Annotated in this window: 54 protein-coding genes (2 of these 54 cut by a window edge); 23 read left to right on the forward strand and 31 right to left on the reverse strand. The window is 43.8% G+C overall.

Annotated elements, in window-relative coordinates; genetic code table 11:
* A protein-coding gene (locus tag GQF63_RS13585; protein ID WP_160369784.1) for a SulP family inorganic anion transporter crosses the window boundary here: on the reverse strand, window positions 1-479 show its start. 1,111 nt of this gene lie to the left of the window's left edge; 479 of the gene's 1,590 nt are visible here — the first part of the coding sequence; its start codon is at window positions 477-479; the stop codon falls past the left edge of the window.
* Window positions 480-599: 120 nt separating this feature from the next.
* The gene (locus GQF63_RS13590) at window positions 600-962 is read right to left on the reverse strand and encodes a hypothetical protein (RefSeq protein ID WP_160369785.1); all 363 of its coding nucleotides are present in this window, start codon (window positions 960-962) and stop codon (window positions 600-602) included.
* A gap of 189 nt (window positions 963-1,151) precedes the next feature.
* Between GQF63_RS13590 and GQF63_RS13595 the strand changes: the two genes are divergently transcribed.
* The 6 genes from GQF63_RS13595 (at window position 1,152) to GQF63_RS13620 (ending at window position 7,087) form a co-directional block, all read left to right on the forward strand.
* Window positions 1,152-2,699 (forward strand): helicase HerA-like domain-containing protein, encoded by a 1,548-nt coding sequence (locus GQF63_RS13595; RefSeq protein ID WP_160369786.1) that lies wholly within the window; start codon window positions 1,152-1,154, stop codon window positions 2,697-2,699.
* A 55-nt stretch (window positions 2,700-2,754) separates the two neighbouring features.
* A complete protein-coding gene (locus GQF63_RS13600) occupies window positions 2,755-3,669 on the forward strand; it encodes a nucleotidyltransferase family protein (protein WP_160369787.1) in 915 nt (304 codons plus the stop codon).
* Between the two features lie 237 nt (window positions 3,670-3,906).
* A complete protein-coding gene (locus GQF63_RS13605) occupies window positions 3,907-4,584 on the forward strand; it encodes a TIGR02117 family protein (protein WP_246163535.1) in 678 nt (225 codons plus the stop codon).
* A 78-nt stretch (window positions 4,585-4,662) separates the two neighbouring features.
* On the forward strand, window positions 4,663-5,025 hold the full coding sequence (locus GQF63_RS13610; protein WP_160369788.1) for an MmcQ/YjbR family DNA-binding protein: 363 nt from the start codon (window positions 4,663-4,665) through the stop codon (window positions 5,023-5,025).
* Between the two features lie 167 nt (window positions 5,026-5,192).
* Entirely contained in the window at window positions 5,193-6,323 is a 1,131-nt protein-coding gene (locus GQF63_RS13615; protein ID WP_160369789.1) for a PCMD domain-containing protein, read from the forward strand.
* Window positions 6,323-7,087, forward strand: coding sequence for a porin family protein (locus tag GQF63_RS13620; RefSeq protein WP_160369790.1), 765 nt, complete (start codon window positions 6,323-6,325; stop codon window positions 7,085-7,087). Before GQF63_RS13615 ends, GQF63_RS13620 begins: the two co-directional genes overlap by 1 nt.
* 82 nt (window positions 7,088-7,169) lie before the next feature.
* Here GQF63_RS13620 and GQF63_RS13625 read toward each other — a convergent pair whose 3' ends face one another.
* Entirely contained in the window at window positions 7,170-8,132 is a 963-nt protein-coding gene (locus GQF63_RS13625) for an isopenicillin N synthase family dioxygenase (protein WP_160369791.1), read from the reverse strand.
* A 273-nt stretch (window positions 8,133-8,405) separates the two neighbouring features.
* Between GQF63_RS13625 and GQF63_RS13630 the strand changes: the two genes are divergently transcribed.
* The 11 genes from GQF63_RS13630 to GQF63_RS13680 all read left to right on the forward strand — a co-directional run bounded on the left by GQF63_RS13630 (window position 8,406) and on the right by GQF63_RS13680 (window position 21,565).
* On the forward strand, window positions 8,406-8,852 hold the full coding sequence (locus tag GQF63_RS13630; RefSeq protein WP_160369792.1) for a MarR family winged helix-turn-helix transcriptional regulator: 447 nt from the start codon (window positions 8,406-8,408) through the stop codon (window positions 8,850-8,852).
* Window positions 8,853-8,873: 21 nt separating this feature from the next.
* Window positions 8,874-11,300, forward strand: coding sequence for a 3-hydroxyacyl-CoA dehydrogenase/enoyl-CoA hydratase family protein (locus tag GQF63_RS13635; protein ID WP_160369793.1), 2,427 nt, complete (start codon window positions 8,874-8,876; stop codon window positions 11,298-11,300).
* A 225-nt stretch (window positions 11,301-11,525) separates the two neighbouring features.
* Window positions 11,526-11,885, forward strand: a complete 360-nt coding sequence (locus GQF63_RS13640) for a four helix bundle protein (protein WP_160369794.1) — start codon at window positions 11,526-11,528, stop codon at window positions 11,883-11,885.
* A gap of 80 nt (window positions 11,886-11,965) precedes the next feature.
* The gene (locus GQF63_RS13645) at window positions 11,966-13,138 is read left to right on the forward strand and encodes an acetyl-CoA C-acyltransferase (protein WP_160369795.1); all 1,173 of its coding nucleotides are present in this window, start codon (window positions 11,966-11,968) and stop codon (window positions 13,136-13,138) included.
* Window positions 13,139-13,173: 35 nt separating this feature from the next.
* Window positions 13,174-14,967: an acyl-CoA dehydrogenase family protein gene (locus tag GQF63_RS13650; RefSeq protein WP_160369796.1), complete on the forward strand. Its 1,794-nt coding sequence runs from the start codon at window positions 13,174-13,176 to the stop codon at window positions 14,965-14,967.
* A gap of 94 nt (window positions 14,968-15,061) precedes the next feature.
* On the forward strand, window positions 15,062-16,495 hold the full coding sequence (locus tag GQF63_RS13655; RefSeq protein ID WP_212592584.1) for a phytoene desaturase family protein: 1,434 nt from the start codon (window positions 15,062-15,064) through the stop codon (window positions 16,493-16,495).
* Window positions 16,495-17,406: a TIGR01777 family oxidoreductase gene (locus GQF63_RS13660; RefSeq protein WP_160369797.1), complete on the forward strand. Its 912-nt coding sequence runs from the start codon at window positions 16,495-16,497 to the stop codon at window positions 17,404-17,406. Before GQF63_RS13655 ends, GQF63_RS13660 begins: the two co-directional genes overlap by 1 nt.
* A gap of 14 nt (window positions 17,407-17,420) precedes the next feature.
* Window positions 17,421-18,677: a YeiH family protein gene (locus tag GQF63_RS13665; RefSeq protein ID WP_160369798.1), complete on the forward strand. Its 1,257-nt coding sequence runs from the start codon at window positions 17,421-17,423 to the stop codon at window positions 18,675-18,677.
* A 200-nt stretch (window positions 18,678-18,877) separates the two neighbouring features.
* Window positions 18,878-19,414, forward strand: a complete 537-nt coding sequence (locus GQF63_RS13670; protein ID WP_160369799.1) for an RNA polymerase sigma factor — start codon at window positions 18,878-18,880, stop codon at window positions 19,412-19,414.
* Window positions 19,414-20,058, forward strand: coding sequence for a hypothetical protein (locus GQF63_RS13675; protein WP_160369800.1), 645 nt, complete (start codon window positions 19,414-19,416; stop codon window positions 20,056-20,058). Before GQF63_RS13670 ends, GQF63_RS13675 begins: the two co-directional genes overlap by 1 nt.
* 379 nt (window positions 20,059-20,437) lie before the next feature.
* The gene (locus GQF63_RS13680) at window positions 20,438-21,565 is read left to right on the forward strand and encodes a PDDEXK nuclease domain-containing protein (protein WP_160369801.1); all 1,128 of its coding nucleotides are present in this window, start codon (window positions 20,438-20,440) and stop codon (window positions 21,563-21,565) included.
* Between the two features lie 88 nt (window positions 21,566-21,653).
* On the opposite strand, the gene GQF63_RS13685 is transcribed toward GQF63_RS13680, so the two are convergent.
* From GQF63_RS13685 to GQF63_RS13745, 13 genes are all read right to left on the reverse strand, one after another.
* On the reverse strand, window positions 21,654-22,220 hold the full coding sequence (locus GQF63_RS13685) for a nitroreductase family protein (protein ID WP_160369802.1): 567 nt from the start codon (window positions 22,218-22,220) through the stop codon (window positions 21,654-21,656).
* Between the two features lie 54 nt (window positions 22,221-22,274).
* Window positions 22,275-23,528, reverse strand: a complete 1,254-nt coding sequence (gene pepT / locus GQF63_RS13690) for a peptidase T (protein WP_160369803.1) — start codon at window positions 23,526-23,528, stop codon at window positions 22,275-22,277.
* A gap of 87 nt (window positions 23,529-23,615) precedes the next feature.
* Window positions 23,616-24,392, reverse strand: coding sequence for a DUF4197 domain-containing protein (locus GQF63_RS13695; RefSeq protein WP_160369804.1), 777 nt, complete (start codon window positions 24,390-24,392; stop codon window positions 23,616-23,618).
* A 59-nt stretch (window positions 24,393-24,451) separates the two neighbouring features.
* The gene (locus GQF63_RS13700) at window positions 24,452-25,288 is read right to left on the reverse strand and encodes an endonuclease/exonuclease/phosphatase family protein (RefSeq protein WP_160369805.1); all 837 of its coding nucleotides are present in this window, start codon (window positions 25,286-25,288) and stop codon (window positions 24,452-24,454) included.
* A gap of 1 nt (window position 25,289) precedes the next feature.
* Window positions 25,290-26,051 (reverse strand): glycerophosphodiester phosphodiesterase, encoded by a 762-nt coding sequence (locus GQF63_RS13705; RefSeq protein WP_160369806.1) that lies wholly within the window; start codon window positions 26,049-26,051, stop codon window positions 25,290-25,292.
* A 12-nt stretch (window positions 26,052-26,063) separates the two neighbouring features.
* The gene (locus GQF63_RS13710; protein ID WP_160369807.1) at window positions 26,064-26,909 is read right to left on the reverse strand and encodes a phosphodiester glycosidase family protein; all 846 of its coding nucleotides are present in this window, start codon (window positions 26,907-26,909) and stop codon (window positions 26,064-26,066) included.
* A 107-nt stretch (window positions 26,910-27,016) separates the two neighbouring features.
* Window positions 27,017-27,946, reverse strand: coding sequence for a hypothetical protein (locus tag GQF63_RS13715; RefSeq protein WP_160369808.1), 930 nt, complete (start codon window positions 27,944-27,946; stop codon window positions 27,017-27,019).
* Between the two features lies 1 nt (window position 27,947).
* Complete coding sequence (locus tag GQF63_RS13720) at window positions 27,948-29,399, reverse strand: RagB/SusD family nutrient uptake outer membrane protein (protein WP_160369809.1); 1,452 nt, start codon at window positions 29,397-29,399, stop codon at window positions 27,948-27,950.
* A 10-nt stretch (window positions 29,400-29,409) separates the two neighbouring features.
* Window positions 29,410-32,970: a SusC/RagA family TonB-linked outer membrane protein gene (locus tag GQF63_RS13725; RefSeq protein ID WP_160369810.1), complete on the reverse strand. Its 3,561-nt coding sequence runs from the start codon at window positions 32,968-32,970 to the stop codon at window positions 29,410-29,412.
* A gap of 74 nt (window positions 32,971-33,044) precedes the next feature.
* The gene (locus GQF63_RS13730) at window positions 33,045-34,223 is read right to left on the reverse strand and encodes a FecR family protein (protein WP_160369811.1); all 1,179 of its coding nucleotides are present in this window, start codon (window positions 34,221-34,223) and stop codon (window positions 33,045-33,047) included.
* A 120-nt stretch (window positions 34,224-34,343) separates the two neighbouring features.
* The gene (locus GQF63_RS13735; RefSeq protein ID WP_160369812.1) at window positions 34,344-34,934 is read right to left on the reverse strand and encodes an RNA polymerase sigma factor; all 591 of its coding nucleotides are present in this window, start codon (window positions 34,932-34,934) and stop codon (window positions 34,344-34,346) included.
* Window positions 34,935-34,985: 51 nt separating this feature from the next.
* Window positions 34,986-35,654, reverse strand: a complete 669-nt coding sequence (locus GQF63_RS13740; RefSeq protein ID WP_160369813.1) for an HD domain-containing protein — start codon at window positions 35,652-35,654, stop codon at window positions 34,986-34,988.
* On the reverse strand, window positions 35,632-36,795 hold the full coding sequence (locus GQF63_RS13745; RefSeq protein WP_160369814.1) for a THUMP domain-containing class I SAM-dependent RNA methyltransferase: 1,164 nt from the start codon (window positions 36,793-36,795) through the stop codon (window positions 35,632-35,634). The genes GQF63_RS13740 and GQF63_RS13745 overlap by 23 nt, the downstream gene beginning before the upstream one ends.
* A gap of 65 nt (window positions 36,796-36,860) precedes the next feature.
* Between GQF63_RS13745 and GQF63_RS13750 the strand changes: the two genes are divergently transcribed.
* Complete coding sequence (locus tag GQF63_RS13750; RefSeq protein ID WP_160369815.1) at window positions 36,861-37,235, forward strand: DUF3127 domain-containing protein; 375 nt, start codon at window positions 36,861-36,863, stop codon at window positions 37,233-37,235.
* A gap of 66 nt (window positions 37,236-37,301) precedes the next feature.
* Here GQF63_RS13750 and GQF63_RS13755 read toward each other — a convergent pair whose 3' ends face one another.
* The 5 genes from GQF63_RS13755 to yiaA all read right to left on the reverse strand — a co-directional run bounded on the left by GQF63_RS13755 (window position 37,302) and on the right by yiaA (window position 41,152).
* Window positions 37,302-37,949, reverse strand: coding sequence for an OmpW/AlkL family protein (locus GQF63_RS13755; protein WP_212592585.1), 648 nt, complete (start codon window positions 37,947-37,949; stop codon window positions 37,302-37,304).
* 171 nt (window positions 37,950-38,120) lie between these two features.
* Complete coding sequence (locus GQF63_RS13760; protein ID WP_160369817.1) at window positions 38,121-38,603, reverse strand: GDYXXLXY domain-containing protein; 483 nt, start codon at window positions 38,601-38,603, stop codon at window positions 38,121-38,123.
* Entirely contained in the window at window positions 38,590-39,660 is a 1,071-nt protein-coding gene (locus GQF63_RS13765; RefSeq protein WP_160369818.1) for a DUF4401 domain-containing protein, read from the reverse strand. Before GQF63_RS13765 ends, GQF63_RS13760 begins: the two co-directional genes overlap by 14 nt.
* Window positions 39,644-40,603, reverse strand: coding sequence for a DUF2157 domain-containing protein (locus GQF63_RS13770; RefSeq protein ID WP_160369819.1), 960 nt, complete (start codon window positions 40,601-40,603; stop codon window positions 39,644-39,646). Before GQF63_RS13770 ends, GQF63_RS13765 begins: the two co-directional genes overlap by 17 nt.
* A gap of 81 nt (window positions 40,604-40,684) precedes the next feature.
* Window positions 40,685-41,152, reverse strand: a complete 468-nt coding sequence (gene yiaA / locus GQF63_RS13775) for an inner membrane protein YiaA (protein ID WP_160369820.1) — start codon at window positions 41,150-41,152, stop codon at window positions 40,685-40,687.
* Window positions 41,153-41,282: 130 nt separating this feature from the next.
* Here yiaA and GQF63_RS13780 point away from each other — a divergent pair, with 130 nt between their 5' ends.
* The 3 genes from GQF63_RS13780 (at window position 41,283) to GQF63_RS13790 (ending at window position 44,810) form a co-directional block, all read left to right on the forward strand.
* The gene (locus tag GQF63_RS13780) at window positions 41,283-42,773 is read left to right on the forward strand and encodes a hypothetical protein (RefSeq protein ID WP_160369821.1); all 1,491 of its coding nucleotides are present in this window, start codon (window positions 41,283-41,285) and stop codon (window positions 42,771-42,773) included.
* 252 nt (window positions 42,774-43,025) lie between these two features.
* The gene (locus tag GQF63_RS13785) at window positions 43,026-43,700 is read left to right on the forward strand and encodes a hypothetical protein (RefSeq protein ID WP_160369822.1); all 675 of its coding nucleotides are present in this window, start codon (window positions 43,026-43,028) and stop codon (window positions 43,698-43,700) included.
* 6 nt (window positions 43,701-43,706) lie between these two features.
* On the forward strand, window positions 43,707-44,810 hold the full coding sequence (locus GQF63_RS13790) for a toxic anion resistance protein (protein WP_160369823.1): 1,104 nt from the start codon (window positions 43,707-43,709) through the stop codon (window positions 44,808-44,810).
* A 45-nt stretch (window positions 44,811-44,855) separates the two neighbouring features.
* On the opposite strand, the gene GQF63_RS13795 is transcribed toward GQF63_RS13790, so the two are convergent.
* From GQF63_RS13795 to GQF63_RS13810, 4 genes are all read right to left on the reverse strand, one after another.
* Window positions 44,856-45,389 (reverse strand): fumarate hydratase, encoded by a 534-nt coding sequence (locus tag GQF63_RS13795; protein WP_160369824.1) that lies wholly within the window; start codon window positions 45,387-45,389, stop codon window positions 44,856-44,858.
* A 4-nt stretch (window positions 45,390-45,393) separates the two neighbouring features.
* Window positions 45,394-46,791: a class II fumarate hydratase gene (fumC, locus tag GQF63_RS13800; protein ID WP_160369825.1), complete on the reverse strand. Its 1,398-nt coding sequence runs from the start codon at window positions 46,789-46,791 to the stop codon at window positions 45,394-45,396.
* A 189-nt stretch (window positions 46,792-46,980) separates the two neighbouring features.
* A complete protein-coding gene (locus GQF63_RS20010; protein WP_160369826.1) occupies window positions 46,981-47,340 on the reverse strand; it encodes an avidin-fold protein in 360 nt (119 codons plus the stop codon).
* 46 nt (window positions 47,341-47,386) lie between these two features.
* Complete coding sequence (locus tag GQF63_RS13810) at window positions 47,387-47,953, reverse strand: hypothetical protein (protein WP_160369827.1); 567 nt, start codon at window positions 47,951-47,953, stop codon at window positions 47,387-47,389.
* A 137-nt stretch (window positions 47,954-48,090) separates the two neighbouring features.
* Between GQF63_RS13810 and GQF63_RS13815 the strand changes: the two genes are divergently transcribed.
* Window positions 48,091-49,692, forward strand: a complete 1,602-nt coding sequence (locus tag GQF63_RS13815) for a S41 family peptidase (protein WP_160369828.1) — start codon at window positions 48,091-48,093, stop codon at window positions 49,690-49,692.
* Here the strand turns inward: GQF63_RS13815 and GQF63_RS13820 are convergent, their stop codons facing one another.
* From GQF63_RS13820 to amaB, 6 genes are all read right to left on the reverse strand, one after another.
* Window positions 49,693-50,796, reverse strand: coding sequence for an endonuclease/exonuclease/phosphatase family protein (locus GQF63_RS13820; protein ID WP_160369829.1), 1,104 nt, complete (start codon window positions 50,794-50,796; stop codon window positions 49,693-49,695). It abuts the gene before it with no gap.
* Window positions 50,796-51,671, reverse strand: coding sequence for a rhomboid family intramembrane serine protease (locus GQF63_RS13825; RefSeq protein WP_160369830.1), 876 nt, complete (start codon window positions 51,669-51,671; stop codon window positions 50,796-50,798). Before GQF63_RS13825 ends, GQF63_RS13820 begins: the two co-directional genes overlap by 1 nt.
* Before the next feature lie 7 nt (window positions 51,672-51,678).
* Window positions 51,679-52,395: a rhomboid family intramembrane serine protease gene (locus tag GQF63_RS13830; RefSeq protein WP_160369831.1), complete on the reverse strand. Its 717-nt coding sequence runs from the start codon at window positions 52,393-52,395 to the stop codon at window positions 51,679-51,681.
* Between the two features lie 17 nt (window positions 52,396-52,412).
* Window positions 52,413-54,284 (reverse strand): DNA mismatch repair endonuclease MutL, encoded by a 1,872-nt coding sequence (gene mutL / locus GQF63_RS13835; RefSeq protein ID WP_160369832.1) that lies wholly within the window; start codon window positions 54,282-54,284, stop codon window positions 52,413-52,415.
* Between the two features lie 131 nt (window positions 54,285-54,415).
* Window positions 54,416-55,705, reverse strand: coding sequence for an L-lysine 6-transaminase (gene lat / locus GQF63_RS13840; RefSeq protein ID WP_160369833.1), 1,290 nt, complete (start codon window positions 55,703-55,705; stop codon window positions 54,416-54,418).
* Between the two features lie 7 nt (window positions 55,706-55,712).
* Window positions 55,713-57,242, reverse strand: coding sequence for an L-piperidine-6-carboxylate dehydrogenase (gene amaB, locus GQF63_RS13845; protein WP_160369834.1), 1,530 nt, complete (start codon window positions 57,240-57,242; stop codon window positions 55,713-55,715).
* 225 nt (window positions 57,243-57,467) lie between these two features.
* Between amaB and GQF63_RS13850 the strand changes: the two genes are divergently transcribed.
* Window positions 57,468-57,671: the beginning of an acyl-CoA dehydrogenase family protein gene (locus tag GQF63_RS13850; RefSeq protein ID WP_160369835.1), read on the forward strand. It continues 954 nt past the right edge of the window; only the first 204 of its 1,158 coding nucleotides appear in the window; the start codon lies at window positions 57,468-57,470; its stop codon lies beyond the right edge, outside the window.

Here is a 57,671-nt window from a genome sequence, read left to right on the forward strand (position 1 = left end):
CCTCCACCATTTTCTAGCTCAAAGGCATGTGCCTCGGTCATACCGAAGGCCAATGGCAATTGTTTTAAAATAATGGTGATACCAATAGCTGCCAGCATACCCAGGATTACCGATGATGGGAAGTAGTTTCCTATCATTCCCGCTTTGATAATACCTAATACCAATTGGATGGCACCGGCCAATAAGACAGCAAGGATAAACGTTTCATAAGCGCCAAGACGTTCAATAGCGCCCAATACAATCACCGTTAAACCAGCGGCAGGGCCACTGACGCTTAGCGGCGAACCTGAAATGGAGGCTACCACAATACCGCCAATAATACCGGTAAGAAGCCCGGCAAATAAAGGAGCCCCGGAGGCCATCGCAATTCCTAAACAGAGTGGCAAGGCCACCAAAAAGACCACAATACTGGCTGGGAAATCATATTTTAAGTCCCTTTTCGATAGTTTGAGAAAAGCAGACATACGTGTTCCTAACATAATAATTTATTTAAATGCTAATTTTAAATTCAACAAAATAATTTCTGGAACATCATCAATACAGCCATTAAGACCTAGTCAATTGGTCAGAATGATGATGATAATTAAACGGATGTTGAATTAGCAGTTAGGAGGTGGCGTGGGAACACGCGGGTGGAAAGCACAGATGCTTTTCTCGTTTAATAGGTAGTGCTTAATGCGGGCTGCATTTTCTACCGTAGGGTTAAAGCTTAAGTAATCGATAGCATCTGGTTTAAAAACTTTGATGCTGTGTTCATGCAAATCTTCATTATTACTGTTATTGCCTTTGGCCGTGTTTTCAATTTCTAATTGCATCACGACTTGCAATACAGTACCACTGTCAAGCACATCAACGAAGATCGGTGTCATGCTGATCAACATCTTCGTGAAGAAAATGAAGAAACATAACTTAGCCGCGAGGATTCGTTGTGCTTTTGAGAAATAATGTATGTTTGTTATCATAAACTTTAGCAAAAATAAAATTAAATTTTAAAAAACAACTTTTTTTGGAATTTAATTATGAAAATTTTACAAAACAATGGTGAAAATCTTGAGGTGTTAACAATTTGTTAATATTAATATTCTGCTTAAGTTTATATACAGAATAGTATCTTTATTTTTATTGAAAAACAGGAATCCATATAACGCGTTATGAAACAGCAGTTTATAGATAAGGTGACCAGCTCCTATAGCCCTAAGGGCGCTTTTATACAATTAGGATCCGGTATATTGAATGGTGAGATTATTACCGATGCCAAAGTTAATTTGGCACTTAAGATGATGAATCGCCATGGATTAATTGCCGGAGCCACCGGTACAGGGAAAACCAGAACCTTGCAGCTAACCGCCGAGCAGCTCTCGGATGCCGGCGTTCCGGTATTGATGCTGGACGTGAAAGGTGACCTTTCTGGATTGGCGGAACCCGGTAAAACCAACGATGCCCTGATCGAACGTGGCAATGCCGTGGGCATTCCTTTTGAGCCTGCGAGTTTCCCTGTTGAACTTTTCTCTCTAAGTGGAAAGCTTGGTGCACCCATGCGGGTGACGGTGGAAGATTTTGGACCTGTTCTGCTTTCCAGAATCCTCGACCTGAATGATACCCAAGCGGGGGTGTTAAGCGCTATTTTTAAGTATGCCGATGATAACCAATTACCAATTGTAGATTTTCAAGATCTTAAAAAGCTGTTGAGCTACTTGTCGGAAGGGCCAGGTGCCGAAGAGATTAAAGCGGATTACGGTAAGATCAGTACCGCAAGTGCCAGTACCATTCTGCGGAAGATTGTCGCCATCGAGCAGCAAGGTTTAGCGCATATTTTCGGCGAAAAGGAATTCGAAATCAACGACCTCTTCGGGAAAGTGGATGGCCGCGGGGTGATTACCCTTTTAAATATTTCTGATATTCAAGATCAACCTTTATTATTCTCGACCTTTTTATTGAGCTTACTCGCCCAGTTGTTTAAGAAGCTGCCTGAGGTTGGCGACTTGGATAAACCAAAGTTGGTTTTCTTTTTCGATGAAGCGCACCTTTTGTTTAATGGGGCTTCCAAAGCTTTTTTAACGCAGATTGAGCAAATCGTTCGCTTAATTCGCTCGAAAGGGGTAGGGGTGTTCTTTTGTACACAAGCTGCTACCGATATTCCGGAGTCGGTTTTAGGACAGTTAGGAAATCGGGTTCAGCATGCCTTACGGGCTTTTACACCTAATGATGCGGAAAACCTCCGTAAAACAGTGAAAACTTACCCTACTTCGGAATTCTATGAAATCGATAAGGTGCTGACTTCCCTAGGAACCGGCCAAGCATTAGTGACTGTTTTAAACGACAAGGGGATTCCGACGGAAGTAGTAGCTACGCATTTAGTGCCTGCCAGAGCGGTAATGGGGCCTGCAACAGCAGAAACCTATCAAGCTCTCGTAAATGGCTCAGAATTTGCCAGCAAGTATCAGGAACGCGTAGAGCGAAGAACTGCTTCTGAAATCTTGGAAGAACGCATGTCGAAGTTTGAGCAGCAAGAAGCCGCAGCGGAGGCACGTAAAGCCGAAGAAAAGGCGAGCAAATCCAGCCGCTCTAGCCGCTCCAGAAGGCAGACGCCACTAGAGGCCGCGCAGAATCAAGCCAGTAGGACCCTGGCGCGAGAAGGGGCTAAATTGTTGGGGAAAATCGCCAATGGAATACTAAGTGCGATATTCAAAAAGAAATAAGGAAATAGTATATTTGCAACGCTATAAAATACTAAACTCAAAAAAATAGATCATTATGGGAAAACCTACTTTGGTAGTTCTGGCAGCAGGAATGGCTAGCCGCTATGGTTCGTTAAAACAAGTTGATGGCTTTGGACCACACGGTGAAACAATTATTGATTATTCAATCTTCGATGCTATTAGAGCTGGATTCGGAAAAGTAGTATTTATCATTCGTGAAGAATTCGAGCAAACCATGCGCGATAAATTTGACGAAAAACTAAAAGGCAAAATCGAAGTTGATTATGCTTTCCAAGATTTTAACCTGAAGAAATTTGGAGTTGATAGAGTAATTGAGCGCACGAAACCCTGGGGAACTGCCCATGCGGTAATGAGTGCTAAAGATAAAGTAGATGGCCCTTTCTGTGTAATTAATGCCGATGACTTCTATGGCTATGACGCTTTCAAGAAAATGGCGGATTTCCTTTCTAATGAGGCCGATGATAGCCACATGTCTTTAATGGGCTTTGAATTAGGCAATACCATGTCTGACTATGGGTATGTATCTAGAGGGGTTTGTGAGGTTAATGAGGCTGGACATATGGATTCAGTTACCGAAAGAACAAACATCTTCTATGAGAACGATGAGGCTGGAAACAAGAAGATTGTTTATGAAGAAAACGGTGTTAAGAAGGAACTTCCTGCCGACGCTCGTGTATCCATGAACTTCTGGGGCTTTACACCGAAGATCTTCGATATTTCCTTAGCGATGTTCCCTGATTTTGTGGAAGCGAATGCCGATAATCCGAAAGCGGAATTCTTTATCCCTACAATTCCAGATCATATGGTTAAGCATGGCTTAGCTGATTTCCGTGTAATCCCTACTTCATCAAAATGGTTCGGTGTTACGTATGTGGAAGATAAACCTATCGTGCAAGAGTCCATTTCTAAATTGGTTGCTGATGGTGTTTATCCAGCGAAATTGTTTTAATCTTAGTAGGTAGTATTTCGTGTCTAGTACTTAGATCTGGGTAGCATTAATGGTTACCCATTTGGTATAAGATTGATTTATAAAACAGCTATTAAGCTAATCATATAAAAAGGAGGGCGTCTAGTTTGGATACCCTCCTTTTTTGCTATGTATTATATTGATCGGGTTGCTTTTTAACTTCACATCGTTTAATTCTGCCTTAATTTTCCCATATTCGTTTTACCGTTATTCCTCCATATGAAGAAACTTATGCTAAGCCTTGCTTATATTATTTTAGGATTGATCCTGTTCGCGGGGCTTTATTTTGGAGCCGATGCTGTGCTGTCGCGTATTAAGCTGCATCCGAAAAGTGAAGCTTCGAAAGAGCAAGAAATAACCGTTTATGTCTTATCGAATGGCGTGCATACGGATATCGTATTGCCTATTCGCAATGCTTGGCAAGATTGGACACAGGTATTCCCCATTGCGAATACCAAAGGGAAGAATGCCAATCAACAATACATGGCTGTAGGGTGGGGCGACAAAGGCTTCTACCTCAATACGCCGGAATGGAAAGATCTGACGCTGAAGACCGCTCTTATCGCAGGCTTCGGTATTGGTGAAACGGCGCTACATATTACCTACTATTCGCAGATGCAAGAAAATGAGCTTTGCTTTCGGACTTCCATTAGCTCCAAGCAATATCAAATCCTTCGCGACTATATACTCAACGCCCTTGATAAAGATGCTGAGGGGAATCCAATCCTCATTGAAACAAATGCGCAATACGGTTTAGACGACGCCTTCTATGAAGCCAAAGGTGCTTATAACCTCTTCTTTTCCTGCAATACCTGGACTAATCGTGCGCTAAAGAAAGCAAATATGCCAAGTGGGGTATGGACAGTCTTTGATAAAGGGGTGTTGAGGCATTATTAGGGCGTAGTTCCTGCTAGTTTATTCTTGCAAGTAGCTTTATATTGCCGTATTTTTAGATGTATTTTCACATCTATCTATATGCATATTGAAGAATTACGGGATTACTGCATCTCGAAAGCTGCTGTAACCGAGGAAACGCCATTCGGACCAGACACCTTGGTGTTCAAGTTAATGGGAAAAGTATTCTTGCTCGTGGGGCTAGACCAAGTGGATGAGCTGCGGTTTAATGTCAAGTGCGACCCAGAATACGCCATTGAATTACGCGAGAAACATGAACATACCGTTATTCCAGGATATCATATGAATAAAAAACACTGGAATACCGTCTATGCAAACCGGCAGCTTGCTGACAAGGAATTGTATAAGCTGGTCGATCATAGCTATGCTTTAATTCTTGCCAGTCTTCCGAAGGCATTGCGCGACACTATACCTGCATCCTAGGGCTTAGTTGTTTAATTAACGGCTATTTAAGGTTTTGTAAAATATCTATAGTATTTCGTTAAATAAGTGGCTGCATTTCCTCTTTAATGGGTTAATAAGTCCTATCTTTGCGCCATCTTAACCTGCCCATCAGGTTATGGGAATACACTTTACGAAATATATTTATCATGAACTACAAAAAACTCTGGCTTATCCCCTTGGGGATTGTACTTTTCTTGGCCAGCTGTATCAAAGACGAAGCAAGAAACATGGAAGCGGATATTACTTCCGTTGAAATTGCTGAAGAATTAATTAACGCGAAGCCGATTATCAATAACCGCAATGTGGTTATCTACATCAAACCGGGAGCCATGGATATCACGCATTTTCCATTGGAATTTAGCTTAACACCCGGTGCTACCGTAAGTCCGGCCTCTGGATCTGAGCAAGACTTTTCTGAGCCGGTGGTATACGAAGTTACCTCCGAAGATGGCCAGTTTAAAAAAGAATACAGCGTATCCTTAATTGAAGCTTCTGTTCCGGAAGATTTTAATTTCGAATTATATGATTTTGATACCAAGAAAAACTGGGTTTACTTCTATGAGGAAGTTGTGGGAGTGAAACAAAACCTATGGGCTTCTGGTAATGCGGGGTTTGCATTTACCGCAGGGTTGAATCCAGCAAGTACAAAATACCCTACTCAAGTTACCGAGGATCCACAATATGTTCATGAAGGCAAGTCTGCCGCTTATATGGAAACCAAATCTACAGGAGCTTTTGGGGCGATGTTTAAGATGCCTATTGCAGCAGGGAACCTCTTTGTGGGGTCGATGAATGTGGATAACATCCTGAGCCCGGAAACCCGTTTCGGACTTCCTTTCAACAAGATTCCAGCAACCCTAGAAGGATACTACCGCTATATTCCTGGTGAAAAGATTATCGATAAGGATGGAAAAGTAGTGCCGGGAATCGATGAGTGCGATATCTACGCTGTATTCTACGACAGAATAGCCTTATGGAAAGAAACTTGGGAAGATCCAACGCAACCCGACCGTACCTGGTTGAATAATGATGATATTTTAACCAGCCCGCATATTGTGGCTATTGCGCAGCTGGCCGAAGGAAAGGCGACAGCAGGATCCGAATTTGTGAAGTTCAGCATTCCTTTTGAAATGAAAAAGCAAGTGTTGCGAAGCGATGTAGATGCGTTTAAATACAATATTGCCATTGTGTTTTCTTCGAGTAAGAATGGTGCTATTTTCCAAGGTGCCGTGGGTAGTAAATTGATTGTGGACCAAGTAAAAGTAACAGTAAAATAATGAAGTTTTCTTTAAAACATATCATAGCAAGCGTGTGCTGCCTAGGCGGTTTATTCCTTGCGCAACAGGTAAATGCCCAAACACAAGTACCAAAAACCTGGCACGTGGAAATTGAAGCGGGTACCAAGATTGGTGGTGCTTCGCCATTGAGCTTACCGGTGGAAATCCGTGAAATTAAAAGCTTCCGTCCGGCAATGCCTTTTTTCGCAGGTATTAAAGCGAACTATGCCATTGATCAACGTTGGGGCGTACGTACCGGTTTAGTATTCGATGGTAAAGGCATGAAGACCGAAGCCAATGTGAAGGGGTATAAAACCACCTTTAATGCGGCGGAAGATCCGACACAGAATGTACAAGGCTATTATTACGGTGATATCTCGACTAATGTAGAAAACCTCTACCTAACCGTTCCTATTCAAGCGACCTACGAGTTGTCAGAACGTTGGAATGTACAGGCCGGAACCTATGTTTCCTTCGCTGTAATGAAGCGTTTCTATGGTGAAGCCATCAAAGGCTATATGCGTGATGAAGATCCTACTGGCGACCGCGTTGGTATAGAGAATGCTGCTTACGACTTTAGAGGTAGTGTTCGTAATATTGACGTGGGCATGAGTGTAGGTGGAAAGTATCGCTTTGCCAAGCGCTATTTTGCTTTAGCACAGTTTGATTACGGCTTCAATAATATTATGAAAACGGGCTTTGAAAGCATCAGCTTCAACTTGCATAACATCTATATGAATGTAGGTCTAGGTATGCGCTTGTAATAGCTTATGCTTAAAAAATAAATACACAAAAAAACCGCGTCCTGATTCAGGATGCGGTTTTTTATTTCAATGCAAGTTGAAATTACATTTTCAAGCCGATTTCTCTCAATCGTTCATCAAGATATTGTCCGGCTGTATAATCTTCATATACTTTTGGGTGGTTTTCATCAATACAAGAGTCTAGGCTTGCCAGGCTCATGCTTGCTTTCGGGTGCAAGAAGAATGGCACTGAAAAACGTGATGTCCCCATTAACTCGCGCGGTGGATTAACCACACGGTGCGTAGTCGATTTCAATTTATTGTTGGTCAAACGTTGCAGCATATCCCCAACATTTACCACCACATCTTTACCTTTAGCTTTAATCGGAAACCATTCGCCGTCTTTGGTGAATACTTCCAATCCATCGGCACTCGCGCCAATCAATAGGGTAATTAAATTGATGTCCTCGTGTGCTCCCGCGCGTACGGCATCAGGTGATATAGCATCCGGATTCTCAATAGGGAAGTAGTGGATGGCACGAAGAATCGAATTTCCGTTGATCACATATTGTTCGAAATAGTCTTCCGGTAATTCTAAGTAGGTGGCAATTGCTTTCAACAAGTTACGGCCTGCATCTTCCAGTTTTTTGTAAATCTCAGCAGTCGTAGTATTGAAAGCAGGTAATTCCGCTACTTCAGGATTGTCTGGAAAATCCATTTTAGAATATTCCTCACCAACGATGGTTTGCCCACGCTGCCAGAATTCCTTCAAATCTGGTGTGGTAGAATCTTTTGCTTTTTCACGTCCTTTTGCGGTATAACCACGTTGGCCAGCAAGCTCCGGGAATTCATATTTACGTTTGATATCTTCCGGAAGGCCGAAGAACTGTTTTACATTATCGTATAAGCTATCGATTAGCTCATCGGATAAGCCATGGTTGGCGATGGTAACAAAGCCTGTTTCATTGAAGGCTGTACCGATATCATGCACAAACTGAGCGCGTTGTTCCGGGCTCCCTTGCGTATAGTGCGTTAAATCTAATCGTGGGATGTTTACTAATGCCATGTTTAATGATTTGTGTACAAAGTTAAGCGAATAAAACCCGTAAATGCAGCATCGTTGTTTATAACCTCGGAATTATATGCGTTAAGTTTTTGGTAATCAGTATTTAAAAGTTTTCCACAATTCTAAAACAAACGGCTGATTCCGCGATTATGCGAATAATTAATCCATCTACGTCAAAGATTTATTAAAATATCATAAAAGAGTTGGTTTTTTAAAATGTAAGCGTTAAATTTGTTATGCTTGCATAATAAATATCAACGTAGCGTCCCAAATATGAGCCAAGAGAACACCATCGATTATTTTTTAAAGACTGCCTGGCAGACGGTAGCGAATAAGTATAATGTAATTGCATCGCAACATGGTTTTACACAGGCTGCTGGTTATATTTTAATTAATATACATCGGGAAGGTACGCCTGTTTCACAGATCGCCAATTCTACCGGGGTAAAGACGACTTCATTATCCAGGGTGTTGAATAACCTGGAAAGCTTAGGATTCATCTACCGGGAAACCAGTGAAACGGATAAGCGCTCGGTAAAGGTATACTTGACGGAACTGGGAAAAGAAAAGCGCAAGGTGGCGAAAGATGTTGTGCGGGAATTCAATGACTTCCTGAATGGTTCTTTCTCCGAAAAAGAGCGCGCGAATTTGATAAAAGTATTGAGCAAGATAAATGAGTTAGCTGCGAACTATGCTCCGCAGGTGAAAATTGAGCAATAAACCCTAAAGAAATTATAAGATATGAATAGAAATATTAAAAGAGTAGCTGTATTAGGATCCGGTGTGATGGGATCACGAATTGCTTGCCACTTTGCTAATATCGGTGTTGAGGTTTTATTATTGGATATTGTACCCCGTGAGTTGTTGCCTGCAGAGGCAGCGAAGGGATTAACTTTAGAAAGTCCCTTGGTGCGCAATCGCATTGTAAACCAATCTTTAGAAACGGCGGTTAAGTCGAATCCTGCACCTTTGTTCAGCAAATCTTTTGCAAAGCGTATTTCTACCGGAAATTTCGACGATGACATGTCCAAGATTGCTGATGCTGATTGGGTAATCGAAGTTGTTGTCGAGCGTTTAGACATTAAGAAGACGGTTTTTGAGCAGGTAGAGAAATTTCGCAAACCAGGAACTTTGATTACCTCGAATACCTCCGGTATTCCGATCCATTTGATGGAGGAAGGTCGTTCCGAAGACTTTAAAGCACATTTCTGCGGTACCCACTTCTTCAACCCGCCACGTTATCTGCAATTATTGGAGATTATTCCTACGCCAGATACCAAGAAGGAAGTTGTTGACTTCCTGATGGAGTTTGGCGATAAGATGCTAGGCAAAACTGTGGTTTTATGTAAAGATACACCGGCCTTTATCGGCAACCGTATTGGGGTCTACTCCATGCTAGCTTTAACACATTTGGTAGAGAAAATGGACCTAACGGTAGAAGAGGTGGATAAATACACAGGTCCGGCGATGGGGCACCCCAAATCTGCGACTTTCCGTACAGCCGATGTGGTTGGCTTGGATACCTTAGTGAATGTGGCCAACGGATTAGCGCAGAATGCGCCAGACGATGAGGCTAAGGGTGTTTTCCAATTGCCAGGTTTTATTACCAAAATGGTAGAGAACAAATGGCTAGGCGAGAAAACCAAAAAAGGATTCTATGAAAAGGTAAAAGATGCCAATGGCAATTCGGAGATACTTTCCTTAAACCTGAAGACTTTTGAATACGGAACACAGCAGAAGGTGAAGTCTGCTACTTTGGAAGCCACCAAAGCCGTAGAAGATATCCGTAAGCGCATGAAAGTTTACGAGCAGGGAACTGATAAAGCTGCGGAGTTATTCCGTGCGATGCATTACCCTTTGTTCGAATATGTTTCCAAACGCGTTCCTGAGATTACCGATGATTTCTTCCGTATCGATGACGCCATGCGTGCCGGATTCGGATGGGAAATCGGACCTTTTGAAGTGTGGGATGCCCTTGGTGTTCGGGAAACGATTGAAAAAATTAAAAAAGAAGAAAAAAGACTGCCGGGTCAGGATGGCGAAGTGGCTCAATGGGTACACGATATGCTTGCTGCCGGTTGCGAATCCTTCTATAAAGTAGAAAATGGCGTACGCCAATACTACGATATTGCATCAAAATCTTATAAAGCAATTCCTGGAACGGAAGATCTGATTGTATTAGACCATATCCGTGACAGTAAAACAGTTTGGAAAAACTCTGGCGTGTCTATTATCGACCTAGGTGATGGCATCCTAAATTGTGAGTTCCATACAAAAATGAATACCATTGGTGGCGATGTCATTCAAGGTATCAATAAAGCTATCGACCTCGCGGAAAAAGAATACCGCGGATTGGTCATCTCCAACGACGGGAAGAACTTCTCTGCCGGTGCTAATATCGGCATGATCTTCATGATGGCGGTAGAGCAAGATTTTGATGAATTGAATATGGCTGTTCGCATGTTCCAGAATACAGCGATGCGCATCCGTTACTCCGCCATTCCGGTGGTAGTGGCTCCTTTCCAATTGACTTTGGGCGGAGGCTGTGAGTTCTCGATGCATGCTGATTTTGTACAGGCACATGCCGAAACCTATATGGGTCTTGTGGAGTTTGGCGTTGGTGTTATTCCGGGTGGTGGGGGCTCTAAAGAGTTTGCCCTTCGTGCATCCGATGAATACAAAGACGATCAAATTACGCAGAATACACTGAAAGATCGCTTCCTAACCATTGGTCAGGCCAAAGTATCTACTTCAGCGGTGGAAGCCTTTGAATTGGGCTACCTGCAAAAAGGAAAATACGCCATCACGATGAACCGCGCGCGCCTCCTTGCCGACGCTAAAGCCAAGGCTATCGAGCTTGCGGATGCCGGATATATCCAACCAGCAGCGCGTAACGACATCAAGGTGTTAGGAAACCAAGGCTTAGGGATCGTTTATGTCGGAGCATCCTCCATGCGTGCCGGAAACTATATCTCCGATCACGACAAGAAGATCTCCGAAAAACTAGGCTGGGTGATGTGTGGCGGCAATTTATCTGCCCCTACCGAGGTCTCCGAGCAATATCTCCTTGACCTGGAACGCAAAGCCTTCTTAGAACTTTGTGCCGAGCGCAAAACCCTCGAAAGAATCCAGCATATGCTGACGAAAGGGAAGGCGTTGCGGAATTAGACTGGAGAGGTGAGATTTAGTATATAGTAGTTAGTATTTAGTAGTTAGAGCCCTGCTAGTGTGCATGGAAATAAAAAACGACTAAGTTTTTAGCGATAAAAAGTAAACTATCCTTAATAAAAACTTAGCACACTACATTCCAAAAGGTTATACAGTAATTTATATGTTGCCTTGGTCATAACAAAGCTAGATGAATCGAAATACTAATTACTAAATACTAACAACATGCATGAGTACAAAAAGTTGATCGTATGGCAAAAGGCAATTGAGTTTGTATCTGATATTTATAAGTTAACTGGAGCTTTTCCAAAGGAGGAAAAGTTTAATCTTACAAGTCAGATTCAACGGGCAGCAGTTTCTATCCCTTCAAATATTGCCGAGGGTGCAGGACGAAATTCAAACAAAGACTTCGTTAAATTTTTAGCCATTGCCCATGCATCAATCTATGAAGTAGAAACACAGTTAATTATATCAAGAAATTTAGAATATTTAGCAGAACAAGACCTTCGTTTGATGATTATTAAATTAGATGAACTCCAAAAAATGAATTTCGGGCTTCAGAAAAAATTAAAAGCTAAGGGATAATCTAAATATCCTCCTTACAGAAAATAATACTAGAAAATAAAGGTCTAACTACTAAATACTCAATACTAAATACTGAAAATATGGAAGCATATATTGTAGCAGGTTTTCGTACCGCCGTTGGAAAGGCCCCGAGAGGTGGATTCCGTTTTATGCGGGCGGATGATTTGGCAGCCGATGTCATCAAGCATTTGGTGGCCTCTGTTCCAAGTTTAAATAAAGAAGAAATTGATGATGTCATCGTCGGTAATGCCATGCCGGAAGCCGAGCAGGGCCTCAATGTAGGTCGCTTGATTTCCCTAATGGGCTTGCAGACTGATAAAGTACCTGGGGTAACCGTGAATCGCTATTGCGCGTCGGGATTGGAGACTATTGCTACGGCAGTAGCCAAAATCAAGTCGGGAATGGCCGATGTGATTATTGCAGGTGGAGTAGAGGTGATGTCGGGTATGCCGTTCGGTGGCTGGAAGATCGTTCCAAACCCGGTGGTGGCTAAAGAAAACCCAGATTGGTACTGGGGGATGGGCTTAACAGCAGAAGCTGTGGCCAAAGACTTCAACGTTTCACGTGAAGATCAGGATGCCTTCTCCTTGAAATCACACCAGAAAGCTATAGCCGCAATTCAAAACGGTCACCTCAAAGATGGTGTCGTGCCGATTACGGTTAAAGAAAACTACCTGAAAGATGGTAAAATGGCAACCAAGGAATATGTGGTAGATACCGATGAGGGCCCACGTGCTGATACCACTTTGGAGGTCTTAGCGAAATTACGCCCTGTATTTGCTGCCGATGGTTGCGTAACGGCAGGTAACTCTTCCCAAACTTCCGATGGCGCAGCCTTTGTGTTGGTGATGTCGGAGAAGAAAATGAAAGAGTTGAACCTACAGCCTATTGCACGTTTGGTAAGCTATGCCGTTGCAGGCGTGCCACCACGCATTATGGGAATTGGCCCTATTGCTGCCATTCCAAAAGCCCTGGAGCAAGCCGGACTAAAAAAGGAAGATATCGACCTTATTGAGCTTAACGAAGCCTTTGCCTCCCAGTCTCTAGCGGTTATTCGCGAGTTGGGCTTAGACGAAGAAAAGGTGAATGTAAATGGCGGTGCCATTGCCCTGGGTCACCCGCTGGGTTGTACCGGAGCGAAGCTTACCGTGCAGGTGCTGAATGAATTGAAACGCCGCGGCAAGAAATACGGCATGGTCACCATGTGTGTGGGAACAGGCCAGGGTGCAGCTGGAATTTTTGAGTTACTATAATTAAATCACAATACAGGTTTTAAAAAAATACGACAATGTCTGAAGAAGTAAAAAACAAAGCAATCAAAGGAGGAGAGTTTGTCATTCGCGAAACTCCTTATACCGATATATTTATTCCCGAAGAATTTGATGAAGAAGCACAAATGATTCGTCAAACATGTGTGGACTTCCTAGACGCCGAGGTGCTTAATAAATTAGATCGCATCGATGCCCAAGAAGAAGGCTTGATGCAAAGCCTGATGGATAAATCGGGCGAGCTAGGCATGCTAGGCGTATCGATTCCGGAAGAGTACGGAGGTTTTGGAAAGAACTTCAATACGTCCATGTTGGTAGCGGATGCCGTGGGTGGAGGATTCTCCTTTGCCGTAGCCTTATCTGCACATACTGGTATCGGTACATTACCAATTCTATATTATGGAAATGCAGAGCAAAAAGCTAAGTATATTCCTAAATTGGCAACAGGAGAGTGGAAAGCCGCTTATTGTTTGACCGAGCCCAACTCTGGATCGGATGCCAATTCCGGCCGTACTTCGGCGAAGTTAAATCCGGAAGGAACGCATTACCTGATCAATGGTCAGAAAATGTGGATCACTAACGGTGGTTTCGCTGATGTATTCATTGTATTTGCCAAAATCGATGACGATAAGAACCTTACAGCTTTTATTGTGGAGAAAGATTTCGGCGGAATTAGCATGAACCCGGAAGAGCATAAATTAGGTATTAAAGGATCTTCAACCCGTCAGATCTTCTTTAACGACTGCCCGGTGCCTGTAGAGAACATGCTTTCCGAGCGTGAAAACGGCTTTAAAATCGCCGTGAACATCTTGAACATTGGCCGTATCAAATTAGGCGCTGCAACCATTGGTTCGGCACGTGCAGTGTTATCTACAGCCATTAACTATGCCAACGAGCGCGTACAATTCAATTTGCCGATTTCAAAATTCGGGGCTATCCGTTATAAGTTAGCCGAGTCGGCAATCCGTTTATTTGCGAATGAATCTGCAGCATACCGTGCAGGTCAAAATATTGACGATGCGTACGATGCCCTAATCGCTGGCGGTATGGACGAAGCCAAAGCGAAACTAAAATCGGTAGAGCAGTTCGCTATTGAATGTGCCATTATCAAAGTATGGTGTTCCGAGATGTTGGATTATGTGGTAGACGAGGGCGTGCAGATCTACGGTGGTATGGGCTATTCTGCCGAAGCACCAATGGAACGTGCTTACCGCGATTCCCGCATCAACCGTATTTTCGAAGGTACCAACGAGGTAAACCGCTTATTGGTGGTGGATATGTTATTGAAACGTGCCATGAAAGGGGAGTTAGACTTAATGGGCCCTGCCACTGCAGTAGCCAATGAATTGATGTCTATTCCTGACTTTGGCGAGGAGGATAATTCAGCCTTCGCTGCCGAGAAGAAAATCTTGGCCAACCTGAAAAAAGCAGGCCTCATGATTGCCGGTGCTGCGGTTCAAAAATTAATGATGTCCTTATCGAAAGAACAGGAAATCTTAATGAACATTGCCGATATCATTGGTTATGTATATGTTGCCGAGTCTGTTATTCTACGTGCAGAAAAATTAATGCATACCCAGCCGGGTGAAAAAGCCGATTATGCGGCAGATATGGCAAAAGTATACCTATATGGTGCCATAGACAAGGTAAATGTTGCCGGTAAGGAAGCTTTAAGTAGCTTTGCCGAAGGTGATGAATTAAACATGATGTTAGTAGGCTTACGTCGCTTTACCAAGGCGCAACCTTTCAATGTAAAGGATGCTCGCCAGCGTATTGCCAAGAAGCTCATCGAAGAAAATAAATACTGTTTCTAGTATTAAGGTTGATTATGGAAAGAGCCCCGATTTTCGGGGCTTTTTTTTGTATAGATACAATTCCGTAAATTAGGAGAAACCAAACAAGGTCATATTGGATAGGTACGATGCAATTATTGTCGGGTCGGGGCCAAATGGATTTGCTGCAGCTATCCTTATGCAATCACAAGGACTTAAAACCCTGTTGCTAGAAGCTGCAGATAGCGTAGGCGGAGGCATGCGCAGCAAATCTTTAACCCTTCCCGGATTTACGCACGATGTATGCGCTGCTATACATCCCATGGCCTTGGCGTCCCCATATTTCTCGCGCTTGCCGCTGCAAGACTATGGTTTATCCTATACCTATGCTCCTTACGAGCTGGCGCATCCCCTTTCCGTTAAAGAAGCCGCTTTTCTAGATCGGAGCATGGAGAGCACAGCCGCAGCTTTAGGAAAGGATAGTCAGGCTTATACCGATCTCTTTGCACCCTTTGTACAGCAATGGCCAAAGCTAGCGCATGATATCCTTGGCCCCTTACGCATGCCGAGGCACCCCTTGTTAATGGCACAGTTCGGCAGCAAGGGCCTGCAATCAGGCACGCAAATTGCCAGTCGTTTTCAAACACGCGAAGCCAAGGCCCTATGGGCCGGTCTTTGTGGTCATGGCATGTTGCCTTTGAGTTCTTTAACTACAGCAGCCATTGGCTTGGTGTTAGGGTCGGTAGGCCACCGGTTCGGTTGGCCCTTGGCACAGGGAGGCTCGCAATCGGTCGCCAATGCACTAGCAGCCTACTACCAATCCTTAGGTGGGGAGATTCTCTTAAATACACCTTTCACCGATCGAAAACAACTGCCCGATCATCAGGTACTCATGCTCAATATGACGCCAAAACAGGTGCTTGCTATAGATGGCTTAGATTTACGGCCTGGCTATCGGCGACAGCTGGAAGCCTACCGACAAGGAGTAGGCATCTTTAAGCTCGATTGGGCACTCTCGGCACCCATCCCTTTTCAAAACAGCTATGCCCAGCAGGCCGCAACCCTACATATTGGTGGGGAAATGGCCGAAATTGCTCGTGCTGAGGCCTTGGTGAGTCAAGGTAAGCATGCCGAGCAGCCCTTTGTGCTGCTATCGCAGCAAAGCCAATTCGACCCGAGTCGGGCGCCAAAAGGACAGCATACGGCCTGGGCCTATTGCCATGTGCCTTTGGGCTCAACCCAAGATTGTACTGCAGCCATCGAAGCGCAAATTGAACGCTTTGCACCGGGCTTTCGCGATTGTATTTTAGCACGACATCGTTTCAATACCCATGAGTTGGAAGCCTACAACCCCAATTATGTAGGCGGCGATATTAATGGGGGTATCATGGATTTAACACAGCTCTATACGCGGCCGAGCTTCTCCTTGACTCCCTATCGAACATCAAACAGATCTATTTACCTATCTTCCTCGGCGACCCCTCCTGGCGGTGGGGTGCATGGCATGTGTGGATACCATGCCGCACGCATAGCCTTGGAAGATCATTTTCATATTAAAGTTTCTTTATAATGGCAAAAATCGTGTTGGCCGGGGGTACCGGTAATTTAGGAAAGTTATTGATTCCGGCTTTTAACCGTAAGGACAAAGAAATCATTGTGCTTACCCGTAAGAAAATGATGAAACATCATCCGGGGCTTGACTTTGCCCTGTGGGATGGCGAAAACTTAGGGGAATGGTGCGAAGCTTTGGAAGATGCAGACCTGCTGATTAACCTCTCCGGAGAATCCATCAATAAACGCTTTACCCCGAAAAATAAAAAACTACTCTACGATTCCCGTATTCTGCCAACACAAACCCTAGGCCGCGCCTTGCAGAACTTACAGAACCCACCAAAGATGTGGATTAACTTCTCCGGGGTTTCCATTTTTAACGGCGCAGCCAGCATGCAAGATGAATCGAGTAGCGATTATGGCGATGATTTTTTAGCTGAATTGTCGAAAGCCTGGGAAGCGGCCTGCCTGTCTGCAGAAACCCCAAAAACGAAGAAGGTTATTGTACGCATGAGCCCAATATTATCCAAAAACTCCGGCATGTTTGCCGAGCTGAAACCTTTGGCAAAATTTGGACTCGCAGGAAGGATGGGGTCTGGCAAACAATATATGCCCTGGATCCATGAAGATGATTTTATCCGCCTGATCTTGTGGATTGCCGAACAGGAAAACCCCGAAGGAATTTACCATGCCTGCAGCCCCAACCCGGAACAGAACAAAGATTTTATGCGTATTTTACGGAAAGGAATAGGCATGCCGATTGGTTTGCCGCAGCCCGCATTCGTCGCTAAAGTAGGTGCTTTTCTCAAAGGCCTCGATCCGGGCTTATTGCTGCAAACAGCCCCTGTAACGACAAATGTTACGCTGAAAAACGGCTTTACGTTTAATTTTCCATATCTTCACGACGCAATAAATCAATTGGTAAAATAGTCTTTATAAACCACATGTCAAGTAAACCATTTGCTATATCCGAAGATTGGGTCGTTGTTATTTTAGGGCTTGCTATAATTATCTTAGCCTTGTCCGGTGTTATCATTCCAAAACCAAGTTTTAGCTGGAGCAGTTCCGGCGATTTAATGAGTAATGTGTTTAGCACAGCTAACTTAGGTGCCATTGCCGCACAATTTGGCCTAGTTTATAGCACCGCTATTGTAGGCGCATTATTACTACGTAAAAACTTAAAATCCCTATTAATTGTATTCCCCATCGTTATGTTATTAACGGTGCTGGCCCTGGTATTGGCAGGTAATGAAACAGTTAAAGAATACAACCTAGAGGCCGTTATTTTCTCCTTAGCCATTGGCTTAATCATCAGTAACTTTTTTAAGCTACCGCAATGGTTTAAGGATGCCTTAAGCACGGAATTGTATGTGAAAATAGGCTTGGTGCTCTTAGGTACGACGGTTATTTTCGGCGATATTTTAAAAGCCGGCTCCTTAGGTTTAATTCAGGCGCTATTGGTCGTGGTATCTGTTTGGTATTTCTCGTATTGGGTATGTCGCAAATTAAAAATAGATAAGGAAATGTCCTTAATGTTGTCTTCTGCAGTATCTATTTGTGGCGTTTCAGCAGCCATAGCCACCTCTGGTGCTATTCAAGGCGATAATAAAAAGCTATCTTACGTCATCTCCTTGGTGTTGATTACCGCAATTCCCATGATGATTTTTATGCCGTATCTTGCGGAGTGGATGCAATTGTCGCAAGAGGTAACAGGTGCTTGGCTAGGTGGTAGTATTGATACCACCGGGGCGGTGGTAGCTTCCGGCTCTTTGGTGGGCGAGGAAGCCTTAAAAATCAGTACCATTGTTAAGTTCTCGCAAAATGTATTGCTTGGTATCGCCGCATTCTTTATCAGTATCTACTGGACCTATTCTAAATCGGTAGATGATGAAACCAAAAAAGATAAACCAACCTTAAAACTAATATGGGAGCGGTTCCCGAAATTCGTAGTCGGCTTTGTATTCGTATCATTGATGTTTTCATTTGTGGTACCCGCCGAAACAAATGCCCTCATTAAAGATAGCCTTAAAAGTATTCAGGGCCTTTGGTTTGCTCTTGCGTTTACCTCGATTGGTTTAGAAACAAACTTCAAAGATCTCTTTAAACAAGATAACAAGAAACCATTGTATGCATTTATCATCGCCCAAACATTCAATATTATTGTAACCTTGCTGATTGCAATGGCGCTTTTTAATGCTTAGAAAGTCAAATTCGTCCTTTACATCGATAGTCGATTTTCCAATGATATTGCGGCACGCTTCGTTTTGCTTCCACGCTGGCTAGCATAACAAAGCGTGCCGCAGTGCTTTTCGCCTTCGCGCTCCCAATTCTGAACACATATCTCCAATCTATTTATGGAATTCCTTATCTTCAAGCATCTTCTTATAGAAGGTTAATCACTATGAACGAAAAAGAGCTGCTCACACATTATCGACAAACGGGAGACTTAGATACCTTAGGGAAGCTCTATGCGCCATATATGTCTTTATTGTATGGGGTATGTTATAAATACCTTCAAGAGGCCGAGCAATGTCAAGATGCAGTGATGCAGATTTTTGATGAGCTGATTGGCAAATTGCGGGTGCATGAGGTCGATAATTTTAAAAGCTGGTTATACATCTATACCCGGAATTATTGCTTAATGCAATTGCGAAAAGCCAAGCAGGTGACCAACGTCGATATCGAAGATCACTTGTATGAAAGTGAGCAACGCCTCAATAATCAGGAGGAACAGCGCTGGCAGGAGCAGGATTTCGATAAATTGGAAACCTGTATTGCCGAATTAGCACAGGAACAGGAACAATGTATACGGTTGTTCTATTTAGAACAACGTTGTTATAAAGATATCGTCGATATCACGGGCTTTGAGCTCTCTAAAGTGAAAAGCTATATCCAGAATGGCCGACGCAATCTTAAAATTTGTATGGAGAAGAAGTAATGGAAAATAATTACCAACTATCGAGAATTCATAATTACGTCATGGGGCTCATGAGTAAGGAGGAGATGTATGAGATGGAGAAGGAGGCCCTGAACGATCCCTTTTTGCAGGATGCCATCGATGGCTATAAATTGCAACAAGGAGTAGACGTGCAGCAGCTTAGTTTGTTGCAACAACGCCTGGCGAAGCGATTACAGAGCAAGGAAGCGGAGAAAACCTCGCGTTTTTACAATTGGCAACGCTTGACGATTGCCACTGCTGCTGCCGTTTTGTTTTTGGTTGCTTGTTCTTTAATCTTCTTCCGTCATTTACAACATAAGCAGCAAGAGAAGACCACCGAGGTCTTATTGATGGAAGAGGAGTATCGATTGGATGTACAGGTACTTAATGGTGCCGATGCGAAACCAAATGCCGGATGGCATAGCTTTAATGAAGAGCTCAATGTTGTATTAAGTGAGCTTCCGGGTAATGGCCTACTGACCATCAGTTTTGATGTGCAGCAGGGGATGGCCAAAGATATTGTGGTATTGGAAACAACTAATCCGGAAATGTTGGCTTTGGTAAGCCGCTTTATCCAAGAAAATATCCGCTGGGAAGGGACGCATGGAAAATTACAGATTCAAATGGAGGCCAAACAGAAATAAAGCCTAGGCTGAAGCTAGATAATCCCTCTTGTTAATATATATTGGAAGGAGTGCAAAACGAGGAATTTTCACTCCTTTTATTGTGGGCATACGACAGAGTAAATCCGCTGGAGCATGTTTTAGGTTCTTACATCGTAAGCTTTTTGTTATTCCCTTGTTAACCTTTTTCAAATCCCTTTCGGAAAGGGTTTGATACGTGTGTGAAAGGGGAGTGAAAGGGAAGTAGAAGGGGCCTGAGCAAACCTTGGTATTAACTTCATGTTTATTTAATACTGTTTTAGTTTATGATGATTAACTTGTGTTATTTGAAAATCATCATGCATCAGATGTTTTATGCATCAAAGAGATGTTTAAATACGTATAGGATAAAGCCCAGCAAATGAATTTTAAAAAGTTAGCTTTCCGCATTCAGCAGACAAACGAATTCTTGCAGCAGAATGCTGTAAAAGCCATAAACATACATATCACGCTTAGGAACTGGCTTACGGGATTTTATATCGTGGAATTTGAACAAAACGGAAGTGATAGGGCAGAATATGGATCCAAGTTATTAGAAAATTTATCTAAAAACATCCGGATTAAAGGACTATCAGCGCCTGAATTATCCCGTTGCCGTCAATTTTATTATGCCTATCCTGAAATTCTTGGGTTGATAACCCAAAAATTCAAAACGATGCTCCCTGTCGATTTTCTTGAAGATGTTATGCTTGAAAATAACTCAAATCAAATTCTTGGGTTGCCAACCCAAGAATTCCAAAGCGCTAATAATGAAGTAGATACAGAGTTTATATCAAGTGTTTTTCAGTCTGTATCATATACCCATTTTACCGAGCTTATTAAAATAGAGGATCCCAGCAAAAGACGTTTTTATGAACTAATCATTTTGAAAACTCAGCCTACGGTAAAAGAACTGAAAAGGCAGATTGATACCCTCACCTACGAAAGAGTTGGATTGTCAGAAAACCACAGAGACTCTATGGAGGAAGTGATGAAAAAGATAAATCCGCAACAGACTACAGACTTGATCAAGTCACATTATTTCTTTGAATTTTTGAATATTGGGCAAGCCCATTTAATTGAAGAAAGTGAATTGGAGCAAGCACTTATTCGTCATCTGCAACAGTTTATTACAGAATTAGGCAATGGGTTTTGTTTTGAAGCACGTCAAAAACACTTACTGTTTGGCGATGAGTATTATTTTGTTGATTTGGTCTTCTACCATCGTATTTTGAAATGTCACGTCCTGATTGATTTAAAAACCGAAACAGCCAAACACGAACATATCGGTCAACTCAAGTCCTACCTCAACTATTATAAGAAAAATATTCAGGAAACAAATGATAATCCTCCTGTCGGAATTTTGTTGGTAACCAATCAAAATAAGGCCATGGTGGAATATGCTATTGCCGATAGTGATTTGGATATTTTTGTAAGCAAATACCAATTACAGTTGCCTGATAAATCAAAATTGGAAGCCTTTATCAATAGGGAATTAAAGAATATTTAGTTAAAAACCACAGCAACCCGTCCAATGCATAAAAAAAATGCCGGATCAGCATGATACTATCCGGCATTTCTATTGTATTTCGTTGGGATTATTCTTCCCATCTAATTTTCTCTTCAATGGAACTGCGCACAGGTTCACGTTCTTCCGATTGATGGTGGCCTACATAAAAGAAGCCGATACATTTTTGATTTGGTTCCAAATTGAGGAAAGGGCCGATATGGTTTATTAATCCTGGAGAAGCCCAATAGCCACCTAAACCAATAGAATGCGCGGCTAACCACATATTTTCTACAGCGCAGGCTGTGGCGCATAGCTCTTCCCATTCCGGAACATCACCTGTATAGTTTACCACGATAGCAATGGCTGCGTTAGACATGGTTGCTTTTTTGGCCATGTTCTGTTCAGTTTGCTCAGTGTATTTTTCTGCAGGTGTCACAGATTTATAGATTCTTGCCAGCTCATCACCTAAGCGTAATAAACCTTCCTGGCGGAAGATTACAAAACGCCAGGGTTGTGTGCGTTTGTGTGTTGGTGCGGCATTGGCGGCTTCTAAAATCGTTAATAAATCTTCCCGGCTCACTTCTTCCTGGGTAAAAGATGCCTGGAATACCGATCTGCGGGTTTGAATAGCTTTTAATATTTCGTTCTGTTGCATTTGTTTATCTTTTTCTGGTTTTAAACATCGTGTTTTGTAGCAGGGCGAGCAAGCTTAAGCTACTTCTTCCCAAAGGGCGGCGATATGAAGAATAGTCAATACCGCTTTCTGCATATCTTGTACGGATACCCATTCTTGTTTTCCGTGGAAGGCATGCCCCCCTGCGAAAATATTAGGACATGGTAATCCCATAAAGGATAATCTGGAACCGTCGGTACCTCCACGAATACTGCGTTTAATGGCTTTCATACCGGCACGCTCAATCCCCATCATGGCAATATCAACCACACGTGGGTGCTGATCTAATACTTCTTTCATGTTGCGGTATTGTTCGCTTACTTTAAAGCTGTATTTCGCACCAGCGTAATTGGCGATCACCTTTTTAACAATCGCTTCCAATTCAGCCTCATGACTGGCTAATTTTTGGCTATCGTGATCGCGGATAATAAAGTTTACCTGCGCCTCTTCTACACTACCCGATATACTTGTGGGGTGCACAAAGCCTTCTTTTCCTGATGTTGTTTCCGGGGAAAGGCGATTTTTCGGTAGGTTTTCGATAATATCAGCGGCAATTTTTAAGGCATTGATCATTTTTCCTTTGGCATAGCCCGGATGGATGGAAATACCATCAATTTTAAGCTGAACGCCATCGGCAGAGAATGTTTCGTCTTCTAAGGTTCCTGCTTTTTCGCCATCCATGGTATAGCCATAATCAGCGCCAAGTTTTTTCAAATCTACATGATCTACACCGCGTCCAATTTCTTCATCTGGTGTGAATAGGATTTTAATATCGCCATGTTTAATTTCGGGATGCTTCATCAATAAGCGTGCAGCGTCCATAATTTCCGCAACACCAGCCTTATCGTCAGCACCTAAGAGGGTTTTGCCGCTTGCCGTAACGATGTCATTGCCAATTTGTTCCTTCAAGTCCGGGTGCTCCGCGAAACGGATAACCACTTCTTGGTCATCTGGTAAAACCAAGTCTTGCCCTTGGTAATTTTTATGGATAAGGGGTTTTACATCGGTTCCTGAGGAATCTGGAGAGGTATCAACGTGTGAGCAAAAGCAGATAACAGGTACTTTCTTTGTGCTATTGGATGGGATTGTGGCATATACATAGCCTTTCTCATCTAAATGGGCATCGCTAATCCCTAAAGCTAAAAGTTCTTCCACAAGCACACGGCTCAGGTTTTTTTGCTTTTCCGTAGAAGGGACAGTAGGCGAATTGACATCGGATTGCGTGTCGATCTGTACGTATTTGGTGAAATTTTCAGCGACCTGAAAATCTTTGATTTCATTAATTTCCATAAGGGCAAAGCTACAAATTTCCGCGGCGAATGCAGTTGTTTAGGAGCTTCAAAATCATTTTGTGACGTGATTGTTTCCTGTTGTTGGTTATTTTTGTTGGTCGGCCCAACCAAATACTTTATTTAAAATATTTGAATCGCGGGAGCCACCTAAGTTTTTACGAATTTTTAATTCTTGATCGGCTACTTTCACAAATAAGCCACTGATGGCTCTTTGGGTAACATAGGCCGTTAAATCGGTTTCAATCTTATTAGCTAACGGGAGTTTATTATAAGCCGTTGTCAATTGATTCCAATAGGTATTTACATTGTTTTTACCCATGGCCGATTGGATAATCGGGCTAAATCGCGTTGCTAATTCTGCTGAAGTGCTGCGTTTGAAAAATTGGGTCGCCGCATCCTGTTGTCCACTCAATAAGATATTGAAGGCATCATTAACCGTCATGCGGGATAGGGAACCTATGAACACAGAAGAGGCTTCCTTTACAGCAGATTCCGCCGCCCGGTTCATACTCATTATAAAATTATCGCATAAGCTGCCCAAGCCCACAGAACGTAAGGCCGATTCTACTTTACGCGCCTCCTCTGGCATTAAAATCTTCACGGCAGCATCGCCTAAGAAACCATCTTTTAAAGATAATACCCGAATACTTTCATTCAATCCATTGCTTAAGGCTTGTTTTACACCAAGGTTTGCTTCCGCTTGGGTAATAGTACCGGTGCTTCCCGCAGGTTTCCCTGTCGTTCCGGTTCCAGTTGTACCCGTACCTTGTGGTGGCAAAGTGAAACCACCGCTATTTAAGCTATCGCAACTCATTAATAAAAGAGCCGCAGAGGCCATGCATATGTTGATTTTCGTTCTCATAGTTTTTTTTCCAAAAGTACGGCTTCTTCTTGAAGGTACCTCGAAAAAGGGGGATAATCTTACTTCCAGTTTAATTCCGCCATAACCGGGAAGTGGTCCGACGTATATTTCCCCATGTAGGTATCCGTCAGCACACCGTATTTACGGACAGTAAAAGGCTTAGAAACAAAGATATGATCGATACGGCCTTTAGGCTTGATGTCTTTTCCCCAAGCATTAAAAGTAGAGTTTGGCTCGTACTTTATTTTTGCCAGGTTGTACACATCTTTTACTATTTCACTGTTTGCTAGGGTAAAATAGGCAGGGTTATGTTCATCCACATTGAAGTCGCCCGTAATAATAAGGGGCAATCCTTTGGCCATTTCACGTGCTTTGGCCATCATTAATTTCGCACTTTCTACCCGTGCTTGTACGCCGACATGGTCAAAATGCGTATTCATCATAATGAACTTCTTACCGTTACGTTTGTCTTGGAAAATACCCCAGGTACAAATGCGTGGTAAAGCGGCATCCCATCCTTTATTTGGTTTTTCCGTGTCGGTGCCTGACAGCCAGAAAGTACCCTGCTTGAGCAACTTGAAACGGTCGATACGGTATAATATTGCGGAATATTCACCTTTCTCGGCGCCGTCATCGCGACCCACACCAATATGTGCATACTCGGGCAGATCCGTTGCTAGGTCGTCCAATTGTTCTTTGAAGGCTTCCTGTACACCAAAGATGTCAAATTCATGGAAACGGATTTGATCGCTTACCGCGTGCTTGCGAAGATCCCACATGTTTTCACCGTCCACTTTCGCACGCAGACGAATATTAAAGCTGGCTACATTGAAATGTTGCCCAAGGGCTATGCCTGTAAATAACAGGCATAGAAAGGCACTAAAGAATTTTTTCATCCTATTTATTAAGGGTTTCTTTTAATAGTTCAGGTTCATCGGTGGTAATAAAGTCTACCTTTTCTTGAATAAAGGAGTTCATGTCTTCCACTTTATTTACGGTCCAAACGTTCGTTTTTAGTTTGAGGGCTTTGGCTTCTTTTATCCAGGTAGGGTTCTTTTTGAACACATTTAGGTGGTAGTCTAAACCAGTCAATTTGGCTTCTTTCAGTTGTGCCGGGGTTTTATCGCCATTCAGGTAATGGATTTTTACCTTTCTGTCTAATTCACGAAACTTTAAACACGCATCATAATCAAAGGCAATAAACTCTACTTTTTTCTGGGCCTTAAGTTTTTTTACTAAAGCCAACGACAGTTCTACTGCTTTTAAGGTGCGTTCTTTGCTTACTCGGCTTGTTTTTAATTCGTAGATCAGTTTTGTTTTACGTTGTTTAATACCTTCTTTCAGGTATTCTTCAGCCGTAGGAATACGCTCTCCATTCGGGTGAGTTTTGGCTAGCAGTTCTTGGTAGGTGAGTTCTTCTACTTCCAAACCATAGAAATCATGATCGTGGTTAACCACCAATACGTCATCTTTGGTTAAATGCACATCGAATTCAGAGCCCCATGTTTTCTGATCGATGGCCGCTTTTAAGGAGGCAATAGAATTTTGTGGGGTATGCGTATTTTTCCAGGCACCGCGATGGGCAATAATTGCCGATTGGGCAAATAATCCTACATGGAATAACATAGTCATGGCAACTAGCAAAATAGTTTTTTTCATGGTATTTTAAGCTTATTTTTTTAGATAAATAATATTGGCCACATCGCGTTGGCCTTCATGGTCGAAAAGTTTGTTGTCGCAAGGGTAATTGATGACACCATTGGGCGTTGCATCCTTGGCATATAAGGTAGAGCTGCCACCACCATCTAAGTTCATGGCGCTGTTGGTTCCGAGCCATTTCATCAGGGAGGCAAGCTCGTTTAAATTCATACCATGGGCTTTGCTGTTTCGACCATCTACGACCAAAAAGATGAGTTTTTTCTTACTAAGGCCGACGGCACTGCGGGGGTGACGGTTATTATTAAATGGATTTTTAGAAAGGCTGGCACGTTCTGCATGCTGCACTAAGAGTGGACCAGAAAGTAAAATGGAACTGGCCGTCCCTTCTTCGGTGTTGGCCGGATTGGCCGCTTCAATGCGGATATCTTTTTTGCTAATGCTGAATACGGCATTAGCACGGTCAGAGGGTTTGCGCGTAGGGTTGATAACCTGGTTGTCAACCTTGATAAAGTCAACGGCTCCACCATTTTTAGTGTCAAAAAAACCACCATTGACAGCCACCAAGGCGTTGTTTTCCAAGGCAAATGTGGACGTAGTTTTTAATTGCTTGGCATCTGCGGCTAAACGGATGTTTTTGCGATGCTTTTTAAGGTCTATTTCAATGAAATTGATCTCTTGTTCGCTGGCAAAAAGGTTGCTAAAGTGTGCTTGTTTCCAAACCACGCCCTTGGCTATGGTTTTCTGGGTCCAGTTGGCTTGAACAATCTGTAAGGAATCGCTGGCTTGTGCAGCAGCCTTGTTCGCACTTAAAAAAACAAGGATAAAAGAGGTAAATAGGTATAGGTAACTTCGATTCATGTGTTAAATCATTTCATCGAAGTTACCTATTTTATATTAAGATATTATTAAAATTAGTGGCGTGGTTCTTATTCGTTATAAAATTGTTGCAAAGGATAAACGCTTGCTTAAGGGTTTGTGGCGATACGCGAGCGGAAACGATTTCCACTGGCTTGCACATCCCATTTATACCGATCTTGATAGTATTTTAAAAAGAGCTCATACTTCTGCTGTTTCATTTTGTTGCCGCGGATATAGTTTTTTTGAATATTCTCGGCAGACTCCAAGAGTATTAATTTCAGAAAGGCCGCATACTCGGCTTTAAAGGAAACCGAGGAATAGGGGTCGAGGTAACCACCTTGGTCGGCAAGCTTTTGCCAATCCTGATTTCTTTTATTGAGGTCGTAATCGATAAAATACTGATCCCTGATTTTATTGAATGCCGTCCCAGCATCGTATGGTTTGCCGATTTGTTCAAACCCCGGGATTTCCTCGGGCAGCCTTTGCCCAATAATATCGGCCAGTTGTCGCCATACTTCGCGCGTTAATACCGTATCGCGGTAATAATGGTTGGTTTCATCAATCTGCGGCAGGGCATTGTAAGTTGCATTTGGCCAAACAAAGGCCAGTCGGGTTCGGCTAATAATATTGAACTGATAGCCCCAGAGGGGATGTCCATAAGATTTCACAAAGAAAATCTCATTGGGCATTAATTCTTGGATGAAAGCAGGGGATAAGTTGGCTAACAAGGAGTCCATGTAATTATAGGCGCTGCTTCGCTTATCATCATCCACTTTTGCGGGAGGAAAACGCGAATTATTGACGTCCTGCCCCAAGTAAGAATTGTACACTTCCCGAGAATCTTTAAAATCCATGCGAATCCAGATATGGTATTTTTCGAAGAGGTATTTTTCTCGAGGGTGGGCGTCTGCCGCCGGTTCAAATAATTCTTGGAACTTGAGGTCTTCCGTAGGACTTATATGTTCGGTTTTGCTGCAGCTCATCATGCCGAGCAAGAGGAGGGCAAATAGCCCATAAAGGTATAGATAGGTTTTCATGTTATCTTGGGTTTAAAGGCATATCAGGACTGTTTTCAGATTCCGATAAGGGTATTTGCATCAAATAACGCGGGTCGTTTTCTGCTAAGGTATAAACACGCGCATCTTTATAGGTGTGTTCAATTTTAGGTTTTCCCAGTCGCCGCAGATCCATAAAGCGGAGGCCTCCATCAAAGGCCAGCTCCAGTCTGCGCTCTTCCAATACGCGGTTCAGGGCTTGATCGGCATTGAAATCTTCTGCCTTTAATTGCACCAGGTGATCTTTGCGCATCCGACTGGTTAAAATTTGATTTAGGGTTTGGATTGCCGGAGCTACCTGTCCTAAGCGAGCTTGTGATTCTGCATAAATCAGGTAGGCCTCCGAGGCTTTAAACCCTACATAATAACAGAGTAAATCTTGCCGGGCATACATTTTATACACAGTTTTCCCCGTTTTAATGGCAATGGTTTGGTTCTCTTCAAAAGGGTCATAAATAAATTGTCGGTAATCGGTTAGTTCGCCGTATCGTTTGCTCAGGTTCAACAATTCTTCCACAGGCTTCATGACAGCGGTTTCATAAGCAAACATATTTCCATTGGCTCGGCCTCCGGTAAAGAACAGAATCTCCCGGTTCATCTGGGAATCTACGAATCCGTAATTATAGGCTAAGGTACTTTTAATCCCTTCGTTCCTGGTCATCCGTGCTTCCAGTTCGGAGAGATCGGCCAAGGGGTAGTTCCCCATGACTTGTAAGGCATACGTGCTCGCAGACTCGTAACGGCCCATCATGAGGTCTACCCTGGCTCGAAACAACAGTAGTGTATTGCTGGAAAATCGATAACGGTCGGTAATGCGTTTACCGCTAAGTAAAACAGTGGCTTGTTCGATATCTTGAATAATTTGGTTCCATACCTCTCCAATAGGGGTTCTAACGTTATTGCCGGCATTGGTATTGATGTCGGTTGCCGTTAAAGGCATCGGTACACCGGGGAGCGTTAAATTTTCAGGCGTATATACGTCGGCATAGAAATTAATCAGATAGAAATAGCAAAAAGCGCGTAGGGCCAGGGCTTCCCCGCGCACCTGCTCATAGAGGTCTGTTTCGCTTGTTTCTACCTTCATTCCCTGAAGGTAATCCAACACGGTATTGGCATAATATATACTTTCATACAATTGCCCCCAATCGGGGTCTTTTTGAAAGCCAGGAGCGGTGAGCATACTGGAGAAGGTGAACCAGCGCTCTTGCTCCTGACTTGGTTGCCCATCGGCATTGAAGTTGATATAGACATTGTCGGTAAGCATTTCCGTTTTAATAAAGAAGTTATTGCGTGGATAACCACCCAAGAGTACGGCTTCAAAATCTTCCAACGATTTTGGAATCATGCTATGAATGGGCTTTATGTCCAGGATATGCTTGCAGCCTGATAAAAGCAGGATGCTTAAGAGGATAAAAGTTTTTATAGAGGTTTTCATAACCATTGCATTAGAGTTGAATCATAAAAGAAAGCGAATAGGACTGCGGAACCGGTAAGAACGTGTTTCCGAAGTTGATGTTTGCCGATTGGGCATTGGAATAGGCCAAGCGGGAAGAGCCCTGTGCTTCGGGATCTTGCCCTTTTAGGGCTTTATCTTTCCAAACATGTAAGTTATTGCCTTGCAGGGAAAGTCGGATATTTTGAATGCCGAAGCTGCGTAGTTTGGGTGTAAAATAGTCGTAGCTGATAGACAGGTTTTGGAAGCGGATGAAATCAGCCTTAACAGTACGTAGATCGGCATTGTCAAACATGGCTCCATTATGGGGTGCTAAGGCAGACAATTGGCTGTCGGGTCCTTCTTCCAGCACCGGGATGTTGGTATGTGCTTCATCGCCGGGTTGTTTCCAACGATGTACCCATTCTTTGGATAGGTTTTGCGTCGGGTCGGGAAAACGCAGGTAACTGCCGGTTGACATGTTGCGCAGGCGCATAACATTTCCGAAGCTACCCAAGAACATGGCCGAGAAGGTTAGCCCTTTATAGGAAACCGTATTGGTAAAACCGACCTGTGAGGTAGGGTTGGTGACTCCGGAATAGGTTAATCCTTCAATGTTATTCATGCCATAAAGCACTTTCTCACCTTCCTTGGCCGTATAGAAGCTGGCCCGGCCTTGTTCGTTAAGACCGGCAAAGCGGTAGGACCAAAGCCCATCGATAGGCATACCGACAATGGCTGTTGCGGCATAATTGGAGCGCCGTGGGTTGGTCATGCTCTCGACCGTCGGTTTGGTGTAAACATCAAGAACCCTGTTGCGGTTAAAGCCAAAGTTTATATTGGTTGACCAGCGGAAGGTGGGGTTATCTATATTGATGCTGTTGAAAGAAAACTCCCAACCGCGGTTCAGCATCGATGCCCAATTGACCTGAATCTGGTCGAAACCGGATACCTGCGATGCCTGCCGACTGCCTAATAGATCGATGGCTTTTTTATGATACCATTCCACATTGAACATCAGGCGGCGCTTAAAAAAACCGGCTTCCAATGCGGCGTTGGCTGTATAGGTTTGTTCCCATTTTAAGTTTGGATTTTTAGGAGCTATAATGCGGACGAAATTGGTCGGGTTTACCGGATCGACAAGGCCGATACTGGCCACTAGATCGGAATAGGCTTGCGAGGCTACATTTCCCTGGCTACCGTAGGAACCCTTCAAGGTGAGGTAGGACACCCAATTTACATCGCGAAGGAAGCGTTCTTCCTTCAGTTGATAGTTTGCGCCTAAGGCCCATAGGGGTTGAAAAAGCTGGTTGGTTTTTAAACCAAAGCGGTTAGAGCCATCCGTACGCATATTGAAGCTGAGGGTATAGCGGTTATCGAAGGTGTAATTTACCGCTCCGAAATAGGAGAGGTTCGCTCCGTCGTTTAGTTGCTCGCGCCAATAGGGTTGCCCCATCCGTTTGATATAATCAAATTGGGGGATCTGCTGATGGCCGCGATCATGGGAATAGCCATAAAGTTCATGGGCGATGTCGCTCGTTCTTGATTTGCGAACTTCCTGTCCGAAGAGGATATTCAAATAATGAAGGTTGTTGAAAAAGGGATTGTACGTCAGCTGGTTTCGGAAGGTGATGGAACCATTATAACTGCTACGATCCTTTCGGTAGCCGCCATCTTTCCAGACATAGAATAATTCTCCGTTTCTGTATTCGCGATTATCACGCTTGCGGATACGCACGAAATAGCTGTCGTCTACCGCAATATCTTCATCGGTGGTATTCTGTTTCGCATAGGAGAATAGACTGTTGAAGGTAAGGTCTTTTAAGATTTTGTATTCCAGGTCGATGCTTCCGCGCATGCCAAAGTTGCGCGAATCGCGCCAGCCCTTATCTCTGTTTTCAAGGAAGTTGTAGGGTAGGGAGTTTAAATAAAAATAACTGTAACTGCCATCAGCAGTAACAGCGGGCTGAGCGCGAGTGGTATAAATTGAAAATTCGAAAGGGTTTTCTTTGGAGTCCACAGCAAAGAAGCTGTGGTTATCACGAGCATTTAGATCGACCATGGCACCTAAGCGCAGATTTTCATACAACTTGGTAAAGACCTTGAGGGAGCCCGTATAGGTTTTTTGATTGACGCCTTTGGCTGTTGCTTGATCGTTAAGATAACTGCCGGAAGCATAAAAGGTGGTTTTTTCTGTTCCGCCGGAAATACTAAGGTTCTGTCGGTTGGAAAAGGAGGTGCGGAAGAGGTGCTGAAACCAGTCGGTATTGACGGTCTCTAGTTCGTTTATTTTGGTGGAGAATTCCTCCCAGTTCATTTTCTTGTCCATCAAGTCGATGAAGTAGCGTTCAAAATCGGATACGGTTTGGTATTCGCCCACCAAAGGACTGGTGGCATTGAACACGCCACGGCGAATCATTTCCAAGTTCACATCAATCCGTTCCTTGGAGTTCATCATATAGGCATCCTCAATTCTTGGTCGCAGGCCGGTTGTGGCATTGCTAGTGAAATTAATTCTGGTGCGGCCGGCACGTCCTTTTTTCGAGGTGATGACGATAACACCATTGGCAGCACGTGTACCATAGATGGCCGTTGCGGCAGCATCTTTTAAGACATTGATGCTTTCGATATCCTCCACATTGACACCACCAATACCCGATGCAATCAGGTTTCGGTTGGTCATGATGTCATCCACGGATACATTGACGGCATCGTCGAGAATAATGCCATCGACAACCCACAGCGGCTGTACATTCCCACTCAGAGTCGCTGTTCCCCGAATACGAATTTGAGGCATAGAGCCCGGTGCACCCGAAGTGCTGATGACTGTTAGCCCCGGTACTTGCCCCTGCAGGAGTTTGTCGATATTTGGCTGATAAATGTTCTCCAATTGCTTCATATCTACCGAAGCAATGGAGCCGGTTAAGCTGCGGCGTTCCAGATTTTGATAGCCTGTAACAACCACATCATCGAGTTGGTTTTCTACAGGACGCAGCTGTATGTCGAGCCAGGTTCTTGCTTTCAAGGCTACGGTATGCTGTTCAAACCCTAAGCAACTAAATTCAAGGCTGCTGTTGGGGTCGCTGACGAATATGGTGAAGCTGCCATCCTGATCGTTGGCCACAGCATTTTTGGCATTCCCCTTTTCGCGAATGGTAATGCCGGAGATGATTTGTCCTTGCGGATCTCGGATGCGGCCTCGAATCTGTATTTTTTCTTGCCCGCCCCGTGTGTTTGCGGCCGTGATGACAATGGTTCTCTTGTCGATGGAATAGCGGAGGTTCTGACCTTTGAGGAGTTGATCCATGGCCATCTGCAAGGTCACATTCTGTACCGTAATGCTGATGCGTTGATCGGGTTTCAGCAAGGATTCTTGATAAAAGAAATCATAGCCACTTTGGTTTTTTATGTCATTTAAGACTTGCGATAGCCGGGCTTGTTTGTAATTCAGACTGATGCGCTGGGCAACAGCCGTTGAATTTCCCCAGCCGATTAGCAAAAGAAAGAGGATGGCAAGGCCATAATTTCGGGAATACACCGTTCTTTTGGTCGACAGTGTTCTTTTCTGATTCATAATTAATTTAGTAATAGTGTAAATGCTTGGTTTGGCACCTAAATGCCTTGGTTAGTAGTGAAATAGCGTCAGGCTTATTTCGTAAGCTGCACACTCCTTTCCTGATTCTTGTAATTGATTTTATAATGGATTTGACCGGTCCTTTGTAGAATAGCTAAGAGATCTTCCAAAGCTTGTTTTCTAGAGATGTTACCCGAGAATTTTTGCTGGGCAATAGCCGGGTCGACCTGCACCTGAACTCCATACCAACGGGTAAGCTCTTGTGCGATTTGCGTTAATTTGGCATCCTGAAATACGAAAGTGTGTTTTCGCCAAGATTCGACTTGCTGTAAATCCGCAGTCTGTTGTTTTAGGTCTCCCGCAGCATTACTAAGGACTTGTTGTCCAGGTTTTAATAGCTTCTGCATTTTGGAGGTTTGTAACCGGATGCTGCCTTCCATCAAGGTGGTTTTATTGCAGTTTACCGAATAGGCTTCCACATTAAAATGCGTACCTAAGACCTGGATTTGTTGATTCCCTGATTTGACAATAAAGGGCTTGTCTGCCTGTTTGGCTACTTCAAAGTAAGCTTCGCCATATAAGGTTACTTGCCGTTCAGTGCCCACGAAGTTGGCGTCGTAACGTAGAGATGAGTTGGCATTTAACCACACCTTGGTGCCATCGGTTAAGCAAATTAGGGCTGTTTTTTCCTTCGGTACGGTAATTTCCTGTGGATAGGGGATTTTTCCGCTTATGCTTTTTTTGATGACATAGCTGGGTATATCCTTGTTTTCTATAGGTTGATAATGTTTTTCTTGGGCTTGTGCTGCTTCCATGGGTACAACCTCCCCGTGAGGAAGGGTTAAAGTAATCCCTTCCTGTTGGCTCGGTATATGTTGCTGAATGGTAGCCAGCTGTTCTTCTGCCGCAGGGGCAGGAACGTCTTTATGCAAATAGATGGATAGGCCTAGGATAAGGAGGATGGATGCCGCCGCAGCTATCCAAGACCAATGTTTCGGAATTAGCCTCATTGTTTTTTCGCGCTTGGAGGGAAATAGCTGCAAGGCTATTTTTTCGTATTCACGTTCAGAAAGTTCGTGGAATCCTTCCAGCGCTTCCTGATTTCCAATTTCTAGTTCTTGCTGCACATAGGCCTCTAGGGACTGACGGAAGTCCTCCTCAGCAAATTTGCTGATCAGCCATTGGGCTTGTTCAGGGCTGCACTTGCCAGCTAAGAAAAGGGAAAATATTTCTTCTTTATTGTAATTTAACATAGATAATAAAGATTATTAGGCTATGAATCTTTCCGGTTATTTACACTAATACGGACAGATGCCTAAAAATCTATGTTCAATTTTAAAGATTTATGAAATAATTTTTAAGAAATTAATTAATTATGAGAATATGCTGGTAAGGAGTGTAATCAATAGGCTGTACATAGACTGGCCTAACTCTTGTCTTAAGAAGCGCATGGCTTTGGCCATGTGATCTTTCACGGTGCCTAAGGAAACACCTTTTAACTGAGCGACTTCCTCGTAGGATTTGCCTTGCAGTTTGCAAAGTAGGAAGATTTCGCGACGCTTTTCTGGCAGTAAATTAATGGCTTTATGCAGGGCTTCACTCAGGGCCTCCACTTCTTCGTTTTCTTCTTCTAATTCGTAATAAAGCGTTGCTTGTAACAAAAGGGCTTTTTTTACAGCCTCTTGGCTAGCCGAGGAGCGGTAATAATCGACGACGAGGTTTCGGGCGATGCGTTGCAGTAAAGGCCACATGCCATCTTCCACCTTTATTTTTTCCTTATAGTCCCACAGTTTGATAAAAGCATGCTGATGGATTTCCAAGGCTTGTTCTTCTTCCGGAAGGAGGTAATGGAGTTTGGCTAAGAGTTGGGGAGAGTAATGAGCATACAGCGTGGAGAATGCTTTTTGATCGCCCTCTTTAAGGAGGGAAATTAACTTTTCGTAATCCAATGCTGTGTTTTCCATGCCTGGAGCTTGCCCTATTGCTGTTATGCTACTTATTTTGACGGGGGCAATTTACAAATCCCCCCGCCATTCTCCATAAAATTGTTGCAAAAATCCTTCCATGTAGGCATGGCGTTCTGAAGCCATGGCTTTTGCTGTGGGGGTATTCATTTTATCTTTTAACAATAACAACTTCTCGTAGAAATGGTTAATGGTAGGGGCCGTACTGTTTTTATAGGCTTCCTTTGATTGCTGCACTTGTGGCGGAATAGCCGGATTGTAGAGCTCTCTGTTTTTAAATCCACCGTAGGTAAAAGCGCGGGCAATACCGATAGCGCCAATGGCATCTAAGCGATCGGCATCTTGCACAATCTCTAATTCCTTGGAATGGAAATTCACGGTGCCAAGCGATGCTTTATACGACATGTTGCGGATAATCTGTTGCACATGGCTAATGGTTTCCGCGTCTACCTCTAGGCTACGCAGAAATTCGCCAGCCTTTTGGGGACCGATTTCTTCATCGCCCTGATGGAACTTGCTGTCGGCAATATCATGTAGCAAGGCCGTGAGGATGCAGACGAGTTCATCGGCTTCCTCATGGAGCAGGAGTTGTTTGGTATTGTTCCATACGCGCTGTATGTGCCACCAATCATGTCCGGCTTCGGCATCCTTTAATTGCTGTTGCACATAGGTAGCCGTTTGCTCAATAATCTCGGAATTACTTCTCTTTAGATCCTTCATACAATTCGTATTGCAATAAGCGGCAGTCTAATTTTCCGTTAAAGAATTCGAAGCGACGCGAAGCACGTAAGCCAATCTTCTTGGCAAGCTCGGGGTTTCCTGTGAAAACATAACCACGATAGCCTTTGCAATCTTTTTTCAGAAAATCGCCAATGCGGGCGTACGTAATTTCCAACTTGCTATGCGTACCTAGGCGTTCGCCGTATTCTGGATTGAACATGATAACACCATCGCCCTCGGGAATGGTCGTTTCTGCGAAATCGCAAACCTCAAACTCGATAAGGTGTTCTACACCTGCGGTACGGGCATTGAGTTTTGCAATCTCTATCGCTTCGCCTGAAATATCGGACGCAATAATATGAGGTAAGTTTTGTTTGTCGGTGATGTCTTTTATATAGCGACGCTCGGTGAAGAATACCTCTTCATCATAACCAATCAGGTGCATGAAAGAATAGTTCATGCGCTGTAATCCTGGTTTTCGATTTTGCGACATTAAGGCAGCTTCGATTGCTAAGGTGCCGGATCCACACATCGGATTCACAAATGGGGATTTGCCATCCCATTGGGTCGCCATAATGGTGGAAGTGGCCAAAGCCTCCAACATCGGCGCTTTCCCCGGATGCTTCCGGTAGCCGTGTTTGGCTAAGGTCTCGCCAGATGTATCAATAAAGATTTCCGCCCGATCCTCCATCCAATGCAAGTGGATAACAGCCTTAGATAGGTCCGGTCCGGTATTAGGGCGTACGCCCTTTTTATCTTTGATGCGGTCTACAATAGCATCTTTAACTTTTACATTCGCGAATAGAGGCGTTGTAATCGTTTCGTTATGCACATTTGATGTTACTGAAAAATAACCATCGAAAGGCAGGATATCCTCCCAGCTAATACCGATTAATTGTTTATAAAGTTCATCTGCATTTTGCGCACGGAACGATTTTATTTCATATAAAACCTGACTGGCGATACGTAGGTTTAAGTTTAGCTTGACGCACTCATTTACAGAGGCTTTGATCTCTACGCCTGTATTGAAAGAACGTTTGATCTCGAATCCTAATTCCTTCACCTCTTGTTCCAGAAAAGGAGATAACCGACGGTTACATGTTATGATAACCTTGCTTTGTGTGTTGAAAACTTCTGCCATATTTCTGCAAAGTTACTTAATCTCTTAGCAAAAAATGTTTAATTTTACGGTTTAATAGTTTAGATATGGAAATAAGAGGAAAAGTACATGAAGTAGGCGCGACACAACAGGTTACTGAGTCTTTCAAAAAGAGAGATTTGATCGTTGCTTATGCTGAAAACCCACAATTTGTAGAATACATCCGCTTTGAGGCAACTCAAGATCGCGTAAATATATTTGATAACCTCGCTGTTGGGGAAGATATTGAAGTGTCCTTCAACCTTCGTGGCCGTCCTTGGACGAACAAAGAAGGGGTGACTACTTATTTCAACTCCTTGGTAGCTTGGCGTGTAACCAAATTAGCGAGTACCGCTGCGGCAGCTCCAGCTCCAGGATATGCAGATATGCCCCCTGTAGATATCTCTTCTAGCGGTGCAGATGACGATGATTTACCATTCTAATCAATAATGGACAGCATAGAAAGAGGCCTCCCAACTGGAAGGCCTCTTTTTTATTTCCCTATTTCCTTAGAACCGGTAGCCAATACCTGCTCCTACTAGGAATGGATTGATATCTACTGTTGCAGGAATGCTCAAGTCTTTCGCAAGGTTTGAAGCATCTACGGTTACATCTGTTTTCAAGAAGATGTATTTGGCATCTACGTTAAGGAAGAATTTATCCGTAATGTCGAAGTCGGCTCCCAACTGGGTAGCAAATCCAAACTTATTCTTATAATCTACGTCTTTAACTGTTTTTCCTTCGTCTACACTGTAGAAGATGGTGTAGTTTACCCCAGCACCAATGTAGGGCTTAATGCCTTTTGCCACGTATAAGTGGTATTGCGCGGTTAATGTTGGAGGTAATAACCATACCGATCCTAGGTCTACATCCGCAGATGCTGCACCGCCAATAGCTGTAAGGTTGGAACCTGTGGTGTGAACATTGTGTTTGGTGGTTCCAAGAATTAATTCTGCTGCGATATTCTTGGTGAAGAAGTACGTGAAATCGAGCTCGGGAATAAACTTGTTGTTGATGCTTACATCCCCATTAATGGCACCAATTTCCGCAGATTCATTCGGAATAACTGCCAGGCCGCGAAGCCTTACTTGCCATTGTTTGCCGGTAATAGATTGTGCCTGTGTAAGACCCATACCTACTGCAAATAGGCATGCCATAGTTAATATGATTTTTTTCATTTTAATAATGATTTGATGTTAACCAAATATAACTGCGGCATTCCTTAGAATAAATGATTAATATCAAGCCATTAAATAAATGTTATAATAGTTAAGGATTTCGGGATTATGCATCTTTGCTTTTATGACCTATCGGTTTTTTGTATTCGCTTAGTTTATTTGTTTTTTATGCTCGTCGAACAGCCCGATTAACAGGCTGTTACCTTTATCATCGATACGTAAACCGCCGTATTTAGCTTCACTATAGCGATCAGCATGACCTTCCTGAAAGAAAAATGATTCCGCACCGATATGCAGTTGCCAATCGTTCGGATTGCTGTAGGCAATTAATTGCTCTCCTTGTTGCAAGGGCTCCCGCTCGGCTTGAAAGCGAACCAGATGTCCAACCTGTTGATCATCCACCCGCAGAACCGCATAGCCTCGCTTCGGAAGCTGTTGGTTAATAATATCCGTGGATAGTTCGTAGTTTAGGGTCATGTAGTCGCCTTGCATTAAAGAACGAGGATCTACTGGCGCTAAGGCAAGTAACACGAGTTTTCCATCTTTTAAGATGCTTTCCTTTTGGGCGACGCTGTAATTGAAATATATCAATAGCGCGAAAAGGTTGAGTAGGATAAGGCTAATTTTTTTCATGAGCGGGCGCTTTTTGTCGATTGATAAAATAAAGAATAAGGAATAATCCTCCAGATGCCATCAGCATAATCGATTTGGTCAATAGGCTATAGTCTAGATCATAATAAAACCGAGATACGGCATAGATTAAGCTGGCCAGCCCGAGCACAAAACCTGTTCGGTAGTTGACCATAAAGCTTAACAGGATCAGGAATAAGGAGCCCGCAATAGCAGGGTAGAAGATGGTAGGTGCTAAGGAGGCGAATGTCAGCAGGTAGATGGCTATTACCAGCGTTTTATTTTCCAGTTTTAGGATTTGCAATACCCGAGCTAGAACAAAGCCAATCAATCCCATATACAAGAGGCTGACGACCCAATTTAGGGGATGCATAAACTCAGCTTGTTCTGTTGTTGTAAAATAGAGCAAACCACCTAAATAAGAAAAGCTGAGTGCTGAGCGGATAGCATGATATCGATTCGACCAATGATTCCGCCAAGCGATTATCTTGCCTTCCTGCAGGTAGGCGCCACATAGGAGGATACCCAATAAAGGCGGGAAAAATTGAGCGAGTGTGAAATCCCCTAATTCTTTCCAAAAGAAAAAGAAGGAAACACAGATAATCAAAGTTAGGATGAAGGTCAGGATGTTATTGCGCATTATCCATAAGATCAATGTCGAGAGTATAAAGATCAGCAAGCTGGACCATAATCCGGATAATCTCATTTCTTCGAAGCTAAACAGCAACAGGATATAACTTACGCATAGGCAACTGACACAGATGGTGTCCAAGAGGATGTGCTTGAATTTAAGACTTATTAGGATAGCTAACCCTAAAAATAAGGCGGAATACGGGAGATAGAGGGATCTGTTTTCAAAAAAACCAACCATAAACAGGAAGCCCACGAAGCTAGCGCTTGATATTAGCCCTCCGAAAATAGATAAGATTTTAATGGGCAAGCTTTTCTGCTTCGCCTGCTCTTGCAAGTCGAGGGCTAATCCTTCGTTATCTAATCCGGGGATTTCCTCCGCTGCATTCCAACCAGATAGCAGCGTAGTTACTTTATTTTCGAGTTTCATAGCCTGGATGTTTTAAGAGTTGTAGGATATAATAAATTACGGCACTAATACTGAGCAATACGAAGATGCTGGCTAGTAATATCCCGAATTCCGATTGTATGTTTTCGACGATAAGGCCGGTCGTAATGATGATGATACTTAAGGAGATACTGGCCAGGTAGAAAATACTCTTCGTCCGAAGGCCAAAGCCTATGCCTAAGGCATAGACTGCTAGGCTAATTCCTGGTAATAGCGGAGCTTCAGTATGGCCTGTTAAAATATAATGGAGATTTCCTATCGTAGCAAAAGTGAGGGCAGCTAGCGCCATCATATTGATGAAATACTGCGGGATCACTTGTTTTCGTCGTTGGATATTCCAGAGCTCCGCGAAGACCAAAGGCAGCAAATTTAAGACAAAGAGGATGCTGAATACCAAGGTCTCTTCCCAATGTCGGGCAACCTGATCAACATACAGATAGAAGGTGATATTCAGTAGTCCAATAAAAAAGAGCCATAAGGGTGGAAAGTCAGAAATCACAGTCCAGAGCACAATAAAGAGCGTCCATGCCAGAAAGAAATCGTAGGCATCGGCTCCGGTTTGATAGATTTGGCCGAATACGGCAAACAATAAACCCACCAATACAGCGGCACTGCTGAGCAAGAGCTGACGTGTGAGGGTTGAAAACTTAGGATAAATGGCCAACAGACTAACCAATAGGAGTAGCCCTTGTACGATGGCAAGCTTTCCGAATTTGGGAAGATCGGCCCAGTTATAAGCGAAGAAAAAGACCAGACCGGAGGTCAGGAAGCCAATTCCTAAGACCAATAAGCTGATTCGTAAGAAATCTGCCCAACTCTTTTTATCTTGATATACATGCTGTTGTAAGGCCTGTTCTACTTGCTCCCCGCTCAGTTGGCTATGTTTAGCAAGGCTGTGGATATCCTCGCGTTGCAGCTGTTTCATGATGATGTTTTTTGATGATTGAATATACCAAAAATAAATAACCCACCTGCCCGCTAGGCAGGCAAGTGGGCGAACCGCTTCTTACAATTCTTTTTTGTCTATTAATTTGGCATCGCGGGTATTTTTCTGAACGGCGATGGCGGCAAATACACTCAACATAAAGGAAATGGCATAAAATCCTTTTTCGCTGAGCAACAGATCGGCGTTCCATAGGCCCACAATTAAAAGGACAATAGCGGCAATGGTTGCAAACCAACTCAAGCTGTAATAGAGCTCGGTGACTGCCAACCCTTCGGCTTTATCGCGCACACTCTTTTGCACCGAGATCACCGCGAATAGGCCAAACAGTAAAATGGTAAAATAATAACCCTTTTCATTTAAGGCCATATCGGCATTCCAAAGGCCGATACAAAAGGCCACCGTGCCAGTAAGCAAGGCCAGCCATGACGCACCGATAAAGGCGGGCGTAGGTTTATACGGGTTTCTAGCTTGCTCCTTCTCCTGAAGGTTCAAGCGGTTTTCTTCAATTTTTGATTGTTGCGGTTCCATAATCATATTGTTTAATGAATGAATATGGCATAAAGGTCGGGTAGAAAATGCAGCTCCTCAAACAAGAATGCAGGAAATACTGACGATATGAATATCAATTAATTTTCTATTTTTATAAAAATAGTGTCCGATGGATCAACTCATACAGCTTATAGATTTACTTGATAATCAAGATAAACAAGCTTTCAAATCCTTTTTAAATAAGAAAAACACGCGTAAGGATGCGAAAAACATGCTCTTGTTTAATTTTTTAGAAACTGACGACCTAAAGTCCGTACAAAAATTATATAAAAAAGAAGACTCCAAGGATGCCTATCATGCCTTGCGGAAGCGATTGCAGGATAATCTACTGCAATTTCTGTCGCAGCGAACCTTTGAAAGCAAGGGCAATGCCGGCTATGATATCTTGCGTAACATTGTTGTAGGGCGGTTTTTATTGGAAAATAACCTGCCCAAGATTGGCTGGAAATGCCTAGATAAGGCCACGGCACGCGCAGAGGAAGATGAGCAATTTAGTTTTTTAAACGAGTGTTTATTATTACGATTGCAGTATGCTCACCTCGAGGATACTATTGATTTGCCGCAGTTGATGGAACGTTTCACGGAGAACCAAGAGCAGATGCAGCGCGAAGCCAAATTACATATGGCGTATGCTTTTCTGCGTCGAGAGTTGCAGGAGATCCATCTCAAAGGAAAGGTCGTCAATCTTTCCGCGCTGATCGAATCGACGATGAAGCAGTTTAAGATTTCCATGCACGAAATCATGAACTACAAAGCCCTCTATCAATTGCTCTATTTAGCCAATGAATATGCCGCTATCAATCAGAACTACCGCCTCATTGAGCCTTATATCCTGAAATCGTATCGTTATATTCAGGATATTTCCAAAACCAAAGAGGCCCATCTTTATTACCAGCTCTATATTATCTACTACCTGGCGAATTACCATTTTCGCAGTCGGCAATTCGAGGAAAGCCTGGCTTTCTTGCAGCAGATGGAAGAGCTTATGCAACATCGCAAAAGCTATCAAGATCAGTTTTTTCTGCGGCACGAGCTCTTGTTGGGCTTAAATCTACATTTCAAGGGCGAGCCGGAGAACGCCATTCAAGTCTTAGAAGCAGCCTTGCAAAATGCCAGTAATAAGGCCAGTCAGGAAGATATCGACGATTTAAACATCAGTTTGTGCATGTGCTATGCGCAGCATAATCAAGATACCTGTCTTCGCTACCTGGCCAAACTAGGCCATACCGACCATTGGTATGAGAAGAAATTGGGCATGCTTTGGACGATTCGCAAGAACCTGATGGAGCTATTGATTCATGCACAATTCGATAACATCAGCTTAGCCAACTCCCGATTGCAAAGCTTTAAGCGACGCTACAAGTCCTACCTCATGCAGATCGATGAGGAACGGGTACTCGACTTCCTGTACCTGGTGGAGAAGTATTTTCAAAATCCGGATATCGTAAAAGAGCCAGGCTTTCAAAAGCGCCTGCTGCAGATGCTAGATATTGAAGCCAACCAGGATATCTTCAACCTGAGTTTCTTGGGCTGGTTATTATCTCGGGGGCAAAAGAAAACGCCCTACGCTTGCTGTTTGGAACTCTTAAAAAAGAGGTAGGTGCCAAATTGACACTAGAGGCATTGACCGATAAAATGGGGCTTATGGCGGCATTTTTCTGGCCAATTACCTAGTTTTTACGTTCAACAGATGCAATGGAACGAGAATTGGTGTATTTTTATAAAAATAATTTAACATAAAATGGGTTGGGCAACGAAAAAAAGTAGGCCGTGGGAGATCAGGCAATTGGTGTGGACTATGCTATCTGTACTTATGTTTATTCCGCTACCTATACATATACATCCTTTTGTGATGATAGGGCAGGCACGCAAAACGAAAGTAAGATCTTGGTATATGCTAGGTATCACCTTTCTGGCGATCGAATTAGCCTTATTGGGCTCTTTTATATACTTCTTTGGCGCTTTAAGTCAGGCGATGTTCTTAACCATGGGGGGATCGGTGTTATCCTATATTGTTGGGAACGGCTTATTGTTGAATCAGGCGAAGCCTTATTTGCAGCGTTTGGAACTTAGCGAAGTACGTCCTTTAACCTGGATTTCCAGCCCTTCGGCGCAGAAATATTTAGAATTAAACACCGCTGCGATTGATACGCCACAGTTTTTCGTGGAACGTTTGCTGCACTGGCGCAAGGAAATAGATAACCGCAGTATTCAAACCGATATCGATAAGATTATTCGTTTGTTCCAATTGTTGGAGAAAAAGGATGTGCGGGAGGCCGAGAAGTTCTTGGTGCGGCATTCCACCGTGGTGAATGTATTGATGCAGTACGATGAATTGGAGAATGCACGTTTAAATAATACCATCACCTCCGATTCCAAACGGAAGCTGGAGCATGTGATACAGCAGGCATCGGTAGCTATTGAACAGGAAGTAACCAACCATTTCAAAATGGGGATGCTCGATGTGTCGGCGGAAACCGATGTATATTTACAGACATTAAAAAGTAGAAACCTATTAAAAGACTAAAAGCATATGGCAAACTTAGATTTGACGAACTTAGATAGTAATCAACCGGACAAAACAAATGAGGTCGCCGTGAATTTCTCCCCGGAAGAAAAGGCCCTCATTCAACAATATAAAGATAAAATCAACTTAACATCCACCACGGATATCATTCAGTTTGGGGTGGGCAGCCAGTCGAACGTCAGCAACTTCTCCAATGAAATCTTGAAGCAAGTGCGTACGAAAGACCTAGGTGGTGCTGAGGACATCTTATTGAACCTACGCGGAGAGATTAAAAACTTCGATGAAAAGCTGAATAAGAAACCTTTGCTACCTTTTTTTGATAATATCAAGAAGAAAATCGGCCGCATGCGCACCGAGTATGCCTCGGTAGAAAAGAATATCCATGCCATCGAACTGAAGTTGGAGGGACATTATAAAAACCTGGCCAAGGATGTCAACATCTTTGATAAACTCTTCGTGCAGAACCAGCAGTACTTTAAAGACCTGTCTTTGCACATCCAAGCCGGGGAGGAGAAGTTGCAGGAAGTATTGACCAACACCTTGCCAGCCCTGAAGGCCGAAGCCGAATCTACCGGCGATCAGCATAAAATTCAAGAGTACAAAGACCTGGAACAGCATGTAGTTCGTTTTGAACGTAAAGTCCACGATTTGAAACTGACCCGTATGGTCGTATTGCAAACGGCGCCACAAATCCGCATGATCCAAAGCAATAGCAGCTCCCTGATGGAGAAGATACAATCCAGTATCGTGAATACCCTACCGTTATGGAAGAACCAAATGGTACTGACCTTGGGTATTGCCCATGCGCAGAGTGCCTTGGAAGCACAACGGGCCATTACGGATGCCACGAATGAGCTCTTAAAACGCAATTCAGAAATGCTGAAGGATGCCACCATCAATGTAGCCAAAGAAACGGAACGCGGTATTATCGATATCGATACCATTAAAAAGGCAAATACCGATATCATTAGCACCATTGAGGAAGTATTGCGCATCCAGAAAGAGGGCCGTGAGAAACGCAAAGTAGCCGAGCAGGATTTACTGCAGGCAGAAACCGAATTGAAAAGTCATATCTTAAAGTCGTCGGATGAAACCCGATTGATCAATTAAGAATAGCTGAATAACAAAAAATGCCGCAATTTGCGGCATTTTTTGTTAGAGTTCCCAGCGTTTTTTAGGCACGCAGGTTATATCTTGTGTTTTTCGAAGCACCACCGGGCGGGCATCGAATTTATTTTCCAGCACCACGCTGTCTTTACTTTTGTAGGCCACTTTATAGCGGGGCAGGTATTCCCCTTGTTTGTAGCAGCCCGAAATCTTTTGTTTCCAGTTAGGTTTGGTATATACCCCTTCCACAATCATGCTATCGCCACGCAGCACATAAACGGCTTTGGCATATTCTGTCCATTCCCCGTTGCCATAACAGCTGTCGGGCATGGTTTTCACTTTATTATGCACTTTCATGGTGGTGTAAATGGAATCGCAGGTCACCCGGAATTCATGCAAGGTATAGTTCAGCATACCGGCTTGGTTAGGGATGCTATCCTGCACCCAAACCCCTTGGAACCAATCGGCACCTTCGCCCTGCATATCTGAATGGCGTTGGCAGCTGCTGGAAATAAAAAGCATACCCAGCAAAAATGCTAGATATGCCCCATAAGAAGTTTTTTTATGTTGATGTTTGTCCACTCGATTATTTTAAGCTTCCAACCATCTCTTCTGGTTTCACCCATTCGTCAAATTGCTCTGCCGTAACATAGCCTAAAGCAATTGCAGTTTCTTTTAGGGTGCTGTTGTTTTTATGCGCTGTTTGTGCAATTTCAGCTGCTTTGTAGTAGCCGATTTTGGTGTTCAGGGCAGTAACCAGCATTAAGGAGTTGTCTACTAATTCTTTGATGCGTGCATAGTTCGGCTCGATACCGATTGCGCAGTGCTCTTCAAAAGAAACACAAGCGTCTCCGATTAAGCGGGCAGATTGCAAGAAGTTTGCTGCCATTAGAGGTTTGAATACGTTAAGTTCATAATGACCTTGCGTACCTCCAATGGTAATTGCCACATCATTCCCCATCACTTGTGCCGCTACCATAGTTAGGGCTTCACATTGCGTAGGGTTTACTTTGCCTGGCATAATCGATGATCCTGGTTCGTTTTCCGGAATAAGGATTTCCCCGATACCGGAGCGAGGACCAGAGGCCAGCATACGGATATCGTTGGCAATTTTATTTAAGGCAACGGCCAATTGTTTCAAGGCGCCGTGTGTTTCCACAATAGCATCATGCGCCGCTAAGGCTTCAAATTTATTTTCTGCCGTAACAAATGGATGGCCGGTAAACTCAGCGATATATTTGGCGACTACAACGTCGTAACCTTTCGGTGTATTCAATCCCGTACCTACAGCAGTACCACCTAAGGCCACCTCTGCCAAATGCGAGAGGGTATTTCTCAAGGCTTTTAAGCCATGGTTCAATTGCGCTACATAACCAGAAAGTTCCTGACCCAAGGTAAGTGGCGTTGCATCCATTAAGTGCGTACGTCCGATTTTCACCACGTTCATAAACTCTTCCGATTTTTTCTTCAGGGTATCGCGTAATTTCTCCACACCAGGAATAGTAATTTCCACTACCGCTTTGTAAGCCGCAATGTGCATACCGGTAGGGAAGGTATCATTAGAAGATTGTGATTTATTTACATCGTCATTCGCTTTCAACACAGGCTCACCTTCACCAATCTTACCACCCGCCAATACTTGCGCACGGTTGGCTACAACCTCGTTCACATTCATGTTAGATTGCGTTCCAGAACCCGTCTGCCAAATCACTAGTGGAAACTGATCGTCTAATTTACCGGCTAAGATCTCGTCACAAACAGCAGCAATTGCATCGCGTTTCTCTACAGGAAGCACACCCAATTCATGGTTTGCATAGGCTGCAGCTTTCTTTAAGTACGCAAAACCTGCTACAATTTCATGCGGCATAGAAGCGGCAGGGCCAATTTTAAAGTTGTTTCTAGAACGTTCGGTTTGTGCACCCCAATATTTGTCGGCAGGCACTTGAACCTCACCCATGGTGTCTTTTTCTATTCTGAATGACATAATTACAAAATTTTGATAGGCAAATTTAGGACTGTAAGCTAGGATATCCAAATCTTTTGACCGGCAAAACCGTATTTCCAGCCTTTCCATGCTCACATTCCGGATAAACCTATCGTATTCTTTATTTTTTTATTGTTATACAAAAGATGGAAGGCTAAAGATACTCAAAATAAATGGGGGATGCCAAGCTTAGGGGGCAAGCTCTTCCACGATGCTTTCTCCCGCGCCCGTAGCCCCATGCGTCCATGTCCAGGACTCATGCAGGCGGATGCGCCCATCGGTTAATATTTCCGGACGCGACTTGCAATGGCCGCAACGGAGCTCCCCCGCCAGGTTCACCTGGTGGTAGTAAAACTCCAACGTGCCATATTCATCTACGCTACCCAGTAAATGTCCATATTGAATGTTGCCACCCATATAGTCGGCAAAAACAATGCGGCCAATATGCTTATAGTGAAATTCGGTGTCGCCACTGCTTTCGCCCGAGGCGCTGTTTTGGAGGACACGAAAGTGCCGGTTGTGATAATTGATAGATCGAACGTTCATCATACCTGTAAAGGATTAAGGGGTCGGTTAAAATCTATCATCTATCGAATTAGGTTAAGCGGCGTTGCATATGCTCTTCGATATGATGATAGAGCTGTTTGGGTTTGAGCGTACGCCAAGGGAAATTATTGAAGTACTGCCCGAAGTTGATGTAGTAGTCGATGTGGTTGGCTTCAAACTCCTGGATCACGTGTTCTCGAAAGTTTATTCCAACAATCCAGCCATCTTCTATATCCTGAAACCATTCCTCGTAGTAGGAATCGTCAGAAGCATGAAAGTTCAATACATTTTCGCCAACCAGAATAAACTTCTGTATGCCTTCCCCAATCATCAGGTCTATCAGCTCACGCTTCAAGATCATGATGTCGTTATAAATGGCATCGTTCCATTCCCCAATCAGCTCCATAATACAGAAGCCTTTATCATAATCGGCATACAGCACTTTTAAGTAAAGCGTCAAGGAACCAAACTCATCCCATTGGGGATGCAGCAGAAAATTATATACTTTTTTATCGAACTCAAATTCCGAATAAACGGTTCCGTAAAAGGGACTTCGCTCATCTTCCGCAGCGATATAATCGTCGCGCCATTGGTAATATGGTTCTAATTCATGCATTGTTTGGTAAAAATATTGAAAATAGCTGAAATATTACGTAAAATCCATGTTTTTGGAGTGTTAATTGTTGATAAATTATTCCTATATTATTATTTTAATCAAACGGTTAAGTGTTAATTTTGTTGACCAGACCATTCATGCAAAAAGGAAGAACAAGGAATATTTTTGTTGCTGCCACTTATGGCGCAACCCTCTTATTAGGATTGATACTTGGACAGAACTATGCTGACCAAGAGCGTATCAGTTCTGGAGGATCCCTTATGCCTATTGGTCTCTCTGATAACAGCTATAAAGTGCAGCAGGTGGTCGACCTGATTTCTACCCGTTATGTCGATAGCATCAACATAGATTCGGTACAAAATGGCGCCATCAATCATATTATCTCCCACTTAGATCCCTACTCCTCGTTTTTAATGCCGAATGAGTCGCAGGCGCAGACGGAAATTCTCGAGGGCACCTTTGAGGGCATCGGTATGGAGTACTTCAACCTCAACGACACTTTATTGGTCGTGGGGGTTATCTCCAACGGGCCGGCAGATAAAGCCGGGTTCAAGGTTGGCGATCGGATTTTACGCATTGGCAATCGTCAGGTTGCCGGCAATAGCGTCAGTAAAGAGGAGGTGGAGAAACTGATCCGTGGGAAACGCGGGTCGGAGGTCGAGATGTTTATCGAGCGCGATTCCATTTCCTTGCCCTTCCCCTTGAAGGCCAAGCGCGACCAAATTGCAGTCAGCTCCTTGGATGTGGCCTATATGATAGAGCCTACGGTGGCATTTATCCGCATCCGACGCTTTGGGTTAAAAACAGCCGAAGAATTTACCAATGCCATTATCGAACTGAAGAAGCAGGGCGCCAAGAACCTGATCCTGGATCTACGGGATAACGGTGGCGGCTATTTCCATGTCGCCATTAAATTGGCCAGTGAGTTCTTTGCCGACCAGCGCTTGGTGGTCTATACCGAAGGGGCACATGAAGCCCGTCGCGATTACCTGTCGGAAAGCAAAGGAAACTACCCCAATGGAAAGCTGGTGATACTAGTTAACGAGCGGACAGCTTCGGCCAGTGAGGTGGTGGCCGGTGCAGTGCAAGATTGGGATAGGGGATTGCTGATTGGACGACGTACCTACGGTAAAGGCATCGTGCAGGAGCTCTTTGACTTCTCCGATGGTTCCACCATTAACCTCAGCATAGCACGTTATTATACCCCATTAGGGCGCAGTATTCAACGGAAGTATTCCCCAAACTGGTCCAATATGCAAGACTTTATCTCCATGTACAATGGCCTATGGTCTTTAGATACCACCTATGCGCATGCCAAAACCTTCCAAACCGGCTTAGGGAAGAAGCTCTTTAGCGGGGGAGGCATCGTTCCGGATATCAATATTCCGGTAGATTCCAATGAGGTTAGCCTCTTATACCAGGAGCTGGTGCAGTCCAGTTTAGTCGAGCAGTTTGTATACAGCCGCTTCACGAAGAAACTACCGGCCTATTCCATCGAGAATTTCTTGCAAGGCTATACCCTGCCGAATTCCGAATACGTCAGCTTCATCAATTTCCTTGGCCAAAAGGGATTGCTGATCTCCGCACGTAAGCAAATCGACCTCCACGATTTAATCCAAAGCGATATCGAAGCCTTACTCGGCCGCTATTACTTCGGACGGGAAGCCTATTTCAAAGTCAAAAACAGGTATGATTTCTTTATCGAGAAAGCCCTATCGCAGTTTAAGGTAAAAACCTAATTAGTTGGTCAACTGGATGTCGGCCCAAATCGGGTAATGATCCGATTGCTTTTTCTTGATGATATGGTAGTTCTTTACCGCAAACTGCTTGTCGGTAAAGATATAGTCGATCTGTAGGATAGGCAGCATCGGGAAATGCGTGACACCCCAACCTTGGCCTTGCTCCTGAAACGCATTTTTCATGTTCTTTCCAATCAGGTTAACACTGTAGGACATCGGCGTATCGTTAAAATCACCCATCACAATTTTCGGTAAATGCGTATCCTGCATATGATCATATAATGACTCCGCCTGATTACTGCGTTGTTCAAAAGCCCATTTCAGCTTGCGGCCAACCCGCTTGGTGGCTTTTTCGTCCTCCGCCTTGCTCGCACTCGGATTCTGAATAAATTCCTTATCCTCATTCTGTAAGCCAAAGGAGCGCAGGTGCACATTATATACCCGAATGGTATCGCTGTTTTTAACAATGTCGGCATAGATAATCCGGTTGATGCCGTATTCATTTTTCTTGATCAAGCCGGAATTGATAATCGGATATTTCGAGAAAATAGCCTGCCCATAAGCCATATAGTCATTCTGTCGCGAGGGTGCAAAGTAATACGTGTCAAAAGCAGCCTCCTTCTTTACCGTTTCACTGAATTTCTTATTGCCTTTTATGGTGCTGTAAAACTCTTGCACACACAGTACATCGGGTTTTGTTTCGTTCACCGTTTCTATAAAACCATCTTTGGGCGCCTGATCGCTATAGGGCAACGCTTCAAACATATGCACATTGTAAGACATCACCCGAAGCATGGAATCGTTGGTCGGGTTATCCTGTTGGCTATGGAAGGTGATGTGCTGCGTCATCAGGTTCCAGCCCAAGAGAATCGCCGCCAAGGAAAACAAGGCAAACTTCGGCTTCCGAAGAATCCAATAAAAGATAAAACCAACGTTAATCAATAAAATAGGGAGGTAGCCCAGGCCTAAAAAAGAAATGGCCCAAAAGGACTTCGGATTGATAAAAGAGGCGGAGTAACTGAGAAGGAGCCCTGCAATGGCGAAGAAATTGCCAAGCATCACGGTCTTACTGAAAAAACCTAAATTCTTTTTGTTAATTAACATTACTCTTGCTCTTCTCTGCTTACTTTAAATAGTATCTCTTTTTCTCGTGAAGATAGACTTTCATACCCGTATTGGGAAATTTTATCTAAGATTTCATCAATAATTTCTTGATTGGGTAAATCAGCCTTATGACTCTTATAAATAGGGCTCTTGTGGATGGTATGCACAACCCTTAATTTATTAACGGATTTGCGGGCAAAGATGCTACTGATATCGCGTCCATTTTTTAACTGCTCCATAAACAGCATCCCCCAGCCGCCAGCAATTATAAAGGCCCCGGCAGCAGGTTTGTTTATCAGCGCTAGAAAGATGAATTCAATAGCCATATAGACGATCGCGATGGTTTGAAAGCGCACATTCCCAAAGAGGAACAGGCGAACTTCCATCTTAGGCGATAGCACCAGCAGGCTACACATTAAGGCGGCAATGCTGAACGCATTGGTATGCATAAAGCCTTGCGGATTATTGGCAATGAGCGGGATTTGCGCCAGCCCCAAATAACTAGGCCCCCCAATCAGAACAGCCCCAAAAAAGAGGGTCAGGAATTGACGGCTGTTTAAAAAGCCCAGGAATAAATGCCCCAGCCAATACATCCACAAACTATCAAACAAGATTTTGAATAAACCCGTATATAAAAAGGGGAAAGTAAGTAGCGACCAGGGTTGGCTAATAAACTTCGTGAGGTTGGCCGGCAAGCTCAGCTTGCTCAGCAGCACATCATATAAAGGGAAATTTAGGACATTCACCTCCACCAATAAATCGCAGAGGTGTATAATGACAAACAAAAAGATTTGCGCTGATAGAATATAAGGTACCGGCGATTTACTGCTGTAGGTAGTCTTTAAAAAATCGTTCAGTGCATTCTCTTTTCTCATGCTGGTATTAATAATAATTACTGCGGCGAATTCCCCATGCTTTCAAGAGGATAAAGCCAAACAAGGCGCCTCCCACATGCGCTAAATGCGCGATGGAAGATCCGCTTTGCGAAAAACCTAAATAAACTTCAATAACAATTAAAATCGGAATAAAGTATTTCGCCTTCACCGGTACTGGTATAAACATCAAGAACAGCTCCATGTTTGGAAATAATACCGCAAAAGCTAATAATAGCCCGTAAATTGCTCCAGATGCCCCTACCAAAGGCGTGCCATAAATCCCCGCCAAGGTGTCAAAGCTGTCTTTAGAAATCTGTAAATTCGTCGATACCCGGTCGTTCAGCATATCGAAGTTTAAAAACTGCGCCGCTTTTACCGTACCTGTGATCTGGTAAACCTCAAAAGCCTGAACCCCGTATTGTAATATCAAGGCACCAAAACCGCAGATCAGGTAATAGTTCAGGAATTTCTTGGAACCCAGCACCCGTTCGATAATCGGACCGAACATCACCAAGGAAAACATATTGAAAAAAATATGCGAGAAACTCCCATGCATAAACATATAGGTCACCGGTTGCCACATTTTAAAGAAGGGCGAATCCGGGTAAAAGATCCCAAAAAAACGAGGGGCCTGTGTAAAGATCATGGATCCCACAAAGAAGATCAGGTTAATGATCAACAGGTTTTTCACAACAGGAGGTAAGTTCCCAAAAAAATTATTCATAGTAAAGGTGCTAGTTTCTATAATGTTTTGGCAAAGCGCTCTGCCAGTTCTTGTAAGGTATAAGTGATGATAACCGGTTTGCCATGCAGCGAAATGTTCGGCGACTCACAGGCAAATAAACGATCGATCAAATCGGCCATGGCCTCATTGTCCAGTTTACTACCCGCTTTAATGGCCGCATTTTTCGCTAAGCTTTTCGCCAGCTTCTCACGTTTGTTCAAACGCAGGTCACTCTGGTTTTTAAAATCTTCCAGCAGCTTCTCGATAATCTGACCCTCGTTCACATTTTCAAGGTCAGCAGGAATTCCATCCACAATAAAGGTCGTCTTCCCGAAGGGACGCAATTGAAAACCTAAGGATTGAATTTCCGGTAACATATCTTGTATCAAGGCAAAATCCGCCGCATTCAATTCTACGGTTTGCGGAAATAAGCTCTGCTGGCTTAAGCCTTGGTTATTGTTCAGGTGTTGTTGAAATTGCTCAAATAGAATCCGCTCATGTGCCGCTTGCTGATCGATCAGCATAAAGCCCGAGTGAATCTGCGAAACAATATAGCGATTGTGCAATTGGAAAAATTGCTTCTTCGGCTGATCCGAGGGTTGAATAAAGCTAGCTTCCTGTGCCGGTTCTTCCGGCATTAACGGCAATTGCTGCGGTTCATCCTGCTCGGAAATCTGATACAGCGTATCCCAATTCTGGGGGATGCTGGTTTTACGCTCCAAGGCCTCCGGATAGCTGTAGGCACGACTTACCGCCGAGCGTGCACTCGGGTTTCCATCATCAAAAGGATTGAAGTTCGGATTGAAGTTGATGGTCGGGGCCTGAATTTCATCCAGCGGTTTTGGCGTAATTAGGTTGTCAAAGCCCGTTTCCTGTTCAAAATCCAGGGAAGGGGCAATGTTAAAGCGGCCTAAGGAACGCTTTACCGCCGAGCGTAAAATAGCATAGATGGCCTTATCGTCCTCGTACTTAATTTCTGTTTTCGTCGGATGTACGTTGATATCGATCTTGGCCGGATCAATATCAATAAACAACACATACAGCGGGTAAGTATCGGCCGGTAAAATCTCCTCGTAGGCATTCAATACGGCGTGGTTGAGGTAGGGGTCTTTAATAAAACGGTTGTTCACAAAGAAAAACTGCTCGCCACGGGTTTTCTTGGCAAACTCCGGTTTGCCAATGTAGCCTTTGATGTTCAAGATGCTGGTGGTTTCTTCCACCGGAACCAAACGCTGGTTGTAGTTATTGCCAAATAAATGGACAATACGCTGCTTCAACGTCTCCTTGGGCAAATGAAACAATTCATTGCCATCGCTGTGGAAGGAAAAGAATAGCTCCGGATGGGCAAGGGCAATACGTTGAAATTCATCAATAATATGCCTTAGCTCTACAGAATTGCTCTTTAGGAAGTTCCGGCGTGCCGGAATATTATAAAACAGGTTTTTAACCGATATGCTGCTGCCTGCCGGGGCCTGGTCGGGGTATTGTTGCACCACCTCCGAACCTTCGATTTCCACCACGGTGCCCAATTCATCTTCATGACGGCGGGTGCGAAGTTCCACGTGCGCAATCGCCGCAATGGAAGCCATCGCTTCCCCACGGAAACCCATCGTGCGAATGGCGAAAAGATCCTCCGCCTTGCGGATCTTGGAGGTCGCATGGCGCTCAAAACAAAGGCGCGCATCGGTCACACTCATCCCACATCCGTTGTCCATCACCTGGATCAAGGATTTCCCCGCATCTTTAATAATAAGTTTTATCTGGTCTGCTCCCGCATCAATAGCGTTTTCCATCATCTCCTTTACCGCCGAGGCCGGCCGTTGCACTACCTCACCTGCTGCAATTTGATTCGCTACGGAATCCGGAAGCAATTGAATAATATCCGACATAGACCACAAAGTTAACAAAAATGATGCTAATCATTCCCTTAATTCCACCCTGGCCCCGCCATTTCTAAAAAAATAAAAGCCGTAGCATCGCTACGGCTTTCGGGTAATCGAGTTTTGATCCGTAGATCTGCTTATTTTAAAATCTTATCGATAATGGCAATCGCCTGATCTATATCTTCTTTGCTCACCGTTAGGTGCGGACGGAAGCGGATACTACGCTCGCCACAACCTAAAATCAGCATCTTTTCTTCCATGGCGCGCTTCACAAAAGCATCGCGTTCCTGCTCGGTCGGCAGGTCGAAAGCGCAAAGTAAGCCGCGGCCACGAACAGCGCTGATTACCGGGTGTTTTTCCGCTAAAATCTGCAATTGCTCTTGCAGGTAAGTGCCCATAATGGCCGACTTCTCCACCAGGTTTTCCTGTTCAATAATTTCCAATATTAAACGGAAACGAACCATGTCTACCAAGTTACCACCGAAGGTCGAGTTGATGCGGCTGGATTCTTTGAATACATGATGCTCTACGCGGTCAAATTTCTCACGGTTCGCAATTAAGCCACATACCTGGGTTTTCTTACCGAAGGCAACTACATCCGGTACAATACCAAAATGCTGGTAGCACCACATTTTTCCGGTCATCGCAATACCGGTTTGCACCTCATCCATAATCAAGATGATGTCATTGCGATCACAGATGTCACGCAATGCCTGGAAAAACTCCTTGCGGAAGTGGTTGTCACCGCCCTCTGCTTGAATAGGCTCCAGAATTAAACAGGCAATATCGTTCGGGTTTTGCGCAATAGCGTTTTCAATTTCACGAATCGCTTGCGCCTCCGCTTGTATAGTGGCATTCACCGACTCTTCAGTCAATGGGAAGTTTAATTTCGGGTTGCTGATGCGCGGCCAGTTGAATTTTGGAAAGTACATATACTTACGCGGATCCTTGGTGTTTGTCAATGATAGCGTATAGCCTGTACGGCCGTGGAAGGCCTGCTTAAAGTGAATCACCTGGCTGGCTTCCTGCTCTATTCCTTTTTGTAGGTTGATGCGGGTTTTCCAGTCGAAGGCCGCCTTTAGCGCATTCTCTACCGCTAAACCGCCACCATCGATAAAAAAGCAATAGCTTAATTCTTGCGGAATACTTACGCGTTCAAAGGCGTCTAAGAAATCGGCGTATTCCTTCGGGTAAATATCCGAGAGGGCAAGCTTATTGATGGATGCCGCTTTTAGCGCATCGGCATGTTGTAAAATATAAGGATGGTTGTAACCTACTGGCGAAGAAGCAAACATACTGAACATATCCAGGTAGGCATTGTTTTCTTCATCAACAATGTAAGAACCATGGGATTTCTCTAAATCGATAACCATAGGAAGGCCATCGGCTAAAATATGTTTTGCTAAGCGTTGGTGTGTATTTTTCATAATGGGTTTATAAATCAAATTTAATGCCTTGTGCCAATGGTAAATTGGCCGTATAATTAATGGTGTTGGTTTGTCTGCGCATGTATACCTTCCAGGCGTCAGATCCTGACTCACGACCACCACCGGTTTCTTTCTCGCCACCAAAGGCGCCGCCGATTTCCGCACCGGAGGTGCCGATGTTCACATTGGCAATGCCACAGTCGGAACCGTTCTGGCTTAAGAATAACTCCGATTCCCGCAGGTTATTGGTCATAATGGCCGAGGATAGGCCTTGACGTACGCCATTTTGTAGCGCAATAGCATTTTCCAAATCACCGGAATATTTAATCAGGTATAAAATAGGGGCGAAGGTTTCGTGCTGCACAATCTCGTAGTGGTTTTCCACTTCGGCAATCACCGGCGTCACATAGCAGCCACTTTCATAGCCTTTTCCTTTCAGCTGCTCGCCTTTATTAAGGAGCTTGCCGCCTTCGGCTTTAATTTTATCGAGGGCTTGCAGGTAATTTTGCACAGCATCGGTATCGATTAAAGGGCCCATATGGTTTTTGCTATCCAAGGGATCTCCGATTTTTATTTGCTTATAGGCATCCAACAGGGCTTTTTTCACTTGTTCGTAAATGCTTTCGTGGATGATTAAACGACGGGTGCTGGTACAACGTTGTCCCGCGGTGCCCACAGCACCAAAGACAGCACCAATAATGGTCATCTTTAAGTCGGCACTCGGCGTAACGATAATGGCATTGTTCCCGCCTAATTCCAGTAAGGACCTGCCTAGGCGTTGCGCCACCGTGCTGGCTACCAACTTACCCATGCGTGTAGAGCCTGTTGCCGAAACTAATGGAATCCGCGTATCGGTAGAAATCCACTCGCCAACCTCTTTATCACCGGTAACAATGGAAGAGATACCCTCCGGTAATTTATTAGCTTTTAAGATGTCAGCGATAATTTTCTGACAGGCAACGGCACATAAAGGGGTTTTCTCGCTGGCTTTCCATACCACCACATCCCCACAAACCAAGGCTAAGGCCGCATTCCAGGACCATACAGCCACCGGAAAATTGAACGCCGTAATAATGCCCACGATGCCTAGGGGATGGTATTGATCATACATCCGGTGGCCGGGGCGCTCCGAATGGATGGTATTTCCGTATAATTGTCGGGATAGGCCCACGGCGAAATCACAGATGTCAATCATCTCTTGCACTTCGCCCATACCTTCCTGATAGGATTTACCCATTTCATAGGATACTAACTTCCCTAATACGGGCTTCAGCTCGCGCAGCTTATCACCCAATTGGCGCACGATCTCTCCACGCTTCGGAGCCGGGATGTTGCGCCATGCCAACTGCGCCTTCTCCGCCTCCTGAATTACCTTGTCGTAATCTTTGCGGGTGCTGCTTTGCACCTTGCCAATTTCCTTGCCATTGGTTGGCGAGTTTGAGGTAATCCATGCTCCCTTAGAAAACCACTTGCTGCCCGTCGAGCTACCTGGGTTTTCATTTTCCAGACCTAATGCTTTTAATTCTTTTGAAGTCATAATATGGTTTATATTATTCGAAATTTGCACTAATATAACGAATAATTTTTGTTTTCATCGTTTTTGACTCCCTATTTTGTAATTTAAACGTCTGATTATAGGCTTTCTTTGGGAAAGCCGATTGTTTATGATGGATGTCATTCTTCGAATGGCGCATTCCTCTTATCTTTAACCGTTCCTAACCCCGATGTTAGGAACATGCAGTAAACCCTAATTTATGAGCTCATGGTAGATTATTTTAAGATTGAAGAACTGCTGGATACCGAACATCGCCTGGTGCGCGATGCGGTCCGTCAATTTGTGCAGGCTGAAATCAAACCCCATATCGATGGCCTGGCCCAAGAACACCGGGAGTTTCCGGGATTGATGAAAAAACTAGGTGACATTGGCGCACTCGGCCCCTTTATTCCGCAGGCCTATGGCGGCCCC

The sequence above is a fragment of the Sphingobacterium humi genome (assembly GCF_009768885.1).
Lineage (GTDB): Bacteria > Bacteroidota > Bacteroidia > Sphingobacteriales > Sphingobacteriaceae > Sphingobacterium > Sphingobacterium humi.

Bases quoted from the DNA above. Each gene is read 5' to 3' on its own strand.
- GQF63_RS13630 (WP_160369792.1), top strand. From the start codon at position 8,406: ATGAGCCAAGAGAACACCATCGATTATTTTTTAAAGACTGCCTGGCAG.
- GQF63_RS13720 (WP_160369809.1), bottom strand. From the start codon at position 29,399: ATGAAAACCTCTATAAAAACTTTTATCCTCTTAAGCATCCTGCTTTTA.
- GQF63_RS13770 (WP_160369819.1), bottom strand. From the start codon at position 40,603: ATGAAACAGCTGCAACGCGAGGATATCCACAGCCTTGCTAAACATAGC.
- GQF63_RS13790 (WP_160369823.1), top strand. From the start codon at position 43,707: ATGGCAAACTTAGATTTGACGAACTTAGATAGTAATCAACCGGACAAA.
- GQF63_RS13755 (WP_212592585.1), bottom strand. From the start codon at position 37,949: ATGGCATGCCTATTTGCAGTAGGTATGGGTCTTACACAGGCACAATCT.
- GQF63_RS13605 (WP_246163535.1), top strand. From the start codon at position 3,907: ATGAAGAAACTTATGCTAAGCCTTGCTTATATTATTTTAGGATTGATC.
- GQF63_RS13730 (WP_160369811.1), bottom strand. From the start codon at position 34,223: ATGTTAAATTACAATAAAGAAGAAATATTTTCCCTTTTCTTAGCTGGC.
- mutL (WP_160369832.1), bottom strand. From the start codon at position 54,284: ATGTCGGATATTATTCAATTGCTTCCGGATTCCGTAGCGAATCAAATT.
- GQF63_RS13660 (WP_160369797.1), top strand. From the start codon at position 16,495: ATGGCAAAAATCGTGTTGGCCGGGGGTACCGGTAATTTAGGAAAGTTA.
- GQF63_RS13670 (WP_160369799.1), top strand. From the start codon at position 18,878: ATGAACGAAAAAGAGCTGCTCACACATTATCGACAAACGGGAGACTTA.
- GQF63_RS13750 (WP_160369815.1), top strand. From the start codon at position 36,861: ATGGAAATAAGAGGAAAAGTACATGAAGTAGGCGCGACACAACAGGTT.
- GQF63_RS13815 (WP_160369828.1), top strand. From the start codon at position 48,091: ATGCAAAAAGGAAGAACAAGGAATATTTTTGTTGCTGCCACTTATGGC.
- lat (WP_160369833.1), bottom strand. From the start codon at position 55,705: ATGAAAAATACACACCAACGCTTAGCAAAACATATTTTAGCCGATGGC.
- fumC (WP_160369825.1), bottom strand. From the start codon at position 46,791: ATGTCATTCAGAATAGAAAAAGACACCATGGGTGAGGTTCAAGTGCCT.
- GQF63_RS13615 (WP_160369789.1), top strand. From the start codon at position 5,193: ATGAACTACAAAAAACTCTGGCTTATCCCCTTGGGGATTGTACTTTTC.
- pepT (WP_160369803.1), bottom strand. From the start codon at position 23,528: ATGGAAATTAATGAAATCAAAGATTTTCAGGTCGCTGAAAATTTCACC.
- GQF63_RS13625 (WP_160369791.1), bottom strand. From the start codon at position 8,132: ATGGCATTAGTAAACATCCCACGATTAGATTTAACGCACTATACGCAA.
- GQF63_RS13735 (WP_160369812.1), bottom strand. From the start codon at position 34,934: ATGGAAAACACAGCATTGGATTACGAAAAGTTAATTTCCCTCCTTAAA.
- GQF63_RS13765 (WP_160369818.1), bottom strand. From the start codon at position 39,660: ATGAAACTCGAAAATAAAGTAACTACGCTGCTATCTGGTTGGAATGCA.
- GQF63_RS13780 (WP_160369821.1), top strand. From the start codon at position 41,283: ATGGATCAACTCATACAGCTTATAGATTTACTTGATAATCAAGATAAA.
- GQF63_RS13645 (WP_160369795.1), top strand. From the start codon at position 11,966: ATGGAAGCATATATTGTAGCAGGTTTTCGTACCGCCGTTGGAAAGGCC.
- GQF63_RS13650 (WP_160369796.1), top strand. From the start codon at position 13,174: ATGTCTGAAGAAGTAAAAAACAAAGCAATCAAAGGAGGAGAGTTTGTC.
- GQF63_RS13705 (WP_160369806.1), bottom strand. From the start codon at position 26,051: ATGAAAAAAACTATTTTGCTAGTTGCCATGACTATGTTATTCCATGTA.
- GQF63_RS13745 (WP_160369814.1), bottom strand. From the start codon at position 36,795: ATGGCAGAAGTTTTCAACACACAAAGCAAGGTTATCATAACATGTAAC.
- GQF63_RS13665 (WP_160369798.1), top strand. From the start codon at position 17,421: ATGTCAAGTAAACCATTTGCTATATCCGAAGATTGGGTCGTTGTTATT.
- GQF63_RS13595 (WP_160369786.1), top strand. From the start codon at position 1,152: ATGAAACAGCAGTTTATAGATAAGGTGACCAGCTCCTATAGCCCTAAG.
- GQF63_RS13685 (WP_160369802.1), bottom strand. From the start codon at position 22,220: ATGCAACAGAACGAAATATTAAAAGCTATTCAAACCCGCAGATCGGTA.
- GQF63_RS13640 (WP_160369794.1), top strand. From the start codon at position 11,526: ATGCATGAGTACAAAAAGTTGATCGTATGGCAAAAGGCAATTGAGTTT.
- GQF63_RS13635 (WP_160369793.1), top strand. From the start codon at position 8,874: ATGAATAGAAATATTAAAAGAGTAGCTGTATTAGGATCCGGTGTGATG.
- GQF63_RS13675 (WP_160369800.1), top strand. From the start codon at position 19,414: ATGGAAAATAATTACCAACTATCGAGAATTCATAATTACGTCATGGGG.
- GQF63_RS20010 (WP_160369826.1), bottom strand. From the start codon at position 47,340: ATGATGAACGTTCGATCTATCAATTATCACAACCGGCACTTTCGTGTC.
- GQF63_RS13785 (WP_160369822.1), top strand. From the start codon at position 43,026: ATGATAGGGCAGGCACGCAAAACGAAAGTAAGATCTTGGTATATGCTA.
- GQF63_RS13600 (WP_160369787.1), top strand. From the start codon at position 2,755: ATGGGAAAACCTACTTTGGTAGTTCTGGCAGCAGGAATGGCTAGCCGC.
- GQF63_RS13695 (WP_160369804.1), bottom strand. From the start codon at position 24,392: ATGAGAACGAAAATCAACATATGCATGGCCTCTGCGGCTCTTTTATTA.
- GQF63_RS13740 (WP_160369813.1), bottom strand. From the start codon at position 35,654: ATGAAGGATCTAAAGAGAAGTAATTCCGAGATTATTGAGCAAACGGCT.
- GQF63_RS13610 (WP_160369788.1), top strand. From the start codon at position 4,663: ATGCATATTGAAGAATTACGGGATTACTGCATCTCGAAAGCTGCTGTA.
- GQF63_RS13715 (WP_160369808.1), bottom strand. From the start codon at position 27,946: ATGAAAACCTATCTATACCTTTATGGGCTATTTGCCCTCCTCTTGCTC.
- GQF63_RS13830 (WP_160369831.1), bottom strand. From the start codon at position 52,395: ATGAATAATTTTTTTGGGAACTTACCTCCTGTTGTGAAAAACCTGTTG.
- GQF63_RS13680 (WP_160369801.1), top strand. From the start codon at position 20,438: ATGAATTTTAAAAAGTTAGCTTTCCGCATTCAGCAGACAAACGAATTC.
- amaB (WP_160369834.1), bottom strand. From the start codon at position 57,242: ATGACTTCAAAAGAATTAAAAGCATTAGGTCTGGAAAATGAAAACCCA.
- GQF63_RS13620 (WP_160369790.1), top strand. From the start codon at position 6,323: ATGAAGTTTTCTTTAAAACATATCATAGCAAGCGTGTGCTGCCTAGGC.
- GQF63_RS13700 (WP_160369805.1), bottom strand. From the start codon at position 25,288: ATGAAAAAATTCTTTAGTGCCTTTCTATGCCTGTTATTTACAGGCATA.
- GQF63_RS13825 (WP_160369830.1), bottom strand. From the start codon at position 51,671: ATGAGAAAAGAGAATGCACTGAACGATTTTTTAAAGACTACCTACAGC.
- GQF63_RS13760 (WP_160369817.1), bottom strand. From the start codon at position 38,603: ATGAAAAAAATTAGCCTTATCCTACTCAACCTTTTCGCGCTATTGATA.
- GQF63_RS13590 (WP_160369785.1), bottom strand. From the start codon at position 962: ATGATAACAAACATACATTATTTCTCAAAAGCACAACGAATCCTCGCG.
- GQF63_RS13710 (WP_160369807.1), bottom strand. From the start codon at position 26,909: ATGAATCGAAGTTACCTATACCTATTTACCTCTTTTATCCTTGTTTTT.
- GQF63_RS13820 (WP_160369829.1), bottom strand. From the start codon at position 50,796: ATGTTAATTAACAAAAAGAATTTAGGTTTTTTCAGTAAGACCGTGATG.
- GQF63_RS13810 (WP_160369827.1), bottom strand. From the start codon at position 47,953: ATGCATGAATTAGAACCATATTACCAATGGCGCGACGATTATATCGCT.
- yiaA (WP_160369820.1), bottom strand. From the start codon at position 41,152: ATGGAACCGCAACAATCAAAAATTGAAGAAAACCGCTTGAACCTTCAG.
- GQF63_RS13725 (WP_160369810.1), bottom strand. From the start codon at position 32,970: ATGAATCAGAAAAGAACACTGTCGACCAAAAGAACGGTGTATTCCCGA.